At 32.6% G+C, this 57,671-nt stretch carries 54 protein-coding genes (2 of these 54 cut by a window edge); 25 read left to right on the top strand and 29 right to left on the bottom strand.

All coding sequences use genetic code 11. The annotated features are described in order from the left end of the window. From ACHZDT_RS22710 to ACHZDT_RS22700, 3 genes are all read left to right on the top strand, one after another. On the top strand, positions 1-268 hold the 3' portion of the coding sequence (locus ACHZDT_RS22710; protein ID WP_394776976.1) for an enoyl-CoA hydratase/isomerase family protein. 497 nt of this gene lie to the left of the window's left edge; the window shows 268 of its 765 coding nt (coding positions 498-765); the start codon falls outside the window, past its left edge; it ends in the stop codon at positions 266-268. Between the two features lie 139 nt (positions 269-407). Continuing rightward, positions 408-860: a 6-carboxytetrahydropterin synthase gene (locus tag ACHZDT_RS22705; protein ID WP_213299818.1), complete on the top strand. Its 453-nt coding sequence runs from the start codon at positions 408-410 to the stop codon at positions 858-860. A gap of 99 nt (positions 861-959) precedes the next feature. Further along, a complete protein-coding gene (locus ACHZDT_RS22700) occupies positions 960-1,703 on the top strand; it encodes a UDP-2,3-diacylglucosamine diphosphatase (protein WP_394776975.1) in 744 nt (247 codons plus the stop codon). Here the strand turns inward: ACHZDT_RS22700 and ACHZDT_RS22695 are convergent, their stop codons facing one another. The 8 genes from ACHZDT_RS22695 to ACHZDT_RS22660 form a co-directional block, all read right to left on the bottom strand. Further along, the gene (locus ACHZDT_RS22695; RefSeq protein ID WP_394776974.1) at positions 1,704-2,915 is read right to left on the bottom strand and encodes a cytochrome c3 family protein; all 1,212 of its coding nucleotides are present in this window, start codon (positions 2,913-2,915) and stop codon (positions 1,704-1,706) included. A gap of 83 nt (positions 2,916-2,998) precedes the next feature. Beyond that, positions 2,999-3,355, bottom strand: a complete 357-nt coding sequence (locus tag ACHZDT_RS22690; RefSeq protein WP_394776973.1) for a hypothetical protein — start codon at positions 3,353-3,355, stop codon at positions 2,999-3,001. A gap of 167 nt (positions 3,356-3,522) precedes the next feature. Then, positions 3,523-4,437 carry an alpha/beta fold hydrolase gene (locus ACHZDT_RS22685; protein WP_394776972.1) on the bottom strand — a complete coding sequence of 305 codons (915 nt, stop codon included), beginning with the start codon at positions 4,435-4,437 and terminating at the stop codon, positions 3,523-3,525. Next, a complete protein-coding gene (locus ACHZDT_RS22680) occupies positions 4,437-5,717 on the bottom strand; it encodes an MFS transporter (RefSeq protein WP_394776971.1) in 1,281 nt (426 codons plus the stop codon). Before ACHZDT_RS22680 ends, ACHZDT_RS22685 begins: the two co-directional genes overlap by 1 nt. Next, a complete protein-coding gene (gene recJ / locus ACHZDT_RS22675) occupies positions 5,707-7,407 on the bottom strand; it encodes a single-stranded-DNA-specific exonuclease RecJ (protein WP_394776970.1) in 1,701 nt (566 codons plus the stop codon). Before recJ ends, ACHZDT_RS22680 begins: the two co-directional genes overlap by 11 nt. 348 nt (positions 7,408-7,755) lie before the next feature. Continuing rightward, positions 7,756-8,100, bottom strand: coding sequence for a HopJ type III effector protein (locus ACHZDT_RS22670; protein ID WP_394776969.1), 345 nt, complete (start codon positions 8,098-8,100; stop codon positions 7,756-7,758). A 193-nt stretch (positions 8,101-8,293) separates the two neighbouring features. Further along, the gene (gene rsmI / locus ACHZDT_RS22665) at positions 8,294-9,043 is read right to left on the bottom strand and encodes a 16S rRNA (cytidine(1402)-2'-O)-methyltransferase (RefSeq protein ID WP_394776968.1); all 750 of its coding nucleotides are present in this window, start codon (positions 9,041-9,043) and stop codon (positions 8,294-8,296) included. Positions 9,044-9,165: 122 nt separating this feature from the next. Beyond that, entirely contained in the window at positions 9,166-10,194 is a 1,029-nt protein-coding gene (locus tag ACHZDT_RS22660; protein WP_394776967.1) for a hypothetical protein, read from the bottom strand. Positions 10,195-10,429: 235 nt separating this feature from the next. Between ACHZDT_RS22660 and ACHZDT_RS22655 the strand changes: the two genes are divergently transcribed. The 4 genes from ACHZDT_RS22655 to ACHZDT_RS22640 all read left to right on the top strand — a co-directional run bounded on the left by ACHZDT_RS22655 (position 10,430) and on the right by ACHZDT_RS22640 (position 12,252). Further along, positions 10,430-11,020: a thymidine kinase gene (locus ACHZDT_RS22655; protein ID WP_394776966.1), complete on the top strand. Its 591-nt coding sequence runs from the start codon at positions 10,430-10,432 to the stop codon at positions 11,018-11,020. A gap of 36 nt (positions 11,021-11,056) precedes the next feature. Further along, complete coding sequence (locus ACHZDT_RS22650; protein WP_394776965.1) at positions 11,057-11,485, top strand: hypothetical protein; 429 nt, start codon at positions 11,057-11,059, stop codon at positions 11,483-11,485. A 103-nt stretch (positions 11,486-11,588) separates the two neighbouring features. Next, positions 11,589-11,843: a DUF6364 family protein gene (locus ACHZDT_RS22645; protein WP_394776964.1), complete on the top strand. Its 255-nt coding sequence runs from the start codon at positions 11,589-11,591 to the stop codon at positions 11,841-11,843. A 1-nt stretch (position 11,844) separates the two neighbouring features. Next, entirely contained in the window at positions 11,845-12,252 is a 408-nt protein-coding gene (locus tag ACHZDT_RS22640) for a type II toxin-antitoxin system VapC family toxin (protein ID WP_394776963.1), read from the top strand. A 295-nt stretch (positions 12,253-12,547) separates the two neighbouring features. Here the strand turns inward: ACHZDT_RS22640 and rpoN are convergent, their stop codons facing one another. The 6 genes from rpoN to ACHZDT_RS22610 all read right to left on the bottom strand — a co-directional run bounded on the left by rpoN (position 12,548) and on the right by ACHZDT_RS22610 (position 20,706). After that, positions 12,548-14,008: an RNA polymerase factor sigma-54 gene (gene rpoN, locus ACHZDT_RS22635; RefSeq protein ID WP_394776962.1), complete on the bottom strand. Its 1,461-nt coding sequence runs from the start codon at positions 14,006-14,008 to the stop codon at positions 12,548-12,550. A 123-nt stretch (positions 14,009-14,131) separates the two neighbouring features. Further along, on the bottom strand, positions 14,132-14,527 hold the full coding sequence (locus ACHZDT_RS22630) for a GxxExxY protein (RefSeq protein ID WP_394776961.1): 396 nt from the start codon (positions 14,525-14,527) through the stop codon (positions 14,132-14,134). Between the two features lie 194 nt (positions 14,528-14,721). Beyond that, entirely contained in the window at positions 14,722-16,170 is a 1,449-nt protein-coding gene (asnS, locus tag ACHZDT_RS22625; RefSeq protein WP_394776960.1) for an asparagine--tRNA ligase, read from the bottom strand. Between the two features lie 254 nt (positions 16,171-16,424). After that, positions 16,425-17,231, bottom strand: a complete 807-nt coding sequence (locus ACHZDT_RS22620) for a tetratricopeptide repeat protein (RefSeq protein ID WP_394776959.1) — start codon at positions 17,229-17,231, stop codon at positions 16,425-16,427. Between the two features lie 92 nt (positions 17,232-17,323). Continuing rightward, complete coding sequence (locus ACHZDT_RS22615) at positions 17,324-18,307, bottom strand: YhcG family protein (protein WP_394776958.1); 984 nt, start codon at positions 18,305-18,307, stop codon at positions 17,324-17,326. A gap of 32 nt (positions 18,308-18,339) precedes the next feature. After that, entirely contained in the window at positions 18,340-20,706 is a 2,367-nt protein-coding gene (locus tag ACHZDT_RS22610) for an RND family transporter (protein ID WP_394776957.1), read from the bottom strand. A gap of 178 nt (positions 20,707-20,884) precedes the next feature. Here ACHZDT_RS22610 and ACHZDT_RS22605 point away from each other — a divergent pair, with 178 nt between their 5' ends. From ACHZDT_RS22605 to ACHZDT_RS22585, 5 genes are all read left to right on the top strand, one after another. After that, positions 20,885-21,214, top strand: a complete 330-nt coding sequence (locus ACHZDT_RS22605; protein ID WP_394776956.1) for a DMT family transporter — start codon at positions 20,885-20,887, stop codon at positions 21,212-21,214. 330 nt (positions 21,215-21,544) lie between these two features. Beyond that, a complete protein-coding gene (locus ACHZDT_RS22600) occupies positions 21,545-23,236 on the top strand; it encodes a reverse transcriptase domain-containing protein (RefSeq protein ID WP_394776955.1) in 1,692 nt (563 codons plus the stop codon). A gap of 6 nt (positions 23,237-23,242) precedes the next feature. Next, complete coding sequence (locus ACHZDT_RS22595; RefSeq protein WP_394776954.1) at positions 23,243-24,004, top strand: sensor histidine kinase; 762 nt, start codon at positions 23,243-23,245, stop codon at positions 24,002-24,004. Beyond that, a complete protein-coding gene (locus tag ACHZDT_RS22590; RefSeq protein WP_394776953.1) occupies positions 23,967-24,686 on the top strand; it encodes a LytR/AlgR family response regulator transcription factor in 720 nt (239 codons plus the stop codon). The genes ACHZDT_RS22595 and ACHZDT_RS22590 overlap by 38 nt, the downstream gene beginning before the upstream one ends. A gap of 426 nt (positions 24,687-25,112) precedes the next feature. Continuing rightward, positions 25,113-27,383 carry a cation:proton antiporter gene (locus tag ACHZDT_RS22585; RefSeq protein WP_394776952.1) on the top strand — a complete coding sequence of 757 codons (2,271 nt, stop codon included), beginning with the start codon at positions 25,113-25,115 and terminating at the stop codon, positions 27,381-27,383. A gap of 607 nt (positions 27,384-27,990) precedes the next feature. Here the strand turns inward: ACHZDT_RS22585 and ACHZDT_RS22580 are convergent. From ACHZDT_RS22580 to pyrH, 3 genes are all read right to left on the bottom strand, one after another. Then, positions 27,991-30,483 (bottom strand): DUF5686 family protein, encoded by a 2,493-nt coding sequence (locus tag ACHZDT_RS22580; RefSeq protein WP_394776951.1) that lies wholly within the window; start codon positions 30,481-30,483, stop codon positions 27,991-27,993. A gap of 119 nt (positions 30,484-30,602) precedes the next feature. Beyond that, entirely contained in the window at positions 30,603-31,166 is a 564-nt protein-coding gene (gene frr, locus ACHZDT_RS22575) for a ribosome recycling factor (RefSeq protein ID WP_394776950.1), read from the bottom strand. 167 nt (positions 31,167-31,333) lie between these two features. After that, positions 31,334-32,041 (bottom strand): UMP kinase, encoded by a 708-nt coding sequence (gene pyrH, locus ACHZDT_RS22570; RefSeq protein WP_213299919.1) that lies wholly within the window; start codon positions 32,039-32,041, stop codon positions 31,334-31,336. Between the two features lie 189 nt (positions 32,042-32,230). On the opposite strand from pyrH, the gene ACHZDT_RS22565 reads away from it, so the two are divergent. Then, positions 32,231-32,848 (top strand): thioredoxin family protein, encoded by a 618-nt coding sequence (locus ACHZDT_RS22565; RefSeq protein WP_394776949.1) that lies wholly within the window; start codon positions 32,231-32,233, stop codon positions 32,846-32,848. A gap of 375 nt (positions 32,849-33,223) precedes the next feature. Here the strand turns inward: ACHZDT_RS22565 and truB are convergent, their stop codons facing one another. The 6 genes from truB to ACHZDT_RS22535 all read right to left on the bottom strand — a co-directional run bounded on the left by truB (position 33,224) and on the right by ACHZDT_RS22535 (position 39,827). Beyond that, complete coding sequence (gene truB / locus ACHZDT_RS22560) at positions 33,224-33,913, bottom strand: tRNA pseudouridine(55) synthase TruB (RefSeq protein ID WP_394776948.1); 690 nt, start codon at positions 33,911-33,913, stop codon at positions 33,224-33,226. Continuing rightward, complete coding sequence (locus ACHZDT_RS22555) at positions 33,913-34,710, bottom strand: undecaprenyl-diphosphate phosphatase (protein WP_394776947.1); 798 nt, start codon at positions 34,708-34,710, stop codon at positions 33,913-33,915. The genes truB and ACHZDT_RS22555 overlap by 1 nt, the downstream gene beginning before the upstream one ends. A gap of 86 nt (positions 34,711-34,796) precedes the next feature. Further along, positions 34,797-35,057, bottom strand: a complete 261-nt coding sequence (locus ACHZDT_RS22550; RefSeq protein WP_213299930.1) for a DUF3098 domain-containing protein — start codon at positions 35,055-35,057, stop codon at positions 34,797-34,799. Positions 35,058-35,133: 76 nt separating this feature from the next. Continuing rightward, positions 35,134-36,009, bottom strand: a complete 876-nt coding sequence (locus ACHZDT_RS22545) for a cell division protein FtsX (protein WP_394776946.1) — start codon at positions 36,007-36,009, stop codon at positions 35,134-35,136. 645 nt (positions 36,010-36,654) lie between these two features. Continuing rightward, complete coding sequence (locus tag ACHZDT_RS22540; protein WP_394776945.1) at positions 36,655-37,248, bottom strand: molybdopterin-dependent oxidoreductase; 594 nt, start codon at positions 37,246-37,248, stop codon at positions 36,655-36,657. A gap of 17 nt (positions 37,249-37,265) precedes the next feature. Continuing rightward, a complete protein-coding gene (locus ACHZDT_RS22535; RefSeq protein ID WP_394776944.1) occupies positions 37,266-39,827 on the bottom strand; it encodes a TonB-dependent receptor in 2,562 nt (853 codons plus the stop codon). A gap of 450 nt (positions 39,828-40,277) precedes the next feature. On the opposite strand from ACHZDT_RS22535, the gene ACHZDT_RS22530 reads away from it, so the two are divergent. From ACHZDT_RS22530 to ACHZDT_RS22510, 5 genes are all read left to right on the top strand, one after another. Further along, the gene (locus ACHZDT_RS22530; protein WP_394776943.1) at positions 40,278-43,355 is read left to right on the top strand and encodes a leucine--tRNA ligase; all 3,078 of its coding nucleotides are present in this window, start codon (positions 40,278-40,280) and stop codon (positions 43,353-43,355) included. 809 nt (positions 43,356-44,164) lie between these two features. Beyond that, a complete protein-coding gene (locus ACHZDT_RS22525; protein ID WP_394776942.1) occupies positions 44,165-45,016 on the top strand; it encodes an alpha/beta fold hydrolase in 852 nt (283 codons plus the stop codon). Beyond that, positions 45,016-45,486, top strand: coding sequence for an RNA polymerase sigma factor (locus ACHZDT_RS22520; protein ID WP_394776941.1), 471 nt, complete (start codon positions 45,016-45,018; stop codon positions 45,484-45,486). The genes ACHZDT_RS22525 and ACHZDT_RS22520 overlap by 1 nt, the downstream gene beginning before the upstream one ends. Beyond that, complete coding sequence (locus ACHZDT_RS22515) at positions 45,476-46,069, top strand: hypothetical protein (protein WP_394776940.1); 594 nt, start codon at positions 45,476-45,478, stop codon at positions 46,067-46,069. Before ACHZDT_RS22520 ends, ACHZDT_RS22515 begins: the two co-directional genes overlap by 11 nt. 135 nt (positions 46,070-46,204) lie before the next feature. Beyond that, the gene (locus tag ACHZDT_RS22510; protein ID WP_394776939.1) at positions 46,205-46,891 is read left to right on the top strand and encodes a zinc metallopeptidase; all 687 of its coding nucleotides are present in this window, start codon (positions 46,205-46,207) and stop codon (positions 46,889-46,891) included. Positions 46,892-47,191: 300 nt separating this feature from the next. Here ACHZDT_RS22510 and ACHZDT_RS22505 read toward each other — a convergent pair whose 3' ends face one another. From ACHZDT_RS22505 to ACHZDT_RS22495, 3 genes are all read right to left on the bottom strand, one after another. Continuing rightward, positions 47,192-47,662 (bottom strand): Lrp/AsnC family transcriptional regulator, encoded by a 471-nt coding sequence (locus tag ACHZDT_RS22505; protein ID WP_041518480.1) that lies wholly within the window; start codon positions 47,660-47,662, stop codon positions 47,192-47,194. Between the two features lie 409 nt (positions 47,663-48,071). Further along, positions 48,072-48,821, bottom strand: coding sequence for a uroporphyrinogen-III synthase (locus ACHZDT_RS22500; protein WP_394776938.1), 750 nt, complete (start codon positions 48,819-48,821; stop codon positions 48,072-48,074). Between the two features lie 14 nt (positions 48,822-48,835). Further along, entirely contained in the window at positions 48,836-49,513 is a 678-nt protein-coding gene (locus ACHZDT_RS22495; RefSeq protein ID WP_394776937.1) for a DUF4271 domain-containing protein, read from the bottom strand. 106 nt (positions 49,514-49,619) lie between these two features. Here ACHZDT_RS22495 and ACHZDT_RS22490 point away from each other — a divergent pair, with 106 nt between their 5' ends. From ACHZDT_RS22490 to ACHZDT_RS22480, 3 genes are read left to right on the top strand one after another with little or no spacing between them, the layout of a single operon-like run. Further along, positions 49,620-50,345 carry a polyprenol monophosphomannose synthase gene (locus ACHZDT_RS22490; RefSeq protein WP_394776936.1) on the top strand — a complete coding sequence of 242 codons (726 nt, stop codon included), beginning with the start codon at positions 49,620-49,622 and terminating at the stop codon, positions 50,343-50,345. Between the two features lie 10 nt (positions 50,346-50,355). Continuing rightward, positions 50,356-51,696, top strand: coding sequence for a dihydroorotase (locus ACHZDT_RS22485; protein WP_394776935.1), 1,341 nt, complete (start codon positions 50,356-50,358; stop codon positions 51,694-51,696). An 8-nt stretch (positions 51,697-51,704) separates the two neighbouring features. Further along, complete coding sequence (locus ACHZDT_RS22480) at positions 51,705-52,184, top strand: DUF4296 domain-containing protein (RefSeq protein ID WP_394776934.1); 480 nt, start codon at positions 51,705-51,707, stop codon at positions 52,182-52,184. 2 nt (positions 52,185-52,186) lie between these two features. Here ACHZDT_RS22480 and ACHZDT_RS22475 read toward each other — a convergent pair whose 3' ends face one another. Both ACHZDT_RS22475 and ACHZDT_RS22470 read right to left on the bottom strand, forming a co-directional pair. Further along, complete coding sequence (locus ACHZDT_RS22475) at positions 52,187-53,188, bottom strand: NAD-dependent epimerase/dehydratase family protein (protein WP_394776933.1); 1,002 nt, start codon at positions 53,186-53,188, stop codon at positions 52,187-52,189. A gap of 175 nt (positions 53,189-53,363) precedes the next feature. Beyond that, positions 53,364-54,593 carry an outer membrane beta-barrel protein gene (locus tag ACHZDT_RS22470; protein WP_394776932.1) on the bottom strand — a complete coding sequence of 410 codons (1,230 nt, stop codon included), beginning with the start codon at positions 54,591-54,593 and terminating at the stop codon, positions 53,364-53,366. Positions 54,594-54,764: 171 nt separating this feature from the next. On the opposite strand from ACHZDT_RS22470, the gene tyrS reads away from it, so the two are divergent. From tyrS to ACHZDT_RS22450, 4 genes are all read left to right on the top strand, one after another. Next, positions 54,765-56,060: a tyrosine--tRNA ligase gene (gene tyrS, locus ACHZDT_RS22465; protein ID WP_394776931.1), complete on the top strand. Its 1,296-nt coding sequence runs from the start codon at positions 54,765-54,767 to the stop codon at positions 56,058-56,060. A 31-nt stretch (positions 56,061-56,091) separates the two neighbouring features. Continuing rightward, positions 56,092-56,298 (top strand): hypothetical protein, encoded by a 207-nt coding sequence (locus tag ACHZDT_RS22460; RefSeq protein ID WP_394776930.1) that lies wholly within the window; start codon positions 56,092-56,094, stop codon positions 56,296-56,298. Next, positions 56,207-56,551 (top strand): type II toxin-antitoxin system RelE/ParE family toxin, encoded by a 345-nt coding sequence (locus tag ACHZDT_RS22455; protein WP_394776929.1) that lies wholly within the window; start codon positions 56,207-56,209, stop codon positions 56,549-56,551. The genes ACHZDT_RS22460 and ACHZDT_RS22455 overlap by 92 nt, the downstream gene beginning before the upstream one ends. Positions 56,552-56,719: 168 nt before the next feature. After that, on the top strand, positions 56,720-57,061 hold the full coding sequence (locus tag ACHZDT_RS22450) for a hypothetical protein (RefSeq protein WP_394776928.1): 342 nt from the start codon (positions 56,720-56,722) through the stop codon (positions 57,059-57,061). Between the two features lie 58 nt (positions 57,062-57,119). Here ACHZDT_RS22450 and ACHZDT_RS22445 read toward each other — a convergent pair whose 3' ends face one another. After that, positions 57,120-57,671, bottom strand: the 3' portion of a protein-coding gene (locus tag ACHZDT_RS22445) for an acyl transferase (protein ID WP_394776927.1). It continues 429 nt past the right edge of the window; 552 of the gene's 981 nt are visible here — the last part of the coding sequence; the start codon falls outside the window, past its right edge; its stop codon occupies positions 57,120-57,122.

The raw sequence follows: 57,671 nt of genomic DNA, 5'->3' as shown, positions 1-57,671 counted from the left end.
GGCTGCACATGAATGGAAATCAGCAGAATGGGCTTTGGAAAATAAGTTGTTTTCGGAAATTCATAGGGCAGAAAATCTCGATAATGCAGTTGCAACTTTTGCTCAAAAACTAAGTTCATACAATCCCGAAGCCTTATCAGAAATGAAAAAAATTATTTGGGAAGGAACTGAACATTGGGAATCATTACTTCTGGAGCGTGCATCAATTACAGGAAAATTAGTTTTATCTGATTTTAGCAGAAATGCTTTGACACAATTTAAAAAATAAGTAAAAAAGGAAATTCAAACAAAAAATTCCAAATTCCAATGACGTTCAGTTCTTATTGGCATTTGGAATTTTTCTTTATTTGGAATTTATTATTTAAACGGTTATTAATTTGTAAATTTGCAACCTAAAATTCAAATCGATGAGTAATATCAGAATTACAAAACAATTTAGTTTCGAAACCGGGCATGCTTTATACGGTTACGACGGAAAATGTAAAAACGTTCACGGGCACAGTTATAAATTATCGGTAACGGTTATTGGTTCACCAATCACGGATCGATCGAATGTGAAATTCGGAATGGTAATTGATTTTTCGGATCTAAAGAAAATTGTAAAAGAAGAAATCGTCGATCAGTTTGATCACGCAACGGTTTTTAACGAAACTACGCCACATTTAGAATTGGCAAATGAATTAAAAAACCGTGGTCATCACGTGATTTTAGTAGATTATCAGCCAACAAGCGAAAATATGGTTGTTGATTTTGCCGATAGAATTATTGCACGTTTACCAAAAGATATTTCGTTGTTTTCACTTAAACTTCAGGAAACAGAATCTTCGTTTGCCGAATGGTACGCGAGTGATAATATCTAGAAATTAAATTCCAATCCCGAAACTTCGGGATAAATTCCAAATTCCAAGTTTTGCAACTCATAACTCTTGACTCATAACTTATAACTTTCAAAAAATCGAATGAAAAAAGTATATTTCGCTTCTGATCAGCATTTTGGCGCTCCAACTCCTGAGTTGAGTTTACCGCGTGAACAAAAATTTGTTGCCTGGTTAGATGTTGTAAAACATGACGCGGAAGCTATTTTTTTGTTAGGTGATTTATTTGATTTTTGGTTCGAATATAAAACGGTTGTTCCAAAGGGTTTTGTGCGTGTTTTAGGCAAATTAGCCGAAATTCGGGATAGTGGTATTCCGATTTACTTTTTCGTGGGAAATCACGATTTATGGATGAATGATTACTTTCAAACCGAATTGAATATTCCGGTTTATCATGATAATAAAGAATTTACCTTTAACGGAAAAACATTCTTAATTGGTCACGGCGACGGAAAAGGTCCTGGCGATAAAGGATATAAGCGAATGAAAAAGGTATTTACAAATCCGTTTTCAAAATGGCTTTTTCGTTGGTTACATCCGGATGTTGGTGTAAGTTTAGCGCAATATTTATCGGTCAAAAACAAACTAATTTCTGGTGCTGAAGATGTAAAGTTTTTAGGTGAAGAAAACGAATGGCTGGTTTTATATGCCAAACGAAAACTCGAAACCAAACATTATAATTACTTTATTTTTGGTCACCGTCATTTACCAATGATAATTCCCGTTGGAGAAGATGCAAAATATGTAAATCTAGGAGATTGGATTGGCTATTTTACCTACGGAGTTTTTGATGGTGAAACATTTGAACTTCAGAAATTTGAACAATAATTACTTTTTATTATTAGGGTAAATTGCCATTTTGTGTGTTCTCAATGAATAACTAGACATTGTTTTACTGTTAGATTGTTGAAAACGAATCGCTTTTGAATCTTGTTTTGGCATATGACATTCTACGCAATTTTGAGCCAATAAATTTGCGGGCATTGTTTTTAATGTGGCAGCATTATGTTGGATTCCTTTATGGCAACTCATACAAATTTTGGAATAGGAAGCCAGATTTTGCGAAGCATTCTCATGCGGATTATGGCATGTCATGCAATCCATAGTCGCACTCTTTTTAAAACATTTGCTTTGAGCAAGTAATCCTAATTGATTGCCGTGAACATCATAATGAATACTGTCATTAGATCCCGGAACACCTCTAAAATATTCTAATAAATCATCTCCCGGCCTATATTCAAAACGGGATTTTACTTTTAGTTTGTCATTTCCGGAATGGCAAACAGCGCATGCATCTAATTTTTGTTGTCGGCTGAGGTTTTTAAACGAAGTGATATTTTGGGCTACTTTTAAATCAGGAAATTTTAAATGTTTTTGAACGTGTTGTTTCGCTGGTCCGTGACAACGTTCACAATCGATTCCGTAAATTAAAGTTTTAGGATTCATGAAATCCTCCACTTCCTGATTTAGAAAATTAATACTATCTGAACTTGTAGTGATGTATCTGCTGGCAATATTTGAGCTATGACAACCATAACATTCCTTATCTATTTTACGCTCAAAATTTACTTTAGAAGCTGAATATCCGGGACTTGTTGCCCAACTATTTAAAGATTTGTAATAAGAAATAGGCAATTCGAAAGTGTAATGATTTTGCCAAAAAGCACTTGTTTGAGCATGTTTTGTTCCAAAAATAACTTCAAACGGATGCGCTTCGACTTCTTTTCCATTTTTATAAAGCACCTGATAAAGACTATCATTGCGTTCTTCCATCACAAGTTTAGTGTCTTTGTCATAAACAAAAGTATTGCGGCCATTTGTAAAATGACCTAAAATATTTTCTTTTGTTGCGGGAGATGTAGCTTTGAAATGCGTACTGTGAAAAGCAGATTCAGATTGTACCTGATGACATTGAATACAGCTTTGAGAACCAGCATAATCTGTTCCTCGTGGATCAATGTAATTGTCGGATTCGTTTTTACAGCTTGAGAGAAAAGCGATCAGAACAACAACGGCAAAAAGAATGCGGTTTTTTTTCATTACTATAAATATACTTTTTTCTAAAGAAAATAAAAATATATTTCAATAATGAAAAGATGATGTTAAAATATTTAGAATGCTTCTTAGTTTAAGCCAACTCCATAAACATATTCATCTAGCTCAATTCTAAATAAAGAACCTTCAACTAAATCCTTAATTGATTTTAATTCTTTGATTGAAACGGCTAAATCTATGGCAGAGCAAGGTGTTTTAAGTAAAAATTTGTGACATGAATTTTTTAATTCACAAGCTTCACAACAAGCATTCTCGATTATGCTGTCTTCGATTAATTCACAAAACTGATTAAGTTCAGAAACAGTAAAGTAAAACCCGGTTTCCTTAAAAACTAACTGTATTTTATCAGTAAGGGTCTCATTTTCCTTTTTCCAGTAAAATGCTATTCCAAAATTATTATGATATAACTGTTCTATTTCTCTCATTAGAAAATCTTTTATTCAACAAATATAAATATTATTTATATTAATTCTAAATAAAAAACTCATAAAATTTAGAGAAATATTTTACCATATAAGTGATATAAGTTCATTTCAAAAAGGCGTTATTTAGCAAACTTATATTTTCTTATATCACTAATATGGTTTGAAAGTTATTTTAACCATTTTTTGATATGAGATAGAAATTTATCTTGTTGATCAACAAAAAGATAGTGAGAACAATTATCTATTAAAGCAAAATGATTTTTACCCGCTAAATCTTTAATGTCGTTGATTTGTGAATTAGAAAAAATGCCATCATCTTTTCCATAAATAGCATAAACAGGAATTCCCTTTTTCTTTATTTCTTTTAAAAAAGATCTGCTGTCAATATTATTTTGCTTTTCGTTTTTATAAAAAAGCAGTGGAGCATTTTTGTTTCGAATATTGGTTTTAAAAAAGTCACTTACTTCATAATTTGCATATAATTTCTTTGATGCTTTTGTTGGATTTGGCATTTTAAAATAATCATTATCACTTGCCAGTTCAAAACAATGTTTTCTATATCCCGCAGAGTTTTTATTGAGTTTCTCCACGTAAGATATTTTATTTAGAGTTTTAGAATCTCCTTTGTGGCTTATCTTTAGAGAATTTAAAATATGATTATACGTTTCCTGTTGAGAAAATAATGCGCCGGTCAAAACAAGTGCATTGACATTTTGGGGATATTTCTCAGTATAAAGAGTTGCTACTAAACCGCCAAAACTATGAGCAAGAAGTATAGCTTTTGTTAAATGATGTTTTTTATAAATAAAATTTAAATCCTGAAAAGCTTCTGCATAAGTAAATGTTGCATTAGTATCTGCAGATCTTCCTTCGCCTCTTCGATCATAAACAACTACATAAAATCCTAGATTTGCTAATTTTTGAGCCGTTGTACTTTCAAAGAGAGTTGAATTTCCACTTGGACCTCCGTGAATAAAAATTATCGTTTTGTCCTTTTTATTTCCGTATGTTTTGATGTACAGATTTTGTCCGTTTGCAAAAACGGACATTATAAAAAAGAAAGACAATAATACTTGTTTCATTATTCCATATTCTGATGATCTTCCATATCTTTTCTCAAATCCAGATTTCTAAATGTAGGTGATTTTATTCCGAAGCCTAAAACAGTTAACAAAGTCATACTTCCGCCAAAAACTACCGAAACTACAGTTCCCATTAATTTAGCCGTTAAACCACTTTCAAAAGCGCCTAATTCATTAGATGAGCCTACAAACATCGAATTTACCGCAGCAACGCGACCACGCATATGATCCGGAGTTTTAAGTTGTAAAATAGTCTGGCGAATTACAACCGAAATTCCATCGGCAAGTCCGCTTAAAAATAATGCTACAACCGAAACCCAAAAAATAGTGGAAACTCCAAATAGAATAATTGATAATCCAAAGATAAAAATAGCAGCTAAAAGTTTCATTCCCGCTTTTTTATATAAAGGAACATAAGCAGAAACTAACATAGTAATAAAAGCTCCAACCGCGGGCGCAGCTCTTAGAACTCCGAAACCTTCGGGTCCTACTTTTAAAATATCTTGTGCAAAAACCGGCAATAAAGCAACAGCTCCACCAAAAAGTACCGCAACCATGTCAAGCGAAAGGACTCCTAAAATAGTTTTATTATTGAATACAAATTTTAATCCTTCTTTTAAGCTTTCCATTATTGGTTCACCAATTTTAGGATTCAAAATTGGTTTTTTACTTATTTGTGATAAGGCAATTAAAGCAAAAAGTGAACAGGCAAATACAGAGCACATCGACCAGTGAACGCCAATATAATTAATAGAAAATCCTGCAATCGCAGGTCCTAAAACCGAACCAATTTGCCAAACCGAACTGCTCCATGTTGCAGCATTTGGATATACTTTTTTAGGTACAATTAAAGATAAAAGCGAGAAAATTGTTGGTCCAAGAAAAGCACGAACCAATCCGCCTAGAAAAACTAAAAAGTAAATAGAATATAAAATTGCATCAGTTGACCAAGTGCCAATTACTTTTGGCCAGGTTAGTAAAAACAGCCCAAAACTAATTACTGAAAATCCCAAAATACATTTTACCAATAATCCTTTTTTCTCTCTTTGATCCACCATATGTCCGGCAAATAATGCCATTGAAACAGCTGGGATTACTTCCATTAAACCGATTAATCCTAACGAAAGCGGATTTTTAGTCAAACTATATACTTCCCATTCTATCACAATAAATTGCATTGACCAGGCAAAAACCATAGCGAAACGCAATAATAAAAACACATTAAATTCTCTGTATCGCAACGCCTGATAAGGATCTTGCTTGTTTGTTTTAGTTGTCATTTGTTCGGATATCTTTAAGCATAAGTTGAGTCGAAACAGTTCCGTTCCACTCATTTTCGGCCAGCGAATAAGCTAACTGAAAAGGTTGTTGATTTTTTACAATGTCTATTTTTTTTCCAAGGCCAAAACCTATTGCGGCAATTCCATCTGAGTTATTCTGTTTAATAAACAATCGCAAATGTTCCTCCTCAGATCCTAAAGTTTTAGCATAACCAGTGTCTTTTGCATTTTTGGTCATGAAAACTGGCGTCATATTTAAAGGGCCATAAGGTTCGAATTGTTTTAAAATCCTGATTAGTTTTGGTGTAATATCAACAAAGTCAATTTCGGCATCAACTTCTATTTCCGGAGTTCGCATTTCGGGTAAAATAGTAACCGAAACCTGTTTTTCAAAAGCTTCTTTAAAAATCACATAATTCTCGGCTTTTAAAGTCATTCCGGCTGCGTACATATGTCCTCCAAATTGTTCTAAATGCTCAGAACAGGCATCCAAGGCATTGTAAACATCAAAACCTTTTACAGATCTTGCAGATGCGGCATATTTATCTCCACTTTTAGTGAAAACCAAAGTAGGACGATAATAAGTTTCAATTAATCTTGAAGCCACAATTCCGATAACGCCTTTGTGCCAGTCTTCCTGAAAAACAACTGTCGAAAATCGTTCCTGTTCCTGATTTTGTATAATTTGCTGAAAAGCTTCTTTTGTAATTTGTTTGTCTAAATCTTTTCGATCTGAGTTATATTGTTCAATTTCTGAAGCAAATTGCTGTGCTTGTTCAAAATTGAATTCCGTTAATAATTCAACCGCATGATTACCGTGTTTAATTCTTCCGGCAGCATTTATTCTAGGCGAAATTATAAAAACAACATCTGTAATATCAAGTGTTTTCTTTTTTACCTGATGAACTAAAGCTTTAATTCCTGGTCTTGGATCTGAGTTGATAACTTGTAATCCAAAATATGCTAAAACCCGATTTTCTCCTGTAATAGGTACAATATCGGCAGCAATTGCTGTTGCAACTAAATCGAGATACGGAATTAAATCTTCGATCGTTTCTCCGCGGTTTGTTCCTAATGCCTGAATCAATTTAAAACCAACGCCGCAACCGCATAATTCATCATAAGGATAAAAACAATCATCCCTTTTTGGATCTAAAACAGCAACCGCATCCGGAAGAAATTCTCCGGGTCTGTGGTGGTCGCAAATAATAAAATCGATGTTTTTTTCTTTCGCGTAAGCGATATGTTCTATTGATTTGATTCCGCAATCGAGTGCAATGATTAAAGAAATTCCGTTATCATCTGCAAAGTCAATTCCTTTAAACGAAATTCCGTAACCTTCAGCATAACGATCCGGAATGTATGTGGCAATATTGGGATAACGTGATTTTAAATAAGAAGAAACCAGAGAAACGGCAGTTGTTCCATCGACATCATAATCGCCAAAAACCATGATGTTTTCCTGATTTTCGATTGCTAGTTCAATTCGGGAAACAGCTTTATCCATGTCCTTCATCAAAAACGGATCATGAAGATGTTCTAGCTTTGGGCGAAAGAAATTTTTAGCATCTTCAAAAGTTTCAATGCCACGCTGAATCAAAAGTGTTGCTACAAAATCTTCTACATTTAAGGCTTGCGCCAAATGTTTGATTTTATCTTCAGAAGGTTTTGTTTTTATTGTCCAACGCATTTTTTTATTGTAGATTTTAGATTTTAGATTTTAGATTGGACCAATCGAAAATCGTTTAATCTGTGAAAAAAATATTCTGTTTTTAACTTGATAAAAGTTCAAGTTTAAATTTGGTCTGACATTCTTGTCATTTCGACGAAGGAGAAATCTCCACAAGAAACTAACGCAAAGTTTGTTTCCTAAATTGTCGAGCTACTAATGGAGATTTCTCCTTTGTCGAAATGACAATACTTGTTGTTATTTTGTGTAAAACTAAAGTTCCTACAGTCTTGGTTTCAAACTTTGATAAAGTTTTTTTAGGATTTAGTAGATTTTAAAAATCTAAAATCTGCATTCTAAAATCTAAAATTATTTTGCTTCCAAAGCACTTCCTTCAAACTGAATTCCGTCCCAGCCTAAATTGATGAAATTTCTAATATTTTGATGATTTGTTCCGTTTGGATCTTTTAAAACTTCTTCAAAATAAAAAGCACCAAAACAAGCTAAAGTTTCATCTTTATTTAGGTTTTGCAATTTCGCGAAAGCAAATAATTTACAAGAACCTGAATTTTCTCCCGCAGCATTGTGGTGAGTTCCGTTTTGAAAAGCTGTTGGAGTAAAGTTGTAGTTTTCCTCGATTACTGCAATAGTTTCCGGGAATGTTATTTCGTTTGGAGTTTGTTTTAATTTTTCTAAAAAGGCTTGAATGCTCATGATATGTATTGTTTGCTGCTTTGCAGTTTAGGTTTTTATGCCACTCCCGATAGCTATCGGGATAAAATGATTAGAATGATTTTTTTTACCGCAAATTTCGCAAATTATCACAAATTAATTTTCACATACTTATTCGCGTTAATTTGTGGAATTCGTGGCAAACTTTTTTATTAATCTGGTAGCGTAAATAATTTTAATTTTCTTCTTCTTCTTCTTCTTCTTCTTCTTCTTCTTGGTCCTTCGAAAACTTACTTTTCTTTGGTTCTTTCATTATTGTTTTTCCAGCAACGACAACGACAATTTCGCCGCGTGGAGCTGTTTTTTCAAAATGTGTTAACACTTCTCTTGCAGTTCCGCGAACATTTTCTTCGTGAAGTTTTGATAATTCACGAGAAACACAAACTTGTCTGTCTTCTCCGAAATAGGTGATAAATTCAGCCAGTGTTTTAACGAGTTTATGCGGAGAAACGTATAAAATCATTGTTCTGGTTTCTTCGGCTAAAGCCAAAAACCGAGTCTGACGTCCTTTTTTATCAGGCAAAAAACCTTCAAAAACAAATTTGTCATTTGGTAATCCGCTATTTACTAAAGCCGGAACAAAAGCTGTTGCACCAGGCAGACATTCTACTTCGATTTTATTTTCGACACAAGCGCGAGTCAATAAAAAACCCGGATCTGAAATTGCCGGAGTTCCTGCATCTGAAATTAAAGCGATGGTTTCACCAGCTTTTAAACGTGCAATTAAATTCTCGGTTGTTTTATGCTCGTTGTGCATATGATGACTGTGCATGTGTGTGCCAATTTCAAAATGCTTCAACAATTTTCCACTGGTTCTGGTGTCTTCCGCCAAGATCAAATCGACTTCTTTTAGAATCCTGATCGCACGAAAAGTCATGTCTTCAAGATTGCCAATTGGCGTGGGAACGATATATAATTTAGACATATTTTTTTCTGAATTCTATTTAATTATAACACTAATTTCACTAATTGACACTAATTTTAAGTGTCTTTAAAATTTCACAAAAATTAATTGGTGTTAATTCGTGAAATCTGTGTTTGTTTTTTTTATGAAAATTTCTTTTCTACAATTGCAAGGAAACGTTCGGCGTAATCATCTTTTCCTTCCCAGTTATTATAATCAGGTTTTACCATGTTTTCTATAAAATCCTGCGCTTCGCTGTAATTATCAAAGGTCAGTAACTGATTTAAAACGCGGCTGTAATCCTCAGAATTATTTCCGAAAAGGTTTTTTGTAAAAGCAATTCTGTCATTCAAATCAACATGAAAACCTTTCGCCAGTTTTTCGTTTAAAGTAGCTGTTTTAGATTCTGTTGATTTTTCGATAACCTTAGTTTCAATGATTTCTTTTTTATTTTCGAATTCATTAATAACCGGAGTTGGAATAGGAGTTACATTTTCATAACTTTCTACTTTTACAAACTGAGCATCTGCATAATTCATTCCAAAATCTTCAAACGAAATTGTAACAGGACTTGGTTTTGAAGGAATTTCGTCTTTTGGTTCTTCTTTCTCAGGTTCTTTTTCTTCTGGTATATCTAATTCAAAAGCGGGTTTAAAGTCCGGAATTGGCTTTAAATCACTTATAGTTCTAAACGAAAGTTCTTCGGTTTCTTTTTTAGTTTCAAAAATTGGTTCTTCGATTTTTTCGAAAGCTGCTTCTTCAACAATTTCAGCAATAGGTTCAGGGATTGTTTCGATTACTGGTTCCGGAATCATTTCTTCAGGAATTTCAGCAACAATTTCTTCCTGCACTTCTTCGGGTTTGACTTCTGTAATTTCCGGTTCAGGAACTTCTTCAATCTGAGTTTCTTCAACTGCAACTGGAGTTTCTGTAGTAACTTCTGCCGGGATTATTTCTTCTTTATCAAATATAGATTCAATTTCAGCGGCTACTTCGCTATGACCAATTGTTGGTTTTGCAGAGTCGAAATGTTCATCGACAAATTTTAAAACGGCTAATTTCTCATATAATTTCTGAGTTTCGAGATACAATTGATTGATATCGGATTTATTTTTAAGCTTTAAAATTCGATGTGCAATGCTGATTAAATCGGCTTCCAATTTTTTTTTCATAACTGTTGAAATTATAGTGAATAGGGTATTTTAGTATATTTTGTATTTGAATATCTTCATTCTTAGAAGAAATCTGAAAGATATTTTTTTATTTCTGTTAATAAGTGTTCGCGAATCTTCGATTTGATAAAAATTTTCTACTTTTGAAAAGTGTAAAACAGCAATTTTTCACGTCGATTTATTACCAGTACAAAGTAATAAAAACTATTCATTTTTAAAGGTAGAAAAATACAAAATGTTTCTCGAAAATACAGTAAATCACAAAGAACAATTTGGTTGGATTGAAGTTATTTGTGGATCAATGTTTTCGGGTAAAACCGAGGAGTTAATCCGCAGATTAAAACGCGCTCAATTTGCCAAACAAAAAGTCGAAATTTTCAAACCCGCTATTGATACCCGCTATCATGACGAAATGGTAGTTTCCCATGATTCTAACGAAATTCGCTCAACTCCCGTTCCCGCTGCTGCTAATATTGCTATTCTGGCACAAGGATGCGATGTTGTTGGTATTGATGAAGCTCAGTTTTTTGATGATGAGATTGTTACAGTTTGTAATGATCTGGCTAATCAGGGAATTCGGGTGATAGTTGCAGGGCTTGATATGGATTTTAAAGGAAATCCCTTTGGTCCAATGCCTGCACTTATGGCAACAGCAGAATATGTGACGAAAGTTCATGCTGTTTGTACCAGAACAGGAAATCTTGCGAATTACAGCTTTCGTAAAACCGACAATGATAAATTAGTTATGCTTGGTGAAACCGAAGAATATGAACCGCTAAGTCGTGCGGCTTATTATAATGCAATGAAAAAAAATCAGGAAAAATAAAAGACTTTTTTCTTTAAAACAAAACAAACTACAAAAATGGAGCAACCCACAAAGAAAAAGAATTTAACTGTTTTAGTAATTAGTGCCGTTGTAGCATTATCGTTGACTTTAATTTTGTATTACTCTTTTAAAGAACCTGTTGCAGACAAAGAAATGATTGAATTAGTGGAGAAATACAATGCAAATTGTCCATTAACAATTCAGCCGGGAATTCGTTTAGATAATGTGACTTTGCCTAAAGATAAAGTTGTTCAGTACAATTTGACTTTATTAAATGTTGAAAAACAAACTGCTGACATTGATACAATAAAATTAAATATTCAGGAGAGTTTAATAAGTACGGTTAAAGCAAATTCCGGGCTTAAAATATTTCGGGACAATAATTTTACCTTGATTTATAATTATGATGATAAAAAGGCGGACTATTTATTTGAGATTACAATAACGCCGGATCAATATAAATAGTTAATCTTTAATATAAAAGGAACCCGACAGATTTTTATGAATTTGTCGGGTTTGTTGTTTGTACGTGTTAAATCGTTATATTTGTACGTATTAAACGAGAGCTATGGATGCGAAATTAACATTGAAATTAGATAAAACGGTAATTGAAAAAGCTAAAATTTATGCTGCGGAGCATCAACATAGTTTATCTCTTTTGGTAGAAAATTATTTGAAAGCAATTACAGAAAAAGAAATATCTACACAAGATTATGAAATAAGTTCTTTTGTAAAAAGCTTTACGATAGGAAAAGGAGAGGTTTCTAATGATTTTGATTATAAAAAGTCTCGCCAAGAATATTTATCCGAAAAATATAAGTAATATGAATTTATTTTTGGATACAAATGTCTTGATTGATTTAATCGATAAAAGAGAACCATTTTATAATGATATTGCCATAATTGCTTCTTTGGCAGAAAACAAAAAGCTCAAATTAGCGTCGTCATCTTTATCTTTTGTAAACACAGTCTATGTAGTTTCAAGAAATATTGAAGAAAAAAAAGTTTTAGATGCTCTGCAAAAGTTTAGAATTATCTGCGAAGTTTCTACGATTGACGAAATTGTTATTGATAAAAGTTTAATTTCAAAGTTTAACGATTTTGAAGATGCTGTACAATACTTTAGTGCTTTGCATCACAAATGTAATTTCATTATAACTCGAAATAAAAAGGATTTTAAAAACTCTGAAATAACTGTGATGACACCTTCAGAATTTCTGGTGTCGCTGTAAAAATAAACCCGACAGGTTTTTAAACCTGTCGGGTTTGCCATACGTTATAAACTTAATTTTTTTAAATCTCTTATTTTTGATTTAAACTGGACTGAAGTCCAGCTCTACAATATGATGTGTTCCTGCGGAACTACAGAAGAGCCTTTGGCTTGGGCTATATTGTAGGGTCGGATTTTAATCCGGTTTAATATGTATATATGTAAATGATAAAACCCGACAGATTTTAAAATCTGTCGGGTTTGCTTTTGATATACAATCTAATTTTTCTTAATCTGTTAATGGTAAAAAAGAAAATCTAAATCTTCTTTCTCATTCTTGCTACCGGAATATCAAGTTGTTCGCGGTATTTTGCAATTGTTCTACGGGCAATTGGATATCCTTTTTCTTTTAAGATATCTGCTAATTGATCGTCTGGTAAAGGTTTCTTTTTGTCTTCTTCTTCAATTGTATTTTTAAGAATCTTTTTAATTTCTAAAGTCGAAACATCTTCACCCTGATCATTTTTCATCGCTTCAGAGAAAAATTCTTTGATCAGTTTCGTTCCGTATGGCGTTTCTACATATTTACTGTTGGCTACACGCGAAATCGTCGAAATATCCAAACCAACCATATCTGCAATATCTTTTAGGATCATTGGTTTAAGTTTGGTTTCGTCGCCGTCTAAAAAGAATTCTTCCTGATAATGCATAATCGCATTCATCGTTACAAAAAGGGTTTCCTGACGTTGTCTGATCGCGTCGATAAACCATTTAGCCGAATCTAATTTTTGCTTGATAAATTGAACCGCATCTTTTTGTGCAGACGATTTATCACGCGAATCTTTATACGTCTGCATCATTTCCTGATAATCTTTAGAAACGTGCAATGACGGAGCATTTCTTCCGTTTAGGGTTAATTCCAGGTCGCCGTCAACAATTCTGATCGCGAAATCAGGAACCACATTTTCGGTCACTTTATTATTTCCAGTATATGATCCTCCCGGTTTTGGGTTTAATCTTTCGATTTCATGAATCGCTTTTTTAAGCTGTTCATTTGAAACACTATATTTTTGAAGCAGTTTATCGTAGTGTTTTTTAGTAAAAGCATCAAATTGATTTTCGATAATATCAATCGCCAGATCAACATATTCCGTTGGCGTTTTATGCTTTAATTGCAACAATAAACATTCCTGCAAATCACGCGCTCCAACTCCGGATGGTTCTAATTCATGAATTACCTGAAGCATTTTTCCAACCATTTTCTCATCCGTATAAATACCCTGAGTAAAAGCCATGTCATCTACAATATCTGCAACGCTTCTGCGGATATACCCCATATCATCAATACTTCCAACAAGGAATTCAGCGATTTCGCGTTCTTCATCGTTCAAAATAAAAGTATTCAGCTGATTGATTAAATCCTGATGAAAACTTATCGGCGAAGCAAACGGTGTTTCGCGTTCTTCATCTTCACTATAATTATTCACCTGAGTTTTATAATCCGGCGTATCGTCATCGCTTAAATACTCGTCAATGTTAATATCGTCCGCTTCGATTCTGTCAGATTCTGCATCATCATAATCATCGTATTCTTCATTAGCGAATTCATCTGCTTCGTATTCGTCTTCTTTTCCAGCTTCAAGAGCCGGATTTTCGTTCATTTCTTCTAATAAACGTTGCTCAAAAGCTTGCGTAGGCAATTGAATTAACTTCATCAACTGAATTTGCTGTGGAGATAATTTTTGGGATAATTTTAAATTTAAAAATTGCTTTAGCATAATAAGGCACTAATTTTTTTAGCCACTAAGACGCGAGGGCGCAAAGTTTTTTTTATTTTTAGCCACGAAGTCACAAAGACGCAATGGTTTTTATTTTGCCATGAAGGCACTAACTTGAAATGTTTAATACTTTCTTTTTGTGTTTATAAATCTTCTAATACCACTTTTAATTAGTGGGACATTAAAATTAATTAAAAAGCCCAAATCTTTATTTAGCAATTTTAATTGACTTATAATTTGTGCTTCCCAAACTGGATTCATTTGTTCAACAGCTTTTATTTCTATGATTATAGAATCTTCAATTAATAAATCTAATCTTAATCCTTCACTAAATTCAATTCCGTCATAAACAATCGGAATATTAACTTGGCGCTTTACATCAAGACCGGTTTTACTAATTTCATGAGCTAAACAAACTTCGTAAACTCTTTCTAATAATCCGGGTCCAAGTTGTTTATGAACTTTAAATGCTGAGTTTACAATTATTCTTCCAATTTCTTCCGTTCTTTCTGAGAGCATTTTTTTGTTGTTTTGCCGCGAAGGCACAAAGACGCAAAGTTAATTTTATTTTGAAAGGCTCTAATTCCTTTTATTAAAAAATGTAAATAATACGTTAGAAATTTGTGTCTTCGTGGTATTATTTAATTTTTCTAGTTTTAGCGCAATTATAAAAAATCTTAGTGTCTTTGTGTCTTCGTGGCAAACTTTATTTTCTAAAACTCTGCATTTCCAGGAGTTCTCGGGAAAGGAATTACGTCTCTAATATTTGTCATTCCGGTTACAAATAATACCAAACGCTCAAATCCAAGTCCGAAACCTGCATGAGTTGCAGAACCGAATCTTCTTGTGTCTAAATACCAAGATAATTCTTCTTCGTCGATTTCTAAGGCTTTCATTTTTTCGATCAAAACGTCGTAACGCTCTTCTCTTTCAGAACCACCAACGATTTCTCCAATTCCCGGGAAAAGGATATCCATTGCACGAACCGTTTCTCTTCCTGGCTCAGTATTGTCGTTCAAACGCATGTAAAACGCTTTGATATTTGCCGGATAATCAAACAAAATTACCGGACATTTAAAGTGTTTCTCCACCAAATAACGTTCGTGTTCTGATTGTAAGTCAGCGCCCCATTCATTGATGATATATTGAAATTTTTTCTTTTTATTCGGCGTTGAATCTCTTAAAATATCAATTGCTTCGGTATAAGAAACTCGTTTAAAGTTGTTCTCTAAAACAAAATTCAATTTTTCTAGTAAAGCCATTTCGCTTCTGTCCGCCTGAGGTTTTGATTTTTCTTCTTCTAAAAGTCTTCCTTCTAAAAATTTCAAATCATCCTGACAATTGTCTAACGCATATTTGATTACATACTGAATAAAATCTTCAGCTAAATCCATGTTGTCATCAAGATCGTTGAAAGCAACTTCCGGCTCAATCATCCAAAACTCTGCAAGGTGACGAGAAGTATTTGAATTTTCTGCTCTAAAAGTTGGTCCAAAAGTATAAATCTGACCCAAAGCCATTGCATAAGTCTCTCCTTCTAATTGTCCCGAAACTGTTAAGTTTGTTTCTTTTTCGAAGAAATCTTCTTTATAATTTACTTTTCCGTCTTCAGTTCTTGGTGTATTGTCGAATGGCAAAGCAGTAACTTTAAACATTTCCCCAGCACCTTCAGCATCAGAACCTGTAATGATTGGCGTATTTACATACACAAAACCTTTTTGTTGAAAATAGTTGTGAACTGCAAATGACAATACCGAACGCACACGCATAATGGCACCAAACATATTCGTACGAACACGTAAATGTGCATTTTCACGCAAGAAATCCAAACTAGGTTTGTTTTTTGGTTGTATTGGGAATTTCTCAGCATCAGAATCTCCTAAGATTTCAAGTTTGTTCACCTGAATTTCATATTTCTGACCCGCACCTTTACTTTCAATCAAAGTTCCAGTTACCGATATTGCAGCTCCGGTAGTAACTCTTTTTAAAATTTCGTCCGGTGTATTTTCAAAATCAACAACACATTGTATATTATTAATGGTAGAACCGTCATTAAGCGCGATGAACTGATTATTTCTAAAAGTTCTCACCCATCCTTTTGCATTAACCTCCTGAAGCGTCGTCGTACTGTTTAATAAGTCTTTAACTTTTGTGTGTTTCATTTTATATGTAATATTGAAATTAAATTATTTGTTGTGTAATAACTGCAAATATAAACGATAATTATTAAAATTAGAAGCTGTTTCCCGCTCTCCGCTGTATCTTTATGTTTTTAAAGAAAAAACATAAAGGATGCCGCTGCGATTGGGGCTAGGGAGAAGAGGAGTATAAGTGAAAAACGTTTTTAGTTTTATAGCATGTCCTTAAATAAAGAAATTAATATAAGAATTTTAAATAAGTTTTGAATTTTTTGCTGTTAGAATATAAGTTGATCTTTTATTTCTTGCGAAATCTGATCTTTTTCTTCTATTTTTTCATAAATTTTTAAAGCTTTCTGTTTCATTTTTTCATCCTTTTTTACTTCAGAAACTTTAAGTAAACACAATGAATAGTGAACTTTAAAATTAAAATCTTTTTTATAGGTTGAATGAACTTTATCTAAGTATTCAAGTCCTTCTTCGTATTTTTCATTGTCTGAAAGTAAAATTCCTTTTAAAAATACAACATCATCATTTATTTTTGAATTTGTGACTTTATATTTTTCTATTGCAATATTTATGTTTTCGAGTCCTTTTTCGGTGTCTCCTAAAATAGAAGAAGTAACGGCAAATCCATAATATCCTTCTGGACTGTCAGGAAACAGCTTAATTATTTCATTGTATTTTTTTCGTGCAATTTTAATAGAGTTTTCTGTTCCATATCTCAAACCTTCCGCCGCGAGATTAGTTTTAAATTCAATTGACTTATTATACAAGCTGTCCGCTAACATGTAGAAAGCTAAAGCTTTTTTGTCATTTAATAATCTTAAAGTGTAACCTGTAAAAAATAATGCATCACAAAAGGTTGTGTCTTGTTCATAAGCTTTAAAAAAAACATTTGAAGTCATTTGAAGGTACTTTTTATTTAGAGATTTATTCAAATAAAGAGTTTCTATCCCAAGGTCAAATAATTTAATTGATTCTGGATTCCCAGATTTACAATATAAATTTTTACCCTCAAAATAGTTTTGAGAAAAAATAAGACTTGTATTTAGGATAAGAAGAATCAGTATTATTTTTTTCATATGATTTTTTTAAATTGTTTGTGTTTATCGCTTAGAATAAAAAACGTACTCCTCCAAGTTCTCTTTCTTAAAATCAAAATAATAACATTGAGCTATTCATTTTCAATCCTCTTTTCAAATATTTCGTGTAATTTTTTCTGTAATAGTTTCTTATCCGGAAGCTGTGTTTTATATTCCGAAACCAAAGTTGGTGATAAGCTTCTGCTTAAAGCATATTCTACAACTTCGTTGTCTTTATCTTTACAAAGTAAAACACCAATACTTGGGTTTTCATTTTGTTTTTTTACATCTCGGTCGAGTGCTTCTAAGTAAAAATTTAATTGTCCCAGATGTTCAGGTTTAAACTTGTCTGTCTTTAATTCAAATGCAACTAAACATTGCAGACCGCGGTGGTAAAATAATAAATCTATATAAAAATCACTGTTTCCTACTTGTAGCTTATATTCTTGATCTATAAATAAAAAATCTTTTCCCAATTCAAGAATGAAATTTTTCATTTGTTTAACGAGACCTCTCTGTAGATCACTTTCATTATGAGATTCAGGAAGATTTAAAAACTCAAAAACATAGTTGTCTTTAAATGAATTAGTTAAATCGGAATCAATTTCTCTCAACACTGTTGAGATTTTTGAATTTCCAATCATTGTTCTTTCAAAAAGACTTGCTGAGATTTGGCGGTCAAGCTCTCTTTTACTGTATGATTCCTGTTTACAAATTTTTAGATAAAATTCTTTTTCTTCTTCAGTTTTAGTCCGCGTAAATATTAATAAATTATTTGTCCAGCTAATTTCTCTCACCAGTGGTGAGAGTTTTGGAAAATCTTTGTAAGCCTCATAAAATTGCTTCATTCTCCAAAGATTTTTATCTGAAAATCCTCTTAAATAGGGTTCAGTATTTTGAATATGTTCAGCTAATTCTTTTACAATAGATTGTCCCCAATTTGATTGCTCTATTTTTAAGTAGATATGTTGACCAATATTCCAATATAGATTTATCAACTCAGAATTAACAATTTTCAATGTGTTAATTCGAGTTTGCTTAATAAGACTTGTAATTTCTGAAAAGCCGTTATCCATATTCTTGTATCCTTTATTGGAAATTAAAAACTCTACCCCTCCAAATTCTCCAAATCCTCTTTCTTAGCTTTCTTTTTCTCAAAAGTCAAAACCAAAGCCGGTAAAACCAATAAATTCGCAAACATAGCAAACGCCAAAGTACAGGAGATTAATCCACCAAGCGCGATTGTTCCGCTAAAGCTGGAAAGCGTGAATGTAGCAAAACCTAAAATCAAAACTACCGAAGTATAAAAAGTACTGATTCCAGTTTCTCTCAAAGCGCTGAAAACAGATTTTTTGACTTTTCCGTTACTTTGAATTAAATCATGTTTGTACTTCGCCATAAACTGAATTGCATTATCAACCGAAATTCCAAATGCAATACTAAACACTAAAATAGTTGAAGGTTTTAAAGGAATCCCGAAATAACCCATTAATCCGGACGTAATACAAAGCGGTAAAACATTTGTAATGACAGACGCCATCACCATTTTAAACGATCTGAATAAGTACAGCATTAATCCGGCAATTACTAAAATGGCAAAAATCAACGATTCGATTAAGTTGTCTACCAAATATGAAGTTCCTTTCTGGAAAACCAATGCTTTTCCTGTCAAAGTTACCTCGTAGCGATCTTTCGGGAAAATTTCAGCAATTTTTGAGCGTAGTTTTTTCTCCACTCTTGCCATTTCCTGAGTTCCAATATCTTTCATGAAAGTCGTGATTCGGGCATATTGTCCGGTCGAATCTACGTAAGCTTTCATTAAATTGTCTTTGCTGTTTTTAGTCGCATTCTTAGCATACGATAAAATAAAAGTCTGTTCCTGCGAAGTTGGCAATTGGTAGTATTCAGGATTTCCGTTATAGAAAGCCTGTTTCGAGTATTTAACCAAATTCACGATAGAAACCGGTTTTGACAATTCAGGAAGTTCAGCAATTGTATTTTGGAGTTCATCCATTTTACGCATTGTAGATATTTTCATAACACCTTTTTTATGTTTGGTGTTAATCATGATTTCCAGCGGCATTACACCGTTGAACTCTTTTTCATAAAACAAAATGTCTTTATAAAACGAAGCACTTTTTGGCATTTCGCCAATCAAACTTCCGGAAACTTTCATTTGTGTAAGCCCAATCACACTAAAAACCAAAAGCAAACCGTAAATGATATAAATTGTTTTGCGTTTGTTTTTTACCACGTTTTCGACAAAGTCCAATAAGGTTGAAATGTAGGTTTTATTCAAATGGTACAAATGTTTTTCTCCCGGAATAGACATGAAACTGTAAATAATTGGTACAATTAAAAGCGTCAGTAAATAAACCGAAATTACATTTATAGAAGTCACCAAACCAAATTCAAAAAGTAAATCATTGCCAGTAATCATAAACGTAGCAAAACCAATAGCCGTAGTTAAATTCGTCATTAAAGTCGAAACCCCAATTTTAGAAATAATACGCTGTAAAGCTTTTGCCTGATTATTGTGCAGTTTAATTTCCTGCTGGTATTTATTAATCAGGAAAATACAATTCGTAATCCCAATTACTATAATCAATGGCGGAATAATAGCCGTTAAAATCGTGATTTTATAATGAAATAATCCAAGTGTCCCAAAAGACCAGATTACACCAATAACAAGAATACAAATCGAGATAAAAGTGGCTCTGAACGAACGGAAAAAGAAAAAGAAAATCAATGAAACCGTAAATAAAGCTGCGCCAATAAAAAGTCCGATTTCGCCTTTCATATTGTCAGCATTAATCGTTCGGATATATGGCATTCCTGAAACTTTTAGATCGATTCCGGTTGTTTTTTCGAATTTATCGATTTTCGGAACCAGATTTTCAAGGATAAAAGTTTTTCTTTCGGCAGTATTTACAAGCGCTTTATTGATGTAAACCGCTGAACGAATACTTCCGCTTTGTTTATTAAACAACAATCCTTCATAAAAAGGCAAATTGTGAAATAAATCGTATTGTATCTTTTTTAGATATTCCGGATCAAGCGCTTTTTTTTGATCAATAAACGGATTCAGAACAAATTTTTCGTTAACCGTATCTTTCTCCAGTTTCTTTAAATCGTTTAGTGAAACGACTAAATCTACCTCTTTAGAATTTTTTAAACCTGTCATTAATTCATTCCACGCGGCATAATTTTTTGGAGTAAAAAATTTTGAGTCCTGAAAACCTATTACTACTAAATTTCCTTCTTCACCAAATTTATCTAAAAACTGTTGGTATTGTCTATTTACGATATGATTTTTCGGAAGCAAGTTTGCTTCAGTATAAGTCATAGCAAGGTTTTTCCATTGATAACCAAGGAAAATCGTTAAAGCAGATAGGATTACTAGTATTACTATTCTGTTTTTAAGTATGATTCGGGCTAGTTTTTCCCAAAATCCAACTTGAACTGCGTTTTTCATAAATTCTTTAAAATGGATGCAAATGTAGTGAAAAGTGCTCTAAATCATAATTTATCGCCTCGGTTTTTACTGTTTATTAACATAGTTGGTATTGTGATTTTTAGGAAAATTTAGATGTTTTGTCCAATTCTACCTTAGCTTTTCTCATATTTGTACTTAATTTAAAAATGAAAAGAAAATGAACTGGATTTTATTAATAATAGCCGGACTTTTTGAAGTTGGATTTGCGTCTTGTTTAGGCAAAGCCAAAGAAAGCACAGGAATAATCTCAACATATTGGATGGTTGGATTTTTTGTTTGTCTTTCTATAAGTATGTTATTGTTGTATAAAGCGACGCAAGTTTTACCAATAGGAACCGCTTATGCCGTGTGGACAGGAATTGGCGCCGTTGGAACTGTTTTAGTCGGGATTTTGGTTTTTAAGGAACCGGCAACTTTCTGGAGAATATTTTTTCTTGCGAGTTTGATCGCTTCAATCATTGGGTTGAAGTTTGTTTCCAGTCATTAGATGGATATAATAAGATCAATAATCTTTCTTATTTTAACATAAAAAATAGTACATTCGCTTTTTAGAAGTATAAAAAAAATTAAGACGCCAGCAAATTGATCATGCATTTCGATATCGAGATGTCAATACTAATGTTAGGAAATAGATGAAGGGTTGTTTATATAATTTACCTTCAAATTTATATTTTATATTCAAGTTATTGTTATTACTTAGTAAGCTTAATACTTGTTTATTTCCTTATTGCTATTTTGCTCTATTGCTATTATTAAATTAATGCTATTTTGCTTTTACTTATGATGGTTTAAAACCTTATACCCTACACAAGAGAATATGGCTGGTGTCTTTTTAAATGATTTATTTAAATCAGAAATTAAAGCGAGATTTGAAAAAATTCGAAACGTTCGAGAGTTTGTATCGCTTTTAAATTATATCGAAAATCAGATTTCAACTTCGACAGAGGAGATTTTTGAACTAACTTTTTCGCACCTCTATTATTTATCGAAATCGAAAGACAATAGATACAGCGAGTTTGTTATTTTAAAGAAAAATGGTAAACTTAGGCAAATAAACTCACCCGATAAATTATTAAAAAGAGTTCAGAGCCTGATCAATCTTTTACTTCAGATTATTTTTGAATCTCACTCACATTATTGTTCAAATGGCTTTTTACTAGGAAAAGATATTAAGAGAAATGCAATTCCACATACAAATAAAAAATTTGTTTTAAATGTAGATATTGAAGATTTTTTTCCATCAATAAACTTTAGACGAGTAAAAGTTGTTTTAGGATTATCACCATTTAATTTGACTAATGAAAGAGAGAAAATAGCCTTTTTAATAGCTAATCTTGGTACTTACAAAAATTATTTACCGCAAGGTTCTCCAATGAGTCCGTTATTATCAAATATTGTTACTCAAAAATTAGATAGAAAAGTTTCAAAATTTTGTATACCAAACAAAATTAAATATTCAAGATATGCAGACGATTTGAGCTTCTCTACAAATAAAAATGTTTTAGATAATCATTTTATTAGTTCAATTAAAAGCATTGTAGAAGATGAGAATTTTAAAGTAAATGAGGGAAAAACTAGATTGCGAACTTCTAGGGAAAGTCAGGAGGTTACAGGATTGATTGTTAATGAAAAAGTAAATGTCAAAAGAGAGTATTTGCAAAAGGTACGCGCAATGCTTAATAATTGGGAAAAAGGAGGACTAAGATTTGCTGAAGAAATATTTAAAAATCATCAATCGAATGATAAATTAAATTATGATTTTAGATCTGTTCTGCTTGGTCATTTGTCTTTTCTTAAGTTGGTTAAAGGTGATGATGATCAAACTGTAAAAAGATTAAGATTGAAATTTTCTTTTTTAAATAATTTAATTGATTATAGTTTTATAGATCACGATGGTGTTAAAAATAGACTAGAAAAAGACAATTTGAAAATGGAAAAAATATTTTTTGAGGAAGGAATTCCAAATGACAAATTTATTTCATTCTGCACTTCTGTTTTTCACCAAATTGAAAATTTGATGAATTATTTTTATTGGAAGAAATTTCCAGATTATGATGATTTGTTAAACGAGTTATTAATCAACAATGAAAGATTTAAAAAAAGATATAAGACACTGGAATACGCTCGAAACAACTGTAAATCTATAAGAAATCTAGATATTAATGTTTTAGTATATCTTTATGAAAAAGAATTTTTTTTTGACAAAAAGAAATATTATAATAAGCATATGACGATGCTTCGTGAAATTAGAAATGATGAATCTCATAGGTGTAGTATATTTGGTGCTGATGTTGATAAATTAATTCATGATTATTCATTAATTGAAATAGAACGCACTCAAAAAAAGAAAAGAAATAAAAACTTTATTCCAAGTGACCTTCAAGCAAAAGTTGAATTAAATTATCATACTTATATATTTTTAGAGGAAAAAAATTATAAAGAAATTAGAAAAAATTTACTTGCTATATGTAATGAAATGAAAAAATCTTTGAGTTCTCAATCAAATTAATTATCAATGCAAGAAAACAACACAATCACTTTTATATTTCTGGCAATACTTTTATTGCTAATCGTTATTATTTGTTTTTTGATGTATCAATTGATGCAATTCAAAAAAGCAAAAGACGATGCCGAAAAGAGTTTTTATGCACTCGAATTGAAAGTGAACGATTTGCAGTTAGAAACTTTAGAATCAAAACTGAATCCGCATTTGTTTAAGAACATTTTAAATTCGATTCAGTCGCATGCTTATCAAACCTATTTTGCATTAGATAAACTAGCCAATGTTTTGGATTATATTTTATACGAAAGCAAAAAGAAATTTGTCACCGCAAAAGAAGAAATCGATTTTGCATTGAATTTAATCGAAATCAATAAAATCAAGATAAGTCCACTTTTTGAATTAAAGATCAAAACCAATATCAATAAAGAAGATAAATTATACGATCAGCCTTTATTAGCGCCTTTAATTTCGATTGATTTAATCGAAAATGCTTTTAAACATGCTGATTTGCAAAGCGCCGATGCTTTTATTTCGGTTGTTTTTGAGTTTAGGGACAATGCTTTTTTTATGACAGTTTCGAATAAAATCTCAGACAAAAAAGTGTTGAAAAAAGAACGAAGCGGTTTTGGTCATGCAACTTTAGAACACCGTTTGCGTATTATTTATAAGAATAACTTCAAACTCGATAAGTTTGTAGAAAATGACGTTTATATTGCTCATCTTAAAATAGATTTACTTGAATACAAAACTGAAATGCTTGCTTCTGGACGATGAGTTACCGGGATTAACGTACCTGAAAATGCTTTGCGAACAAGTTCCCGAAGTTGAAATCGTAAAAACGTACAACAATCCGGAGAAACTTCTGGCTGATATCCCCAATCTCGATTTTGATTTGCTGATATCAGATATCGAAATGCCCGGAATTGATGGTTTGCATCTTGCCGAAATGCTGAATAATAAATTAGTAATTTTCTGCACAGCTTATAAAGAATATGCCGCCGATGCGTTTAATATTGATGCGGTAGATTATATTACAAAACCGGTAAAACTGGAACGTTTGCAAAAAGCGATCTCAAAAGCTTATGAACGTTTTCATAAACCGAATCCGGCAAAAAAGTTTATTCAGCTAAATACAGATAAAGGAAAAACATTGCTTTATTTCAATCAGATTCAACACATAAAAACCGCGGTTAGTGATAGTCGTGATAAAACGGTTTTACTTACGGATGGAAGTTTCCTGAATTTGAAAAACGTAAAATTTGATACGCTTTTAAGCGAATTGCCCGATGCTGATTTTTGTCGGGTAAACAAAAAAGAAATTGTTGCGGTAAAAGCCATTAAATTTTTTAATCATAACGAAATTGTCCTGCATCATTTAGAGAAAAAGGATAAAAACAGCACCTTAATTTTAAGTGAAACCTATCGTTCTGACTTTTTGAAAAAGGTAAAAATCTAGAATTTATTATAAGGTAATGTATGTCAGGTTGAGCTGAATTGCCTCTAGCTTTAGCTGGAGTTTATATGGAATCACTATGAATGGCTTTAGCCAAAAAATGCGAAAATTAGGCTAAAGCCAACTTATTTTTTCAAGGTACCTCCAGTTAAAGCTGGAGGCTAATCAAAATAAATACTTAAAAACCTGACGACTGTTTGCGTAATTTTTTGAAAGCTTAACTTAATGACATTGCATTTGGGAAGAAACCCATTTTGCATAATTAAGCCTTCGATTTTGCTCAGGATGAGATTGGTTTTTTGACAAAGAATCCAACTTATTACAAAGTTTTTCGGACTTGTTACATACATTTAAAATTAGGTTAAAAAATCCTTTTTCACTTAATTTTCACTTCTGATATTTGCACCATTAAAATCAAAAAAACGAGTTATGAATAATATTAAAAACTCTTTGTTTTACGTTACGGTTATTGGCGGTTTTACAGCTCTGATATATTGGGTAATTTCAAAAGGTGCTGCACTCGAAGTGGGGCGCGGAATCGTTCAGAAAAAAATAGAAGGCAATCATTGGAATGACTTTCTTAGTTCTATGGTTGACAATTTAAAACATCCTTTGGCTATTTTACTGGCTCAAATTGTGACTATTATTTTAGTTGCTCGTTTGTTCGGATGGGTTTTTAGAAAAATCGGACAACCATCTGTAATTGGAGAAATGATTGCAGGTGTTGTTTTAGGGCCATCTTTGGTCGGGATGTATTTTCCTGAATTTTCAGCTGCTTTATTTCCAAAAGAATCTTTAGGAAACTTACAATTTTTAAGTCAGATTGGTTTGATTCTTTTCATGTTCGTTATCGGGATGGAATTAGATTTAAAAGTGCTTAAAAATAAAGCGCACGATGCCGTTGTAATTAGTCACGCCAGTATTGTGATTCCTTTTGCATTAGGATTAACATTAGCTTATTTTATATACCACACATTTGCACCGGTTGGAGTTGAGTTTGCATCTTTCGGATTATTTATGGGAATTGCCATGAGTATTACAGCGTTTCCTGTTTTGGCAAGAATTGTGCAGGAGCGAGGCATGCAAAAAACAAAACTGGGAACTATTGCCATAACTTGTGCTGCGGCAGATGATATTACGGCTTGGTGTATTTTAGCCGTTGTAATTGCTATTGTAAAAGCAGGTTCATTTACAAGTGCTTTATATGTAATTGGGTTGGCTATTTTGTATGTAATTGTCATGCTAAAAATTGTTCGTCCGTTCCTGAAACGTGTTGGAGATTTGAATTCAACTCGCGAAAGTTTGAATAAACCAGTTGTTGCGATTTTCTTCCTGACGCTTTTATTTTCTGCATATGCTGCTGAATTAATTGGAATTCACGCTTTATTTGGTGCTTTTCTAGCTGGAGCAATTATGCCGGAAAACAACAAATTCAGAAATATATTTATAGAAAAAGTTGAAGATGTTGCGATCATCGTTTTATTGCCATTATTCTTTGTGTTTACTGGTTTACGTACACAAATAGGTTTGTTAAACGATCCGTATTTATGGAAAGTTACTGCCGTAATTATTGCAGTTGCAGTGGCCGGAAAATTTTTAGGAAGTGCTTTGGCAGCGAAATTTGTGGGACAAAGCTGGAAAGACAGTTTAGCGATTGGAGCCTTAATGAATACGCGTGGTTTAATGGAATTGGTGGTTTTAAATATTGGTTATGATTTAGGGGTTCTTTCTACAGAAATTTTTACCATGATGGTAATTATGGCTTTGATAACCACATTTATGACGGGTCCGGCTTTAGATTTTATAGGTTATATATTTAAAGATAAAGTCACAGCGATTCCTCAGGAAATAGGAAATAAAAGCAAATACAAGATTTTACTTTCGTTTGCAACTCCTGAAAGAGGTAAAAAATTATTGAAAATTGCGAATAGTTTAGTGAAGAAACAAGGCGATAATTCGATTGTAACAGCGATGCATTTGTCATTAAGTACAGAGATACATTCGTTTGATGTCAAAGATCATGAACGTAAAATGTTAGTTCCTGTAATTGAAGAATCAGAGCGATTGAATCAGAATATGGTGAGCGTTTTTAAAGTGACAAATGATATTGATACTGATATTATTGATACCGCAAATCAAGGTGAATATGATTTATTATTAGTTGGTTTAGGGCAATCTATTTTTGATGGAACATTGCTTGGTAAGATTCTTGGTTTTACAACCCGAATCGTTAATCCGGATCGTTTGATTGATAAGTTTACCGGAAAGGAAGGTTTGTTTGAAAATTCTCCTTTTGATGAAAGAACGCGTCATATTATTGCAAAAAGTAAAATGCCGGTCGGGATTTTTATCGATAAAGATTTAGAAGAAGTAGATCAGATTTTTATGCCGATTTTCAGTAAAGAAGATTCTTTTTTAATTGAATATGCTAAAAAACTAATCAATAATAACGGATCTCAAATTACGGTTCTCGATGCAAGTGGCGAAGTGAAAAATACCAGAGATATTCAGGAAACGATTCGCTCGATTGAACAAATTGCACCAAATCATATTATGATTATGCACGACAGAACAATCAAAAAGGAGTTTCTGGAAAATCAGAACCTGATGATTATTAGTTTAGAAAGTTGGAAAAAACTAATAGAATCTCAAAGTACATGGTTGAATAATACACCTTCGGTTTTGATTTTGAAACCGTAAAGAGAAAGGAAATTTCAGTCCCGAAGCCTCGGGATAAATCCCAAATTCCAATTGTTATGATTGGGGTTTGGGATTTTTTTATTACGTATTGTTATTTGCGAGATGGCACGCGGATGACACGGATTCGCTAACGCGAAAATACGGATTTATACGGATTTTTTATAGTAGGTTTTGTTGGCGTATTTCAGACTGAGCGAAGTCGAAGTCTCTCGCGCTGAGTGCGCATTGTTGCGGAATATTGGATGTGATTTCTCGCTTCGGTCGAAATGACAAACTGAATAATCAATCGAAATTTCAACCCTTTTCTTATGAAAACAAAAATCCCTAGCCCTGATAGAAGTGGAAATCCTTTTATGCCGGTGTTCGGCACAAAAGATTGAAACGGATAGCAGGAAATAGCTCCTGACTCTTCGACTTCGCTCAGAGTGACAATAGTTAAAGTTTGTATTTTTTGTCATTTCGAAGAATGAGAAATCACACAATAGATTCCGTTCCTATAGTCTCCAGTCTTTGTCGATTTACGAGTGTGATTTCTCTCTTCGGTCGAAATAACAAAGATTGTCTGTAAAGTTGGAATTTGGAATTTAAAAAATATTGGAATTTTAATCTAAAGCCCTAAATCTAGTACATAAGAAATCTTCACAGCGATATTATCCTCGAATTTCGAGAGCTGATTTGGACCATAGCGATAAAAACCTCCAAGACCAAAACCTTTATAAATCTTGTTTAATTCGATTCCGGATTCGAAGTAACCTTTGTCTAAGGTTTTGTATTCAGGACCAACATGCTGTTCTGGATTTTCCATATGTCCCCAGGCCATTCTGGTCACTAATACTAATGACGGACGAACTTTTTTGAGGATTCTGATTCGGTCAAAACCATGTTTGATCTGGAAAAAGATATATTGACTGGAGAAAAACTCATTAAAAAACATGGTTTCAAAACTATTTCTGCCGGCAAAAGTAATACGCTGAACAACGGTTTCTTTGGTTAAATTATTAGGCATTGTGTTGTACAAATGCGTAAGCGGAACATCGCCAATTGCGTAACCACCTTGTAATAACAAACTCGTTTTTTGACCGTTCAGGTATTTTTTTTCATACTCGGTTTTGAAATCTATTTTACCAAAACTGAAATCATTTCCTAAAACATCAGGCAATGATTGTGTGTATTGAAAGGTAAATCTCGGAAATTTTTTATCAGACTCATTTCTTCCCGTTGGAGTTTGCATGAAATTACTAAATGGCGCCCAAACAATAGAAACCATTGCAGTTGTCATAACATAATGCGAATACAATTGTCCGTTATAATTAAAAAGATAATCAAATTCCGGTTCGACATAAGTTCTTGCCAATTCAAGAACAGCCTCGGTTTTTGGAATAATTTTAGTCTGAACATTTCCTTTCCAGGCGACATATTTGTAGAAAGTACTAATGTTGATTGGGCGAGGATCATAAATTTTAAAAACGCGTTTATCAACAGCAAAAACGGTACTTGCTATTTCCCGAACGTCATCTGTATAATATCCATTTATCCATGTATTAGTGCTTTTGTCTAATAAAACGCCGGCTCCTAAACTGTATTTTACTTCACCATCTTTTGTTCCGTAAGCGGAATATCCTTCCATTCTGAAATTTTTAGAGAATTTGTCATTGGTAATTCCGCCAAGACCTAAACGAAAACCTTCGTAATTGTTATAGCTGATAATCTTTTTCAGATCGAGATCAACGGGTCCAATTGGGATGTAACCATTAATGATTTTTCGTCCAAAACCTAAACGATTTTCTATTTTTTTACTGATGGAAAGGCTGTCTATTAATTGATATGTTTTCTGGCTTTTAAGATCTAAGCTTTCCTTGCGGTATTCATTCCAGAATGTTTCCGGTTTTTTATTGGCATCATCTTTAATTTCGATATAAAGAGACGGATCTTTTATTGGTGTATTTGTGTTGTAATGAATGTCGAAATTATTACTTTCTGAAAGCAAATAGGTGAAATCTGAAGCTGATTTTTTTCTCGTTTCAAAGTTGTCTTCTACATCTCCGTCAAACTGAATCGTTCCGCCCAGAATTTTAATATCATCATCACTTTTTCCTTTTACGATTTTGAAAGTTGTATTGCTCTGAAACCATATTTTTTCACTTGGAACATACTCAAATTCGTGGATTCCGCTAATATCAAGTACGCCTTTTATACGCATTACGGCTTTGGCGACAGCAAAATTTTCCTGATCGATATACAATACGCCTTCTAATCCTGATGATCTCTTTTTTTGTTTGTTTTTAAAGTAAATCATATAGGTTTCGCGACCTTTTATGTTTACAGTATCCAGTAATTTGTAATTGTAATTTTCAGTAGCGCCATTCGAAATTGGGTTTTCATATTTAGTTTCAAACAACTCATATTTAGCGCCATAAATTGAAATTGATTGTAAGTTAAAAGCAATGACTTCGTAAATAGGTTGTTTAAAACCTGCCATTTTTGTACCCAGAATAGTTTCTTTCAGCTTATTATTTCCAAACTGATATTGTGATACTTTTTCGGTTTGAAATAAATGCTGTTTGCTGATTATTTCTTTGAATTTATAATCAGATGAATCTATATTGATGCGTTTTTTATTTAAATCTTTGTAAGTGGCTGTTGAATCAATTCTGCCATCGATAGAATCCGGATTTGCAGTAACAATAAGTTTATTGTAACTTTTATATTCAAAACTGCTCAGTTTTTTTTGCGGATTATTTTTGCTTTTATTCGCAATTACTTTCCTGATAATTGTTAAAGCCGGATTTTCATTAGAAATAATGACTTCTTTTAAATCATCGGTTTTTTGCGAAAGTGAAATTGGATAGTATGTTTTTTCTGTGATGGCAACAATCCTGGTTTGGAAACCAATATAGGAAACTGAAAATGTTGTTGCTTTTTCCGAAGGTTTAAAGATGAACTTTCCGTCAACATCTGTAATTGTATTGATATTGTCAGATGTGGTTATCGTAGCAAAAGGAAGTGGTTTGTTGCTGGAATCAGTTACAATTCCGTTTATTTGAAATTGTGCCTGAATACTAAGCGTGAAAAACAAAGTCAATAAACAAAATAGCCTCATACAGAATGTTATAGTTTCAAAAACGAAAAGAATATAATTTTGGTATGCAAAAGTAGGAATAAAAAAATCCGTCCAGTAACAATTTAACTAAACGGATTTTTATTTTGTGTTGAAAAAGATTACACTTTCATGATTTCAGCTTCTTTGGCAACCAGTAATTCATCAATTTTTCTGATGTAAGTGTTTGTCAAATTCTGAACTTGTTCTTCTGCTGATTTGCAAACGTCTTCAGATGTTCCTTCTTTTTCTAATTTTTTGATATCTGTATTTGCATCTTTACGCACATTACGTACACCAATTTTCGCGTCTTCGGCCTCAGATTTTGCTTGTTTTGCAAGATCTCTACGACGCTCTTCTGTCAAAGGCGGAACGCTGATAATGATCATGTCACCATTATTCATTGGGTTAAAACCAATGTTGGCAACCATAATTGCTTTTTCGATAACATGTAACATGTTTTTTTCAAAAGGCTGCAATGTAATTGTTCTTGCATCAGGAACACTAAGTTTTGCTACTTGCGAAAGCGGTGTTGCCGATCCGTAATAATCAACAAAAACACTTCCAAGCATTGCCGGAGAAGCTTTTCCTGCACGAATGTTAAGAAATTCTTTCTCTAAATGCGCAATCGAACCATTCATTGATTCTTCAGTACTATCTAATATAAATTCTATTTCTTCAGTCATTTCTTTTAGATTTTTAGATTCTTAGACGATTGGATTTTTAGATTCCTAAAAAATGGCTTCGTCTAATTTACTAACTAATATAATTTTATTTTTTTGAATATTCTTTTTAAACGATTGCCTAAATTTAGAGAAATCTAATGATCTGGAAATCTAACAATCCAAGTAGTCTAAATATTTACTACAGTTCCTATGTTTTCGCCTTCACAGATTTTTAATAAATTTCCAATTTTGTTCATATCAAAAACAACAATTGGTAATTTATTTTCCTGACTTAATGTAAAAGCTGTTGTATCCATCACGTTTAATCCTTTTTTAAGAACATCTTCAAACGAGATCATATCGAATTTTACTGCTGATGCATTTTTTTCAGGATCTGAATCATAAACACCATCAACACGAGTTCCTTTTAATATTACATCTGCATTAATTTCAATACCTCTCAAAACAGCAGCGGTATCAGTTGTGAAATACGGATTTCCTGTTCCTGCACCAAAAATTACAATTCTTCCTTTTTCAAGATGACGATCTGCTCTTCTTTTAATATATGGTTCTGCGATTGATTCCATTTTTAAGGCAGTTTGCAAACGGGTTTTCATTCCTTTTTCTTCAAGAGCGCCTTGTAATGCCATTCCGTTAATAACCGTAGCAAGCATTCCCATATAATCGCCTTGTACTCTATCCATACCAGCACTTGCACCTGCAACGCCTCTAAAAATATTTCCTCCTCCAATAACAATAGCAATTTCTACTCCTTTACTGTGAATTTGCTTAATTTCTTCGGCATATTCGGCTAGTCTTTTAGGGTCAATTCCATATTGTAAATCACCCATTAAGGCTTCGCCACTTAGTTTTAGAAGAATTCTTTTATATTTCATGTGTTGTTGCGTTAATTTGTGCAAATATAGACATATTCTGATTTTTAAAAATAATGTTTTAAAAAAAATAGTAGTTCTTTTATATTTAAATTTATAGTGATTTTTCAGGATTTTTTTGAATGTGATAAAAGTCATTCTTTGAGTCTTCTTGAAATGTGTAAATTTATCCAATTCAAAAATTGTACAAATATGAAAAACAGTATCGCCAAAGCATTATTTAAAAGTTACCCGTATTCTGAATATCGAAAATTAGTAACAGATTTATTATCAGAAGGAAAATCAACCGGTAATCAACAATCTGAAAGTCTGACCAATTATAGTAAGCTCAATGATGCGCGAATGAATCGGTTAGATAAAACAACTACAATTGCTGATGAAGTTGTTTCCAAACTGGAAAACCTGGATCATAAATATATTTGGCTTGTAATTTCTGAAGGATGGTGTGGAGATGCGGCTCAAATATTGCCAATACTTAATAAAATGGCTTTAGCATCAAATAAAAAGATTGATTTGAGAATTGTTTTGCGTGATGAAAACGAGGAATTGATGGATCAATATTTGACCAATGGAGGAAGAGCAATCCCAAAAGTTATTGTAATTTGTAAAGAAGCAGGAATTGTGAGATCAGATTGGGGTCCAAGACCAAAAGGAGCAACTGAATTACTGGCGAATTATAAAAAGGAATTTGGCGTTATTGATGAAAAAATCAAAACCGATTTACAATTGTGGTATTTAGCTGACAAGGGAATTGCTGTTCAGGATGAGTTAATGCAAATAATAGAAAATATAAAATATAACCGATTATAGTTTTAATAAAAGCGGTGGATATAATGGTTTAGGAGTTAATGTGTTGATAACAAATGTTATATGATTTAAAAATATGTCAAAATATTTTTTTTATTACAAATAATTTGTAACTTGCTGACTCAATCCCACTTCTATTATTTATTTTTTGATTTACTGTTTTTATTGGTGTCTAATTTAATGTCTAACAATTAAAAATGCACTATTATGAATAAGTTATTCGAAGATTTTTACGATTTAGTTTCAGAGTTATTATTTGGAGGGCAAAACATTCCACATTATTAACTGCGAGAAACACCAATTAAGGAGTAGAAATATCTTAATTAAGAAGTTGGCACATTACTAATAATTTAATTTGTAATGTGCTTTTCGCTTTTATTACTTTAAACTTTCTTCAAATAAAGTAACATCAATAGCCTCTTTTACATCGTAATCACCAATTTTTGTTCGGCGTAAAACAGTTAAATGCGATCCTGAATTCATAGCCTTTCCAAAATCATAAGCTAATGATCGAATATAAGTTCCTTTGCTGCAAACTACTCTAAAATCAATTTCCGGAAGAGCAATCCTTGTAATTTCAAATTCGTGAATAGTAGTTTTTCTACTTTCAATTTCAATCGTTTCTCCGGCGCGGGCGTGTTCATATAACCGAACTCCGTCTTTTTTGATTGCGGAAAAAATAGGCGGTTTTTGATCAATTTCTCCTAAAAATTGTTTCACTGTTTCATGAATCAAAGCTTCATCAATATGTGAAGTTGGAAAAGTTTCGTCAATTTCGGTTTCTAAATCATACGATGGAGTAGTGGCTCCAATATAAAAAGTTCCCGTATATTCTTTAGCCTGACCTTGAAGTTCAGAAATTCGTTTAGTGAATTTTCCGGTACAAATTAATAGTAATCCGGTTGCTAAAGGATCCAGAGTTCCTGCGTGACCAATTTTAAACTTTTTTGGAAGTCCGACATTATTGATCAAAATGTATTTTAATTTATTGACAGCTTGAAACGAACTCCATTTTAAAGGTTTGTCTATCAATAAAATTTGTCCGTTTAAATAATCTTCAGGCGTCATTATATAATGGTAAGAGGATGAATGAAAAAGTGGATCAGCAATAAAACGATTCCGGCGATTATCCTGTAGTAACCAAAAACTTTAAAGCCATTTTTAGTCAAAAATCCAATGAAGGTTTTAATTGCTAAAAGTGCTACAATAAAAGCAATCACATTACCTATAACTAATAAATTGATTTGATCGTGAGATAATACAAAACCATCTTTATAATAATCGTAACATTTTTTTGCTGTTGCGCCTAACATTGTTGGTACAGCTAAAAAAAATGAAAATTCAGCAGCAGTTGTTCTCGATAATTTTTGCGACATTCCGCCCACAATACTTGCTCCGCTTCTTGAAACTCCCGGAATCATCGCGAGACATTGGAACATTCCAATCTTGAAAGCCTGTAAATAGGTGATTTCCTGTGAAGTTTCGGAAGCATTTGGTTTATTGAACCATTCGTCAACTTTCAACAAAATTAATCCTCCTATTAAAAGTGAAACTGCAACTGTAACGGGATTTTCTAATAAACCATCGATAAAATCACTTAATAATAATCCTAAAACTACAGCTGGAATAAACGCAACCAAAAGTTTAAAATAAAAATCAAGTGTTTGAAAGAAACGTTTGAAATATAAAACCACTACAGAAAGGATCGCACCAAGCTGAATGACAATCGTAAAAAGTTTAGTGAAATCTTCGTGAGCAATCCCGAAAAAAGAAGAGGCAATAATCATGTGACCAGTTGAAGAAACAGGTAAAAATTCTGTGATTCCTTCAATTATGGCAAGAACAATAGCTTGTAATGTATTCATTGAGAATTTTAGATTTTAGATTGCAGATTTTAGATTGACAAGACCTTCGACTTCGCTCAGGCTGACAAGAAAAATCATAAATCTATTTATTTTGATTTTTTAAAAATAGAATAAATCGTAATTCCAAAACCAATTAAAACAGTTGTTGGAGCTAAACGAATACGTCTAAAACTAAAAACATCTTCACTAAAAACATTGGGATTATCACTTCCTCCACCAGACATTAAGATAAAACCTAATGCGATAACGCCAATTCCAATTAATAGGATTTTGTAGTTGATACCATCAAAAAGAAATTCTTGTTTTTGTGGATGTTGTTGTGGTTCTTCTTTATAATTACTTTTCATTGTTGTTTATTTGTCAGCCTGAACGAAGTCAAGGCATTTTTTTTAAAAGTCTAAAATCTAAAAATCTGCAATCTAATTAATAAAGATCGTCTGTTCTTAAATTCAGGAAACGTTGTGTTGCAAAATGTGTACTTACCCAGGTAATCAAAACTCCTAATCCGAAAACGGCTAATAATACCAATCCTATCAGGACTTTATCTTCTAAAATTCCTAATCCGGGGAAGTTCGTTTCTACGTAAAATAAAACTCCAATCAAAGCTACAATTGCTAATCCTGCGCCTAACATTCCTAATTTTACGCTTCGCATTACAAAAGGTTTACGGATAAACGATTTTGTTGCTCCAACCATTTGCATAGTTTTAATAATAAAACGATTTGAATGTATGGATAAACGCAATGAACTATTGATTAGTAAAACGGCAATTACAGCCAGGAAACAGCTAATAATCAAAATCCACATACTTACTTTTTTGATGTTGTCATTTACCAGATTTACCAATTGTTTGTCGTAAACAATATCTTCGATCATAGTGTTTTTACGCAATTTGCTTTCAATTTGTAAAATGCTGTCTCTTTCAACATAATCAGCTTTTAAGTGAATGTCGTATGAATTCAATAAGGGATTTTCTCCTAAAAATGTCAGGAAATCTTCTCCAATAATATCAGTATGTTCTTTTGCTGCTTTTTCTTTGGTTACATAAACATAAGATCTCGCGAAAGGAGCTCTTTTTAATTCGGTATTGAAAGCTTTTATTACACTATCATTAGCTTCGTTTTTAAAGAAAACCGTCATGGCGATTTTTTCTTTAAAATCATTGGCCAGTTTTTTAGAATTGATAATGAATAATCCCAGTACTCCTAAAAGGAATAAAACCAGAAATACACTTAGTACAACCGAAAAATAAGAGGAAATTAACCTGCGCTTTTGAAATTTATCAAAGTTAGAACTCATAGTTTGCTTAAATTATGTGGTAAAAATAATAAAGAATTTCTTTATTTGCAGTTAATAACGACCAAAGTTTTGACTTTCGTACTATAAAGATACAATTTAGGATCTGAAATTTTATTTTAACCGCGAAGTTTGCAATGTGATTTTACCGTAAAGTGCGCAAAGTTTTTTTAATGCGTGGTTTTATAAAAGTTCGCAAAGCTTTGAGTTGCTATATCTTTACGCACCTGCAATTTGTTTTACCGCAAAGTGTACAAAGTTTTTTTAATGCGTGGCTTAATAAAACGCAAAGTTCGCAAAGCTTTGCATTGATATAGCTTTGCGAACTTCTTTTTTTTTCACATATTCCTTTAAAAATCTTTGCGCACTTTGCGGTAAAATTTAAAACTTAGTAACTTAGCAACTCAGAGCCTTACTTAACTTATAAACCTGAATGCTTTTTAACCAATAAACATGATGTGGACTTTTTTTTACCGCAAAGTGCACAAAGTTTTTTTAAATGCGTGGCTTAATAAAACGCAAAGTTCGCAAAGCTTTGGATTGATCTAGCTTTGCGAACTTTTTTTTTCACATATTCCTTTAAAAATCTTTGCGCACTTTGCGGTAAAATTTAAACTTAGTAACTTAGAATCTTAGCAACTCAGAACCTTAATGAACTCTATAAACTTCAATACTTTTTAACCAATAAACATGACGCGAACCTGTTTTGATATCATTTTTGCAAATTAAAATCATTTCGCCGTTTTTGACCGGTTTTCCGTTTTCTTCAAAAAGAATATAAGTATTTTCTCCGGTTGGATTATTGAAAATTTCTGCCCATGAAAATGTTGCCATATATCCGTCAGATGCTTTTGCAACAATATAAAAATTACGGTCTTTATGTCCTTTTTGTATGATTTTAGCTTTTTCAAGAATATCTTTTAGTAATACACCTTTGCTAGTTTTATCGTCTTTTTTTATTTCACCGCTTTTGCTTGTTATTTTGAAATTAGAGATTGTGGCCACTTTCATTTTTCTTAAAGAATCAACACTTAATTGCAACGGAAATTCGACTTCGCCTTTTATTTCAATTTGATGATTTACTAATTTTAAACTATCAGCCGGAGATAGTATTTTGTGTTCACTTTCTTTTTCGATCGTAGCAGATTTCTCAATAACTGCTTTATCCTCTTTTTTAGAAGAATTACACATGGTACAAATAAATGCAATGAAAAGGACGAAGATGTAATTTTTTGTTTTCATATAAAGTTAATTTGTTCTTAGATTTTTTTGGTTTCCCAAACTAAAGATAAATAATATAAACCGCCAATTGATGGTCCGCCAAGAATAGAAGTATACGGTTTGTTCAAGATATTAGTTCCGCCAAATTTGGCAATAATCCCTGTTTTTTTGAAATTATAATTTATTTGCGCGTCCATAGACCAATAAGCGGGAACGGTTCCGCTGACTAAAAAAGACACGTAATTAAAATTGTTTTGATAACGTGCCGTGGCGCTTGCACCGAGATTTCGCCAAATATTATCTGCAATTAAAGTTCCGTTAACGTTAAATTCTGGCGTGTTAAAACCATCTTCGAGACCGTCTTTATCATCTGTTCGGTCGAGTTTGGTATAGGTTAAATTGGTTAAAGCGGTAAAAGTTTCATCAAGTCGATGTTTTAAGCCTAAACTTCCGCCGTAATTATAAATTTTACTTTTAGAATTGGTCCATAATCTATAACGGTTTTGGGTATTTTTAGAATATAAAGCCGTCGGAATTTCTGTAGGATATGTTGTATTTGCTATACTTGCCTCAACTTGAGCAATAAAATTTTTATAAGCGTTGTAATAAAAATCAGCATCAATAAAAAGATTTTTATCCAATGCAATTCCTTTAAATCCAAATTCAAACGAATTTACAAATTCAGGCTTTAAATACGTATATGGATTTTTTTGAAGCGTGTTTTTATTCTTTTCAATGGCTTGTGCCTGCGTAATTCCATTTGTGTTTACATCATTATTAACCTGCGACTGAAATTTATCTATAGAAGCTTTAGTATATGAATTCTCAAAAATACCATCAGACATAATCCTTAATCCGCCAACACGTTTTACACCGCCGGAATTGACATTCGAAAAACCTTCAAAAATACTCGGGAAACGATAGCCGTTTTGATACGACGCCCTAAAACTGATCGTTTCTTTTGGCGAATAAACAGCCGTAAATTGCGGTGTGAATTTCACGTCAAAATAATCGGACTTATCAATTCTTAAAGTCGCGCCAAGACGTAATTTATCCTGCAATAAATCTTTGGTTAATTGTGTAAATCCACCCGTTTTTTGATACGTTAGATTTTCAGAAGGATTTACCGGATTGATAAAATAATTTCCGTCAGGAACAATAATATAAGTTCTGTAATCAAAACCGCTTAAAAGTTTTGCATCTATTTTCTCAAAGAAAGAAGTAAAAGCTTTATCCCAATTCAATAAACCTTCGGCATGAACCAAAGTTGATTTTACGCGTAAAGCAGCGCCAATATCCCAATTATTAATATTAATTAATTCGTTTTTCTTTTGCTCATAAGCTTCGGTTCCTGGCTCAAATCGTCCTTTATCAGATGTTGTTCGTGCAATTTTATGAGCATCTGCAATAGCTGAACCGTTTGTTATGGCATTTTTATAAGCCGTGGTATAATCTGCAAACCATTTATCGTCAGACTTATAAGCGCGATCCATATTCTCAGCAAGTGAACGCATATTATATGAGTTTCCCGTATTTTCGGCTGTTGCATAAGCTTTAATCTGAAATATTGGCGTATGATAATCTGCTGAAAATTGATTTAAAGTATAATCGTCTAAGCGAAATCTATTCGAGCGCTGATAAATCGTATTAATTAATGCCGTTTTATAAGTTACGACTAATTCATGGTCTTTTTTCGGACGGAAATATAAACCAATATCTGCTTTGTAATTTTTGATATCATAATCAGAAATATCAGTTTCGCGATAACCGGTTCTGGCAACAACATAATTTTTGCCGTTTAAATTCAGTGTTTTTCTGTTTGCCGATTCATTTCCGTAACCGTTAACTTCATCATAAGCAGGATTATCAGTACCATATAAATTAGTCGAAGCATTGGCATTTGAAGCCAAATCTGTTCGGTCATCTGCAACCCAATCTGTTCCTCCGGTTGAAGAAGCATTTAGTTTTAGCGCGAATTTAGAACTGAATGCTTTGGCAAATCGCAAATTAAATTGCGAATAAACTTTCGGTGAAAACCGGTCAATATTGCCAACATGATTAACGCCGGTTAATTGCTGAATGCTGATTCCCTGATATTCAAAAGGATTTTTTGTCTGAATATTTGCCAAACCGTTTATGGCACTCATTCCGTACAAAGCAGCGGCAGTTCCGGGAATAATTTCGATTTTATCAATATCGAGATCATTTGCGCCAAGTGCATTAGCAATTGGAGCGCCTAAATGTGGTGCCTGATTATCGATTCCGTCCACTAATTGTGCAAAACGTACGTTTGTTGAATTGGCAAAACCTCTTGTATTAATGACTTTAAAACCTAAACTTGGTGTAATGATTTGAACTCCTTTTACATTTTCGAGCGCTTCGTAAATACTTGGCGATCCCATTTTTTTGGCTTCCGCCGATTTTAATTGCTCAATACTTATTGGCGAACGCATGATTTTTTCAGATCGTCGGGAAGCGGTAATTACAATTTCGTTTAAATCTTCTTTTTTGATACTGTCCTGTTTTTTTTTGGAATTTTCTATTTGAGAAAAGCTTTTAAAACTTATAAAAAGCAGGAATATGTAAACATTTAATTTCATAAATCAATTGATATTTTTAGTATGTTTTGAAATGAATACTGATAGTTTAAAATTGGTTTTTAGTTATTTGTTTTTTTAAAATGAATTTGATGTTTTTAAAATTTTAGATTTGAGTTTCCTTCAAGCCAAAATCTAATTCGTTTTTCGATTTCATAACATCTAACAAAAATAAGGATTCTGATGTAAAATTATTCTTTCGATGCTTGTTTTGTGCTGAATTGAAATCCAGCTCTACAATATAATTCGTTCCTATGGAACTTTAATAACCACTGATATTTTACTACGTATTAAAATGCTAATTTAAGTATTTTTACGTATTTAAAAATAAGTATTTTGTTATTTTATTTGTTTGTCAACGAAATAGCTTTGGTACAATCTGTAATAAATGTAAATTTGCGAACTTAAAACTTAGAAACTTAGTTACTCAGTAGCTTAGCAACTCAAAACAAAATGAAATACAATCCAAACGAAATCGAAGCAAAATGGCAAAAATATTGGGCTGAAAACCAAACTTTTGCTGCAGAAAACAATTCTGAAAAACCGAAGCATTATGTGTTAGACATGTTTCCTTATCCGTCAGGTGCAGGATTACACGTTGGGCATCCGCTGGGTTACATTGCTTCAGATGTTTATTCTCGTTTTAAAAGACATCAGGGTTTCAATGTTTTGCACCCAATGGGATACGACAGTTTTGGTTTGCCGGCAGAACAATATGCAATCCAGACAGGGCAGCGTCCTGAAGATACAACGCGCGTAAATATTGACGGCGGAGTTGATAAAGAGGGAAAACAAATTGCCGGATACAGAAAACAATTAGATAAAATAGGATTTTCATTTGACTGGAGTCGTGAAGTACGTACTTCAAATCCTGATTATTATAAACATACACAATGGATTTTTATTCAATTGTTCAATTCCTGGTATTGCCGAAAACAAGGAATCGCATTTGATATTTCTGAGCTTGTAAAAGTTTTTGTTGAAGAGGGAAATGTTTTGGTTGAAGCTGTTTGCGATGATAATGTTGCAATTTTTACTGCAGCAGAATGGAATTCATATTCTGATGATCAGAAAGAAAAAATCCTTTTGCAATACAGAATGACTTATTTGGCTGAAACCGAAGTAAACTGGTGTCCCGGTTTAGGAACTGTTTTAGCAAATGACGAAATTATAAACGGAGTTTCAGAACGTGGAGGATATCCTGTAATTCGTAAAAAAATGACCCAATGGAGCATGCGAATCTCAGCTTATGCAGAACGTTTATTGCAAGGTTTAAATGATATTGACTGGAGTGAATCTATAAAAGAAAGCCAAAGAAACTGGATTGGGAAATCTGTTGGTGCGTTAGTAAAGTTTCAAGTTTCAAGTTTCAAGTCTCAGGGCGAAGCAAGTTACATAGAGGTGTTTACGACTCGCCCCGACACAATTTTTGGAGTGACTTTTATGACTTTGGCTCCGGAACATCCTTTGGTTGCTGAAATCACAACTCCAGAACAAAAAGCAGCTGTTGAGGCTTATATCGAAAAAACAGCAAAACGTTCAGAACGTGAGCGTATGGCGGATGTGAAAACCATTTCTGGCGTATTTACCGGAGCTTATGCGGAGCATCCTTTTACAAAAGAAGCAATTCCGGTTTGGATTGGAGATTACGTTTTGGCAGGTTACGGAACTGGTGCTGTGATGGCGGTTCCTTGTGGAGACGAAAGAGATTATGCTTTTGCAAATTTCTTTAAAGGTCAAAACGGAATGCCGGAAATCAAGAATATTTTTAATAAAGATATTTCCGAAGCTGCTTTTGGAGCTAAAGAAGGATTTGAATTAATAGATTCTGATTTCCTTAATGGATTAAATTATAAAACAGGAACTCAAAAAGTTATTCAAGAATTAGAAAAAATAGGGCAGGGAACAGGAAAAACAAATTACCGTTTGCGTGATGCTGTTTTTTCCCGTCAGCGTTATTGGGGAGAACCTTTTCCGGTTTATTATGTAAACGGTTTGCCAAAGATGATTGATGCGAAGCATTTGCCAATTATCTTGCCGGAAGTAGAAAAATATTTACCAACCGAAGATGGTTTGCCTCCGTTAGGAAATGCAACCGTTTGGGCTTGGGATACAAAAAACAATAAAGTTGTCAATACAGATTTAGTAGATCATGCAACGATTTTTCCATTAGAATTGAACACCATGCCAGGTTGGGCAGGAAGTTCATGGTACTGGATGCGTTATATGGATGCGCATAACGAAACCGAATTTGCGAGCAAGGAAGCTTTGGCTTATTGGGAAAGTGTTGATTTATATATTGGAGGAAGCGAACACGCAACCGGGCATTTATTGTATTCTCGTTTCTGGAATAAATTTTTAAAAGATAAAGGTTTCGCTCCAACGGAAGAACCATTCAAAAAACTGATCAATCAGGGAATGATTTTAGGAACTAGTGCTTTTGTTTATAGAGTGATTCCAGGAATAATAAGTAAAGATAAAACTGTTTTTTTAAGTAAAGGTAAAAAACTACCTCCGATCTATATTTCCAAAAATTATTTAGGAAACTTAACTCAAAATTCCGATAATAAAGAGCTTTCTTATTTTATGAGAGATGAAAAGTCGGAAATAATATTTAAGAAAATTGAAGATTTATTAGAGAAAAGCAAGGAGTATTTTAGAGAAAGTGAAATGGATGATTATGAAATTTCATTCAATTTACAGAATAATTTACACGCTGATGTTTCAATGGTAAATTCTTCAGATGAATTAGATATTCAAAAATTCAAAGCTTGGAGAGAAGATTATGCTGATGCAGAATTTATCACCGATGAAAACGGAAAATACATCGTTGGCCGCGAAGTCGAAAAAATGTCGAAATCAAAATACAATGTTGTAACTCCGGATGATATTTGTAGTGAATATGGAGCTGATACATTACGTTTGTACGAAATGTTTTTAGGTCCTTTAGAACAGGCAAAACCTTGGAATACAGCCGGGATTTCGGGAGTTTTTGGTTTCCTTAAAAAATTATGGAGGTTGTATTTTGATGAAAATAATGGTTTAATTGTAAACAACGACGAACCAACAAAAGACAATTTAAAATCATTGCATAAAACGATCAAAAAAGTAGCCGAAGATATTGAGAGTTTCTCTTTTAATACTTCAGTTTCTCAGTTTATGATTTGTGTGAACGAATTGTCGACTCAAAATTGTCATTCAAGAGCAATTTTAGAACCATTAGCAATTTTAGTTTCGCCTTATGCGCCGCATATTGCTGAGGAATTATGGTCGCAATTAGGAAATACAGGATCAATTTCAACAGTTGTTTTTCCTGTTTTTGAAGCAAAACATTTAGTTGAAACCAATAAAGAATATCCTGTTTCTTTCAACGGAAAAATGCGTTTCACAATCGAATTGCCTTTGGATTTAACCAAAGAACAAATCGAAGAAATTATCATGAAAGATGAAAGAACATTGAAGCAATTAGATGGCAAAACACCAAATAAAGTGATTATTGTTCCTGGAAAAATTATTAACCTTGTAGGGTAATAATTTTAAAAATTCCAATTTAAAAATTCCAAATTCCAACTTTTGTTGGGGTTTGGAATTTTTTTTTAGGTGAGGATTCTCTTTGCGGGAGACGCACTGCTGTGCGTCTCTACGATATAGATGATGTGATATTTTTTGTGATTTTTGCGCAGAGTTTGTCATTCTGAAAAAGGAAAGATCATACAAGAAACTCCTCATGAGAGGCGACAATCTAAGTCGAATTACGTATGGGATTTCTCCTTCGTCGAAATGACAAAAACTTTGCTCCTTCGCGACTTTGTGCGCAATTTTTTAATCGCAAATAGACAAAGTTTTATACACAATATTGTCATCCTGAGCGGAGTCGAAGGACACGAGAAGCTCCGTAAAGTATAGAGTCAATCTTTGTCGATTCTGGACATGAGATTTCTCCTGCGTCGAAATGACAGAACAAACGTTTTTCCGCACAATTTTGTCATCCTGAGGAACGAAGGATCACACACGAAACTCCGCAAAGAGAAGCGCCAATTTGTGTCGGTTCTGGACATGAGATTTCTCCTTCGTCGAAATTGACAAGATTGTAGAGTTTCTTTGACTTTTTTGCCACAAATTACACAAATTTTCACAAATTCAATTCGTGTAATTCGTGAAATTCGTGGCGAAATTTTACTCTGTTCAAATTGCAATTTAGAAATTTTACATAGAAATTTCCCTCGTTAATATTGGGATTTGGAATTTTTTTATTGAAATTTTAATTTCCGTTGTAACATTTTATAATCTCTTGTATCCAAAGGGCGAATTAAATCATTTAAGAACTTAAATCTATTAAAATGAAAAAATGTACTTTATTATTTATCGCTGTGGTAGTTTCATCATTATTTTTAAAAGCTTTTGCACAAACGAAATCATATCCTTTTGACGTTGTCAAAACCGGAAAAGGAAAACAAGCTATTTTATTTATTCCCGGATTTGCGTCATCAGGTGATGTCTGGAATGAAACCAAAGCTAATTTCGAAAAAGATTTTACTTGTTATACTTTTACAATGGCAGGTTTTGCAGGAGTGAAAGCAAAGCAAAATCCTTCTTTTAAAAATTGGGAAGATGAAATTGCCAATTATATCAAAGAAAATAAAATCGAAAAACCAATTGTAGTTGGTCATAGTATGGGTGGCGGGTTAGCATTAGCAATTGCATCAGATTATCCGGAATTAATTAGTAAAATTGTGGTTGTTGATGCTTTACCTTGTTTGGCAGCGCTTATGAATCCTTCTTTTACATCAAAAGTAAATAACGACTGTTCTGCAATGGTCAATCAAATTACTGGATTATCAGATGCTCAGTTTTATGATATGCAAAAACAAACAATGCCAAGACTCCTTGCAGATACTTCAAAACTGGAAATGGTAGTGAATTGGAGTGTAAAATCAGACCGAAAAACTTTTGCCAAGATGTATTGTGATTTTTCGAATACAGATTTAAGAGAGAAAATTGCAGCTATAAAATGTCCGTCATTAATTTTACTGGAGTCTTATTTTGTAAATTTAAAACCTACTATTGAAAGTCAGTATAAAAACCTGAAAACAGCTAATTTTCAATATTCCGGTAAAGGATTGCACTTTATTATGTATGATGATACGGCTTGGTATTTAAATCAGATGAACAACTTTATGAAATCTAAATAATGGAATTTGAAGATATCTATAAAACATATTGGGATAGGATATTCAGGCTTTGCATGGGTTTTGTAAATGATTATGACATTGCGCAGGATCTGGCTCAGGAAACATTTATTATTGTCTGGCAAAAGTTGGAAACCTTTAGAAATGAATCAAACATTGGAACATGGATTTTTAGAATTGCTTCTAATAATTGTTTAAGGCAAATTGAAAAAGAAAAACGTTTCCGAAAATCTGATTTGCCAATTCATTTAAGTGAAGAAAAACAAACCTCGATTGAGCCTCAAATCCAGTTTTTGTATCAATGTATTGCCGAATTACCTGAAATGGACCGAATTATAATTTCATTGGAATTAGAAGATATAAAACAAACAGAAATTGCCAAAATCGTTGGGCTTTCTGAGGCAAATACAAGAGTAAGAATCCATCGAATAAAAGAAAAACTGACTCAAAAATTTAAGGAAAATGGACAATAATAATATAGACTTTAAAGATTTATGGAACAAACAAACCATAAACAAACCGAATATAGAAGATTTATTGCTGAGATTAAAACAGTTTAAAAAAGCAAGTTTACGCTCTTTATGGAAAACTAATATTTTGCTTGCTGCAACAACCACATTTATGATTTTTATTTGGTATTACTGTCAGCCTGAATTTATCTCGACTAAAATAGGAATCATTCTGGGGATTTTAGCAATGGCAATGTATGTAGGCGTTTATAATGGCTTGTTGAGTACGTATAAAAATATCGATTCAACACAAACCAATCAGGAATATTTACAGCAGCTTATAATAATCAGGAAAAAAGAACAATACATGCAGTCAAGAATTTTGAGTTGGTATTTTATTTTATTACTTGTAGGAATCTGTTTGTATATGTATGAATACGCTTCCAGAATGACTGTTTTTTATGCCTTGATAACGTATGGAATAACCTTATTGTGGATTGCTATTAATTGGTTTTATTTTCGTCCAAAACAAATTAAAAAACAACAGTTAAAAATAAATAGTCTGATTGAAAAATTTGAAGAAGTTAACAATCAATTGCAGTCGTAAAAAAAGGAAAAGCTTCGTAGTATTTCTTTTAAATTGATTGAATTTTCAAAATGCCAAAATGACATTTTTTGAAATTGGTTCAGAAATTGCAGTTTGTTTTGTAACTTTAGTAATCAATCAAATAAAAATTATAATATGGGAAGTGAATATTTAATTCTGGCAGGAGCAATTATGTTGTTCAGTTGGATGGTGAGTTCAAAGCTCAAAAGTAAATTTGAATTATACTCGAAATTGCAATTACGAAACGGAATGAGCGGCGCTGAAATTGCCGAAAAAATGTTAGCAGATAATGGAATTACTGATGTTCGTGTAATCTCAACTCCGGGACAATTAACTGATCATTATAATCCTACAGATAAAACTGTGAATTTAAGTGAAGCAGTTTATAATCATCGTAATGCGGCGGCGGCTGCTGTTGCGGCACACGAATGTGGTCACGCTGTACAACATTCCATAGGTTATGAATGGTTAACAATGCGTTCTAAATTAGTACCTATTGTAAATGTTGCATCAAATTATATGCAATGGATTTTATTGGCGGGGATCCTGATGATTAGAACTTTTCCTCAATTGTTATTAGTTGGGATTGTAGTTTTTGCAGTAACAACGTTATTTTCGATTATAACTTTATCTGTAGAATACGATGCGAGCAACAGAGCGCTGGCGTGGTTAGAAAATAAACATATGCTGACACAAGAAGAACAAGCCGGAGCAAAAGATGCATTAAAATGGGCAGCAAGAACTTATTTAGTAGCTGCAATAGGATCAATCGCGACGTTGTTATATTACATCTCCATTTATTCAGGAAGTAGAAGAAACTAAAAGAAAATGTCAATTTTTTTAAAATTCCAAATTCCAAATTTGTTGGAATTTCAAACCTGATAGATTTTTATAAAAAACTTATCGGGTTTTGTTGTTTACATATTAACCAGATTAAAATCCAGCCCAAGCCAAAGGCTCTTTTTCAGTTCCGAAAGAACGCATTATTTTGTAGAGCTGGACTTCAGTCCAGTTTATTTCAGGAACATTAATTAAAAAAGAAATAAACCCAACAGGTTTTTAAAACCTGTCGGTTATCGTTTGTAGATTTTAGAAAATTATCTAATTATCACATTGTCTTATTTATAATTGTATCTGTCTGTCAATTTGCTGATCCAGGGAAATAAACGTTTCAGTTCTTGAAACGCCTTCAATTGCTTGAATTTTAGTATTTAAAAGCTGCATTAAATGTTCGTTGTCGCGACAAATAATTTTTATCAAAACGGACCAGTTTCCTGTTGTATAATGACATTCGAGAACTTCTGGAATTTTTTTTAAATCTTTTACCGCTTCAGAGTTTCTGGAAGCTTTGTCAAGATAAACGCCAATAAATGCCATTGTATTATAACCTAGAACTTTTGGGTTTACAGTAAATTTAGATCCTGAAATTACGCCTGATTGTTCCAGTTTTTTTAAACGCTGATGAATCGCAGCTCCGGAAATACCTATTTTATTGGCAATTTGCAAAATAGGTTTTCGGGCATCATCCATTAAATAACGAAGAATTTCTTTGTCGATTCCGTCAATTTCAATTATAAGGGAGTTTATTTTCATGGATTCTGGTTTGAAACTAATATTGGTTTTTTGGTTTAAAATAGAAATCAAATTTAATGATAAACTTTAGATATATGGAAAAAATGAAGATTTGAATTATTTCTTTAGGTTAATCTTTTTATTTTAGAGATTAAGAAAGTACGCTATTTTTGTCATCGCTATTTCTATGATAAAACCAAATCATTTTTAGGAGCTAATCCCGCTATCCGTTTCAATCTTTTGTGGCGAACCCCGCCACAAAAGGATTTCCACTGCTATCGGGGCTAGTTCAATTATTTTCATAACAATGTTTTCGTATAGTTTGCGTTTAAATCTTAATAGTAAAATTTCAAAGTGACTAAAACGAAAAAATTCCAAATCCCAACAAGAAAGTTGAAATTTGGAATTTTTAATATTGTAATTTAAAGGATTATTTCCCTTTGTTTGCTTCACTAATGTATTTTTCTAAAGCCATTGTCATTGAAGGAGTTTCAGGAGTTGGAGCAAGAATATCGATTCTTAAACCATGATCAAGAGCTTCTTTTTGAGTTGTGCTTCCAAAAACAGCAATTCTGGTATCGTTTTGTTTAAAATCAGGAAAGTTTTTAAACAATGATTTAATTCCGGTTGGACTAAAGAATGCTAAAACATCATAATAAACATCAGCAAGATCAGATAAGTCACTCATTACTGTTTTGTAAAAAATAGCTTGTGCCCAATCAACTTTCAGATTGTTTAATGTTATAGGAGCATCAGCATTTAATTGATCAGATGCCGGAAGCAAAAACTTTTCGTCTTTGTACTTTTTAATTAGAGGTGATAAATCCGCAAAATCTTTTGCTCCAACGTAAATCTTACGCTTTCTATACACAACATACTTTTGCAGGTAAAATGCAACAGCTTCAGATTGGCAGAAATATTTCAATCCTTCAGGAACTTTATAACGCATTTCATCTGCTACTCTAAAAAAATGATCCACCGCGTTACGGCTTGTCAAAATTATTGCAGTATAATGATTAAGATCGATTTTTTGTAATCGTATCTCTTTTGCATTAACCCCTTCCACATGAATAAATGGTCTGAAATCAATTTTTATTTTGTGTTTTTGTTGGAGCTCAAAGTAAGGAGAATTTTCCACTTTAGGTTCAGGCTGTGACACCAAAATTGTTTTCACTTTCATATAATAAACGTTTTCTAAGCACTCCCTTTTGTAATCCAATAATAGAGAAAATAATAAGGTGCTATTTCAAGAGCGCAAAGATATAAAATAAAATAAAATAACTTACCGATTATTGCGTTTTGATATGTTTTTATTGAAATAAAATATGAGTAGAGGCTAATACACAGGGAAATAGCGATTATTACTAACGGTATAACCTGAGGAATATTGTCATAATAAAACAAAATTGCATTAACAGGAAGGATTAAAATGCCAATATAAGTTCTGTATGTAACTTTTTGTAAGTTAAAAAGATCGGCAAATTCATCAATGTTGAATGAAGTTGCTACAATTTTTTCAATTAGAAATTTTGCTAAAATGAAATAAAGTAAAAATGTAGCAATCTGAATAAATAACAGCCAATCCGTTTTATCGGTTTTTCCCGGATATTCAAAAATATGCATCGTTAACTGAATAAAAAAAGCATACGAAATAACTTGTACAAAAAACAAGCCTACGGTAAAACTGCTTCTTAAATGGTTATTATCACGATAAATTTTTGCGTATTTGTCTGAAAAAATAAGCTTGCTAAATTCGCTAAATCTAGTTTCATAAGCTGATTTAGTCATAGCAACAACAGCAAAAGTCAACACAAATAAAAGTGTCGCCCAGTCTTTGTTTTCGATAATTCGAGGGTGAAGTTGTTCAATCATAACGATACAAAATTAGTAATTTTTTGTTTCAATACTTTTATTATAAATTTATTATGGATGAAATGCTATAAAAAGTTTACTTTTGCGATGAAATTTACGCAGAAAAATGAATGATTGTATTGTCATAATTCCCACTTATAACGAAATCGAAAATATTGAAAGTATAGTTAGAGCTGTACTCTCACAACATAAACCTTTTCATCTTTTAATTATCGATGATAATTCTCCGGATCATACGGCTGCTAAGGTAATTGCGTTGCAGGAAGAATTTCCGGACCGATTATTTTTAGAACAAAGAGCCGAAAAATCAGGCTTAGGAACCGCTTATGTTCATGGTTTTAAATGGGCTTTAGAACGCAAATACGATTATATTTTTGAGATGGATGCTGATTTTTCGCACAATCCCAATGATCTTGAAAAATTGTTTGATGCTTGTCATTTTGGCGGAGCACATTTATCAATTGGTTCGCGTTATGTAACAGGTGTAAACGTTGTGAACTGGCCTTTAAGCCGTGTTTTAATGTCTTATTTTGCATCGGTTTACGTAAAGTTTATCACCGGGATGAAGATTCACGACGCTACAGCGGGTTTTGTTTGTTATAAAAGAGAAGTTTTGGAAAAAATCAATCTTAACAAAATAAAATTCGTAGGTTATGCTTTTCAGATTGAAATGAAGTACAGAACTTATTGTGCTAAATTTGAAATTACTGAGGTTCCAATTATTTTTACAGACAGAACTAAAGGAGTTTCGAAAATGAGCAATGCCATTATAAAAGAAGCTATTCTTGGTGTAATATCACTTCGATTAAAAAAATTAGTCAATAAATTATAAATACATAACGATGAATAGGATTTTAATAAAAAATGCGAAAATTGTAAACGAAGGATCTGTTTTTGACGGAGATGTCCTGATCGAAAATGACTTAATTGTTGAAGTTGCAGACAGCATTAGCTTAAAAACATCCGATTGTAAAGTAATTGATGCTGAAGGAAGTTATTTAATTCCCGGTGCAATTGATGATCAGGTACATTTTAGAGAACCCGGATTAACACATAAAGGCGATATCGAATCAGAATCCAGAGCTGCGGTTGCAGGAGGAATTACTTCGTTTATCGAACAGCCTAACACGGTTCCTAATGCTGTTACTCAGGAAATCCTTGAAGATAAATACCAAATTGCTGCCGTAAAATCATTTGCGAATTATTCGTTTATGATGGGCGCAACAAATGACAATCTGGAAGAAGTTTTAAAAACAAATCCAAAAAATGTTGCCGGAATCAAGATTTTTCTAGGTTCTTCAACAGGGAATATGCTGGTGGATAACGAAGCGACTTTAGAAAAAATATTTTCAAGTACGCCAATGTTAATCGCAGTTCATTGTGAAGATGAAACTACAATTCAAAATAATCTTGCAGAATTTAAGGAGAAATATGGCGATGATGTTCCGGTAACGGCACACCATTTGATCCGTAGTGCTGAGGCATGTTATATTTCGTCTTCAAAAGCGGTCGCTTTGGCGAAAAAAACAGGAGCCCGTTTACATATTTTTCACCTTTCGACGGCAAAAGAAATGGAATTGTTTACCAATAAAATTCCTTTAGAAGATAAAAAAATCACCGCTGAAGTTTGTGTACACCATCTTTGGTTTACCGATGAAGATTATAAAACAAAAGGGAATTTTATTAAATGGAATCCTGCTGTTAAAACTGAAAAAGATCGAAAAGCACTTTGGGATGCTTTGAATGATGGTCGTATTGATGTAATTGCTACGGATCACGCGCCACATACTAAGGAAGAAAAAATGCAATCGTATTTAAATGCACCTTCTGGCGGGCCGCTTGTGCAACATGCAGTTGTAGCAATGTTTGAAGCACATCATCAGGGGAAAATTACTGTGGAGAAAATCGTGGAGAAAATGTGCCACAATCCCGCTAAAATTTTCAAAATAGAAAAAAGAGGTTTTATAAAAGAAGGATATTTTGCTGATTTGGTTATTGTAAATCCAAGTTTGCCATGGAGTGTAAAACCAGAGAATATCTTGGCAAAATGTGGATGGTCGCCTTTTGAAAATTATACTTTTAAATCAAGAATTACGCACACTTTTGTGAATGGGGAATTGGTTTACAATAATTTTAAAGTGAAAGATATTCGCAACGGAAAAAGATTATTATTTGATAGATAAAAACTGAAATGAAAAATTTTATAGTAATAGTATTGGTTTTGTTTCTTTGTATAAGTTGTAAAAAAGAGTTGGTAAAACAACCTGCAAAACTTATAGAGAGAGGAAAAATGGTTGATATTATGTATGATTTGTCGCTGTTAGATGCTATGAAATATCAACATCCATTGTCAGCAGATTCTACTGAAACCGATCCTACTAAATTTATTCTGAAAAAATACAAAGTAGATAGTTTGCAGTTTGCACGAAGTAATATGTATTATGCAACTGATTATGAAAACTACAAGGAGATGTTTGATGAAATTGGCAAAAGACTTGCCGTTACTCAAAGAGCTACAGATTCAGTAGTAAAAATTGAAGATAAAAAAGCAGCGAAAGAAAAGAAAAACAAACCGAAAGATTCTATAAAAGATGTTGTTAAAAAACCTTTGAAACATCAGGTAAATATTGATTCAATAAAACAGTTAATTCAATCCAGAAAAAACAAATAGTTTTATAATTTCGAAACGTCTTTTATATATTGATGTACATCTAAAAAAACCGTTCCCAGAGCGGTTTTTATTTTTTCATTAGAATACAAATTTTTAGAATAAGAAGCTTTTGCAGTCGCTTTTGTAATTCTTCTTTTCTGGAAAAACAAAGTGGCGAAAATCAAATCTGCTATCCAGAGAAAATTCATCAATAATGGCTTCGCATGAATAGTAGGTCTTTTTACCTTTAAAGTATCGGCGATTGTGTTTAAAATGTCTCCGAAAACAACATTATCAGCAATTAAAGTAAAACGTTCGTTTTTGATATCACTTTTTATTAATTCGTGCGCAATTTTAACCACATCATTTATTGCTATAAATCCCGTGCTTCCAAGTGTGTAGAATGAAAGTCCGTTAGCTACTTTTGTATAAAGTTCAGCACTTCCTTGTGCGCAAATTTTTGCAGTTGGAATTGGTCCCAGAATCACGCCCGGATTTAAAATAATTACATCAAGACCTTCCTGAAGTCCGCGCCAAACTTCCATTTCGGCACCATATTTAGAAATAGCATAATCACTGTGGGGTTTTTCCGGATTCCAGTCTGTTTCTTCGGTAATGTAAGTTTCGTGTGGCGCAATATCTCCTAATGCTGCAATTGAACTTACAAAACAAAATTTCTTTATGCCTTTAGCAATAGAAAAATTAACAATATTAGCCGTTCCTTCGATATTAGTCTTTCGAAGTGATTCTTCATCCTTTGGATCAAATGAAATTAAAGCCGCACAATGATAAACGTAATCAATATCAATAAAAGCAATTTCTAAAGAAGGAACATCTAAAATATCGGCTTCAAGCCAATTGATTTTCTCGAATAAATCCTCTTTTTTATAAAGCTCAAAAACTGATTTTGTTTTTTGGATATTATTTTGGTTGGGGTAAATTGCCCGAACGTTTTCTCCATTTTCAATTAAATGAAGTAATAAATGCGCGCCTACTAAACCTGTTCCTCCAGTTACTAATACCATTTTGTAAAGATAACTTTTTGGTTGAAAGGCTCAAAGTTGCAAAGGTTTTTTTAACGCAATATTTATATTGCATCTTGATTGCCGTAATAATAGTTATAAAATAAATGTCGAAAATAAAATTCAGTTCTTGATTTTATTTTCGACATTTTAAATTATCAATTTTCAGATTTCTCCTTTAAAAAATAGCATAGGAAAACATCAAATCAATTGTGCTGTAGTCAGATGTAAAAGCAGCGTAATCACGCAGCAAGTTTTTATTTGTGTTCATTCTGATTTCTGCACTTAATTTATTTTTGAAATTATAACCAAGTCCAAACATAAAATTACCCGCTGTTTTACTTTCAAGATTGGTTGGTTTGCTTTTAAATGTAAATTTTCCATTGATATCTACAGCGTATCCTGCATTTATAAATATTTTTGAATTGTTATTCAAGAAGAAATAATGACGCAAACCTACTGGAAGTTGAACTCCGGAATATTTAACTTCTGAGGGATATTTTAATTCTACACCGTTATCAATACCGCTTGTGATACCGTAATCTTGAGAGTCTTCATATTTTTGATAAGTAAGATTTACAAATAAGCTCCATTTGTTTTTGTTAAACGGTAGTATATATTCTGCTTCGAAGCCAATTTTTGGACCAATTTTCGTGTCGTATTCTGCATTTCTATATCCAGAAGATTCGCTGCTGTTTATTGATAAAGATGCATTACTTATACCCGCCGTTATTTTAAATAAATAAATGTTTTTGGTCTCATTATTTATTTTTTTCTTAATGGCATCAGGCTCAGTATTATTATATTCCAGGAAATATTTCATCAATTGATCTTTTTTATATTGTATTCTTTTTATGTCATTTTGTGTTGTGTTTTCCCCTTTTACATAATTATAAAGCTGTTGTTTGTAAAAATTATTTTCTTCAGTTTTCGCTCCGTTTGCATCATTGACAAGATATTCTTTTTGTATTAGTTGTTCTAAAGGTTTTTCTTTGGTTTCGTAAAAAAATCGGGAAACATCTTCTCCTGTATATTGATATAAATTAGCATCGCCTTGAACTAATACTTTTAAAAAGACTGTTTTGTCTTTCCATATAGGATTTTTATCTGTTGAAATGTATTCTATTTTATTGTTTGAGATGTCAATTTTGACTTTAGCTCTTTTATACGTCGTGTTGTTCTCAATTCCAAATTCCTGAACATTTGTAATTGTTTCGGTTTTACTATCGTTGTTTTCTATGTTGATTTTGTATTTAAAGTCAATTGGATTGGAATTCCATTCCAGGTTTTTTATAAAACACTCAGTTCGTGTTCCGTTATTGGTAATGAAATATCCTTTTTCAAAAGAAATCTGGGCATTAATAAAAGTGTAAGAAAATAAGAGTGCAATAAGTAATAGTTTTTTCATGAGGTCTTTTTTGATTGCGCCAAAAATAGCTAAAAAGGAATACGTTTTTATGTTGGAAGTAGATTATTCTTAGTAATATTTAAAATGATATTTATTATTGTGATTGCTTTTGTTATTTGCCTTTTGATATTGCAATTCACAATCGTTATATTTGCACAAATTATTTTAAAAATGAAGAATCTAGTTGAAGAATTAAAGTGGCGCGGGTTATATCATGATAGCATGCCAGGAACGGAAGAACAATTGCTTAAAGAAGTAACTACGGCATATATAGGTTTTGATCCAACGGCAGATTCACTACATATTGGTAGTATGGTTCAGATTATTTTATTGGTTCACTTAAACAGAACGGGGCATAAAGCGATCGCTTTAGTTGGTGGCGCAACCGGAATGATTGGTGATCCATCTGGTAAATCTGATGAGAGAAATTTACTGAACGAAGAAACTCTGGCTAAAAATGTTGCTGGAATCAAAAGTGTTTTGTCTCGTTTTCTGGACTTTAATTCAAAAGATGAAAATGCTCCTGTTTTGGTGAACAACTATGACTGGATGAAAGAATTTTCGTTTATTGATTTTGCACGTGAAGTTGGAAAACGTATCACGGTAAATTATATGATGGCGAAAGATTCTGTTAAAAAGAGACTTGCCGGAGAAGGCGAAGGAATGTCTTTTACAGAGTTTACGTACCAATTAATTCAAGGTTACGATTTTTATCATTTATATAAAAATAACAATTGCGTTTTGCAAATGGGAGGTTCTGATCAATGGGGTAATATTACTACCGGAACTGAATTAGTGCGCAGAATGGGAGGAGAAAATGCGAAAGCCTTTGCTTTAACAACACCTTTGATTACAAAAGCAGACGGTTCTAAATTCGGGAAATCCGAAGGTGGAAATGTTTGGCTTGATGCCGATAAAACTTCGGTATATAAATTTTACCAATTTTGGGTAAATGCTACAGATGTTGATGCTGAGAAATACATTAAAATCTTTACTTTCTTGGATAAAGAAACCATTGATGCTTTAATCGAAGAGCACAAAACGGCTCCGCATTTAAGAGTTTTACAAAAGAAACTGGCTGAAGAAATTACGATTTTTGTTCATTCTGAAGAAGAACTGGAAAAAGCAATTCAGGCTTCGAATATTTTATTTGGAAATTCTACTGCTGACGATTTAAAGAAATTAGATGAAACTACTTTTTTAGAAGTTTTTGACGGTGTTCCTCAAGCTGAAATTGCAAAAGCAGATCTTGAAAACGGATTGGATATTATCACAGTTTTAAACGAAAAAACGGGTTTTTTTAAATCAAACGGTGGAGCAAGACGTGCTTTAGCGGCGAACTCAATTTCGGTAAACAGAGAAAAAATAAAAGAAGATTTTGTATTAACATCAAATGATTTAATCAACGATCAGTTTGTGTTATTACAAAGTGGAAGGAGAAATTATTTTGTTATTAGAGCAAAATAATTATCTAACTTTACTGTAGTATTTTTAGATTATGAAAACACAATTTATAACAGATGAAAAAGGAAATAGAACAGCTGTTTTATTACCGATTAAGCCATACAATAAACTTCTGGAAAAATTGGAAGATTTAGAGGATGTAAAGTTGTATGATGAAGCCAAGAGAAATGATGATGGTTTTAGAATTTCTATTGATGAGGCTTTTAAAATTATCGAGGAAAAGCGAAAAATTGCCGATTAATAAGGCTTATAATATTGAATTTAGAAGTAAGGTATTGAAAGTTTTAGTCAAAATTAATGAGCCTTATTATTCAGCAATTAAAAAGCATATTTATGAATTAGATCAAGATCCCATACCAAAAGGTTATAAAAAGTTAAAAGGAAGACCAGGTTATAGAATAAGAATAGGCGATTATAGATTTATTTATAAAATATTCGACGATATACTTTTAATTGATGTCGTTGATTTAGGACATCAAAAAGATATTTACTAGTAAAACATAAATATTAAATTATAGCCAAATAAATACAATATCAAAAACGTCCCAATAGTTCGAAAGAGTTATTGGGATTTTTTTATTTATATGCTGAAAAAATACATCTTAGGTAAAACGGAAGATGTATTTTATTTTATTAAGTTTATTGCCTAAACAAAAAAACAAATGCTTGGACTTTTTTTTATGTATTGGATTTGGAAAGCATTTAGCAATTTGGCTAGTGAATATCGTAAAAGTAAATGGAAATATTTCTTTTTGGGTCTAGGTTCCTATTATGTAGTTGCTGTTTTATCGGTATTTGTTGTGGTCATTGTGGGAATCGTTAGTGGTTTTTATGATGTTGAAAGTCAAAATTTTGACAGTGGTGAATGGAATTTATTTTATCTTTTATCCGGAGCTTCGGGTTGTTATGGATGTTATAAGTTTCTCGAACATAAATCTCAAAAAGAAAGAGAATTATCAAACCAATATGAAATAGAAAGTATTGGTGCAATAGAGGAAAATTAAAGATTTTGTTTGATTTTGATCGATTTAACAAATCAATAAATTTAACGATTAAACTAAACTATAACACCATTAGGTTACAACCACGAATATCAGAATTATCAAAACGCCCCAATACTTCAAAAGAGTTGTTGGGATTTTTTTTGCCCAAATCCTGCGTGGCAATAAACGAGCATGAGTTGATATTAGCTAAATCAATAACGTTGATTCCGCCAGTTTTTCCATCTTTTACATAAGTGAGCGCATCTTCGGGATCGCGAACTAAAATGTGCATCCATGAAGGACATTCAAAAACACCTTCGCCTAAAGAGTAAGCTTGTCCCAAAAGTTCAGTCATTCCATATTCTGAATGAATGGCTGAAACTCCAAAACCTTTGCAAAGCTGTTCGTGTAATTCTTCGCGAATCATTTCTTTACGTCTGCCTTTCATCCCGCCAGTTTCCATAATAATGGTATTCTGAAGTTGAAATTGATACTTTTCAATCAAATCTAATAAAGCATATGTAACGCCAATCAAAATAACATTTTGCCCGGATTCATCAAGATCTGTCAATTTTTTAATAAGATCGTCGTGATTGTGTAAATAGAATCCGCTTTCAGGATGATTGGATAG

It is taken from the genome of Flavobacterium sp. (genome assembly GCF_043722275.1).
Taxonomy (GTDB): Bacteria; Bacteroidota; Bacteroidia; order Flavobacteriales; family Flavobacteriaceae; genus Flavobacterium.
The sequence above is the reverse complement of the archived record's forward strand: the minus strand, read 5'-3'. Positions and strand labels throughout refer to the sequence as shown.

Excerpts from the sequence above, each read along its gene's own strand:
- ACHZDT_RS22705 (WP_213299818.1), top strand. The coding sequence starts at position 408 with ATGAGTAATATCAGAATTACAAAACAATTTAGTTTCGAAACCGGGCAT.
- ACHZDT_RS22700 (WP_394776975.1), top strand. The coding sequence starts at position 960 with ATGAAAAAAGTATATTTCGCTTCTGATCAGCATTTTGGCGCTCCAACT.
- ACHZDT_RS22695 (WP_394776974.1), bottom strand. The coding sequence starts at position 2,915 with ATGAAAAAAAACCGCATTCTTTTTGCCGTTGTTGTTCTGATCGCTTTT.
- ACHZDT_RS22690 (WP_394776973.1), bottom strand. The coding sequence starts at position 3,355 with ATGAGAGAAATAGAACAGTTATATCATAATAATTTTGGAATAGCATTT.
- ACHZDT_RS22685 (WP_394776972.1), bottom strand. The coding sequence starts at position 4,437 with ATGAAACAAGTATTATTGTCTTTCTTTTTTATAATGTCCGTTTTTGCA.
- ACHZDT_RS22680 (WP_394776971.1), bottom strand. The coding sequence starts at position 5,717 with ATGACAACTAAAACAAACAAGCAAGATCCTTATCAGGCGTTGCGATAC.
- recJ (WP_394776970.1), bottom strand. The coding sequence starts at position 7,407 with ATGCGTTGGACAATAAAAACAAAACCTTCTGAAGATAAAATCAAACAT.
- ACHZDT_RS22670 (WP_394776969.1), bottom strand. The coding sequence starts at position 8,100 with ATGAGCATTCAAGCCTTTTTAGAAAAATTAAAACAAACTCCAAACGAA.
- rsmI (WP_394776968.1), bottom strand. The coding sequence starts at position 9,043 with ATGTCTAAATTATATATCGTTCCCACGCCAATTGGCAATCTTGAAGAC.
- ACHZDT_RS22660 (WP_394776967.1), bottom strand. The coding sequence starts at position 10,194 with ATGAAAAAAAAATTGGAAGCCGATTTAATCAGCATTGCACATCGAATT.
- ACHZDT_RS22655 (WP_394776966.1), top strand. The coding sequence starts at position 10,430 with ATGTTTCTCGAAAATACAGTAAATCACAAAGAACAATTTGGTTGGATT.
- ACHZDT_RS22650 (WP_394776965.1), top strand. The coding sequence starts at position 11,057 with ATGGAGCAACCCACAAAGAAAAAGAATTTAACTGTTTTAGTAATTAGT.
- ACHZDT_RS22645 (WP_394776964.1), top strand. The coding sequence starts at position 11,589 with ATGGATGCGAAATTAACATTGAAATTAGATAAAACGGTAATTGAAAAA.
- ACHZDT_RS22640 (WP_394776963.1), top strand. The coding sequence starts at position 11,845 with ATGAATTTATTTTTGGATACAAATGTCTTGATTGATTTAATCGATAAA.
- rpoN (WP_394776962.1), bottom strand. The coding sequence starts at position 14,008 with ATGCTAAAGCAATTTTTAAATTTAAAATTATCCCAAAAATTATCTCCA.
- ACHZDT_RS22630 (WP_394776961.1), bottom strand. The coding sequence starts at position 14,527 with ATGCTCTCAGAAAGAACGGAAGAAATTGGAAGAATAATTGTAAACTCA.
- asnS (WP_394776960.1), bottom strand. The coding sequence starts at position 16,170 with ATGAAACACACAAAAGTTAAAGACTTATTAAACAGTACGACGACGCTT.
- ACHZDT_RS22620 (WP_394776959.1), bottom strand. The coding sequence starts at position 17,231 with ATGAAAAAAATAATACTGATTCTTCTTATCCTAAATACAAGTCTTATT.
- ACHZDT_RS22615 (WP_394776958.1), bottom strand. The coding sequence starts at position 18,307 with ATGGATAACGGCTTTTCAGAAATTACAAGTCTTATTAAGCAAACTCGA.
- ACHZDT_RS22610 (WP_394776957.1), bottom strand. The coding sequence starts at position 20,706 with ATGAAAAACGCAGTTCAAGTTGGATTTTGGGAAAAACTAGCCCGAATC.
- ACHZDT_RS22605 (WP_394776956.1), top strand. The coding sequence starts at position 20,885 with ATGAACTGGATTTTATTAATAATAGCCGGACTTTTTGAAGTTGGATTT.
- ACHZDT_RS22600 (WP_394776955.1), top strand. The coding sequence starts at position 21,545 with ATGGCTGGTGTCTTTTTAAATGATTTATTTAAATCAGAAATTAAAGCG.
- ACHZDT_RS22595 (WP_394776954.1), top strand. The coding sequence starts at position 23,243 with ATGCAAGAAAACAACACAATCACTTTTATATTTCTGGCAATACTTTTA.
- ACHZDT_RS22585 (WP_394776952.1), top strand. The coding sequence starts at position 25,113 with ATGAATAATATTAAAAACTCTTTGTTTTACGTTACGGTTATTGGCGGT.
- ACHZDT_RS22580 (WP_394776951.1), bottom strand. The coding sequence starts at position 30,483 with ATGAGGCTATTTTGTTTATTGACTTTGTTTTTCACGCTTAGTATTCAG.
- frr (WP_394776950.1), bottom strand. The coding sequence starts at position 31,166 with ATGACTGAAGAAATAGAATTTATATTAGATAGTACTGAAGAATCAATG.
- pyrH (WP_213299919.1), bottom strand. The coding sequence starts at position 32,041 with ATGAAATATAAAAGAATTCTTCTAAAACTAAGTGGCGAAGCCTTAATG.
- ACHZDT_RS22565 (WP_394776949.1), top strand. The coding sequence starts at position 32,231 with ATGAAAAACAGTATCGCCAAAGCATTATTTAAAAGTTACCCGTATTCT.
- truB (WP_394776948.1), bottom strand. The coding sequence starts at position 33,913 with ATGACGCCTGAAGATTATTTAAACGGACAAATTTTATTGATAGACAAA.
- ACHZDT_RS22555 (WP_394776947.1), bottom strand. The coding sequence starts at position 34,710 with ATGAATACATTACAAGCTATTGTTCTTGCCATAATTGAAGGAATCACA.
- ACHZDT_RS22550 (WP_213299930.1), bottom strand. The coding sequence starts at position 35,057 with ATGAAAAGTAATTATAAAGAAGAACCACAACAACATCCACAAAAACAA.
- ACHZDT_RS22545 (WP_394776946.1), bottom strand. The coding sequence starts at position 36,009 with ATGAGTTCTAACTTTGATAAATTTCAAAAGCGCAGGTTAATTTCCTCT.
- ACHZDT_RS22540 (WP_394776945.1), bottom strand. The coding sequence starts at position 37,248 with ATGAAAACAAAAAATTACATCTTCGTCCTTTTCATTGCATTTATTTGT.
- ACHZDT_RS22535 (WP_394776944.1), bottom strand. The coding sequence starts at position 39,827 with ATGAAATTAAATGTTTACATATTCCTGCTTTTTATAAGTTTTAAAAGC.
- ACHZDT_RS22530 (WP_394776943.1), top strand. The coding sequence starts at position 40,278 with ATGAAATACAATCCAAACGAAATCGAAGCAAAATGGCAAAAATATTGG.
- ACHZDT_RS22525 (WP_394776942.1), top strand. The coding sequence starts at position 44,165 with ATGAAAAAATGTACTTTATTATTTATCGCTGTGGTAGTTTCATCATTA.
- ACHZDT_RS22520 (WP_394776941.1), top strand. The coding sequence starts at position 45,016 with ATGGAATTTGAAGATATCTATAAAACATATTGGGATAGGATATTCAGG.
- ACHZDT_RS22515 (WP_394776940.1), top strand. The coding sequence starts at position 45,476 with ATGGACAATAATAATATAGACTTTAAAGATTTATGGAACAAACAAACC.
- ACHZDT_RS22510 (WP_394776939.1), top strand. The coding sequence starts at position 46,205 with ATGGGAAGTGAATATTTAATTCTGGCAGGAGCAATTATGTTGTTCAGT.
- ACHZDT_RS22505 (WP_041518480.1), bottom strand. The coding sequence starts at position 47,662 with ATGAAAATAAACTCCCTTATAATTGAAATTGACGGAATCGACAAAGAA.
- ACHZDT_RS22500 (WP_394776938.1), bottom strand. The coding sequence starts at position 48,821 with ATGAAAGTGAAAACAATTTTGGTGTCACAGCCTGAACCTAAAGTGGAA.
- ACHZDT_RS22495 (WP_394776937.1), bottom strand. The coding sequence starts at position 49,513 with ATGATTGAACAACTTCACCCTCGAATTATCGAAAACAAAGACTGGGCG.
- ACHZDT_RS22490 (WP_394776936.1), top strand. The coding sequence starts at position 49,620 with ATGAATGATTGTATTGTCATAATTCCCACTTATAACGAAATCGAAAAT.
- ACHZDT_RS22485 (WP_394776935.1), top strand. The coding sequence starts at position 50,356 with ATGAATAGGATTTTAATAAAAAATGCGAAAATTGTAAACGAAGGATCT.
- ACHZDT_RS22480 (WP_394776934.1), top strand. The coding sequence starts at position 51,705 with ATGAAAAATTTTATAGTAATAGTATTGGTTTTGTTTCTTTGTATAAGT.
- ACHZDT_RS22475 (WP_394776933.1), bottom strand. The coding sequence starts at position 53,188 with ATGGTATTAGTAACTGGAGGAACAGGTTTAGTAGGCGCGCATTTATTA.
- ACHZDT_RS22470 (WP_394776932.1), bottom strand. The coding sequence starts at position 54,593 with ATGAAAAAACTATTACTTATTGCACTCTTATTTTCTTACACTTTTATT.
- tyrS (WP_394776931.1), top strand. The coding sequence starts at position 54,765 with ATGAAGAATCTAGTTGAAGAATTAAAGTGGCGCGGGTTATATCATGAT.
- ACHZDT_RS22460 (WP_394776930.1), top strand. The coding sequence starts at position 56,092 with ATGAAAACACAATTTATAACAGATGAAAAAGGAAATAGAACAGCTGTT.
- ACHZDT_RS22455 (WP_394776929.1), top strand. The coding sequence starts at position 56,207 with ATGATGAAGCCAAGAGAAATGATGATGGTTTTAGAATTTCTATTGATG.
- ACHZDT_RS22450 (WP_394776928.1), top strand. The coding sequence starts at position 56,720 with ATGCTTGGACTTTTTTTTATGTATTGGATTTGGAAAGCATTTAGCAAT.